The organism is Serratia sp. BNK-17 (genome assembly GCF_048684935.1).
In the GTDB taxonomy this organism is placed as follows: Bacteria; Pseudomonadota; Gammaproteobacteria; order Enterobacterales; family Enterobacteriaceae; genus Serratia; species Serratia nematodiphila.
In genome coordinates, this window is record NZ_JBLQTR010000001.1 from 563126 (window position 1) to 620229 (window position 57104).

At 59.6% G+C, this 57104-nt stretch carries 53 protein-coding genes and 1 other RNA gene; 23 read left to right on the plus strand and 31 right to left on the minus strand.

What is annotated here, in order from left to right; translation table 11 throughout:
• Positions 1 to 102: 102 nt before the first annotated feature.
• An RNA gene (gene ffs / locus ACMGF7_RS02805) (signal recognition particle sRNA small type) lies at positions 103 to 199 on the minus strand.
• Positions 200 to 355: 156 nt separating this feature from the next.
• On the opposite strand from ffs, the gene ACMGF7_RS02810 reads away from it, so the two are divergent.
• The gene (locus tag ACMGF7_RS02810) at positions 356 to 670 is read left to right on the plus strand and encodes an MGMT family protein (protein WP_049242789.1); all 315 of its coding nucleotides are present in this window, start codon (positions 356 to 358) and stop codon (positions 668 to 670) included.
• Positions 671 to 734: 64 nt separating this feature from the next.
• Here ACMGF7_RS02810 and ACMGF7_RS02815 read toward each other — a convergent pair whose 3' ends face one another.
• Positions 735 to 1226 carry a YbaY family lipoprotein gene (locus ACMGF7_RS02815; protein WP_004940318.1) on the minus strand — a complete coding sequence of 164 codons (492 nt, stop codon included), beginning with the start codon at positions 1224 to 1226 and terminating at the stop codon, positions 735 to 737.
• Between the two features lie 231 nt (positions 1227 to 1457).
• On the opposite strand from ACMGF7_RS02815, the gene tesB reads away from it, so the two are divergent.
• Positions 1458 to 2321 (plus strand): acyl-CoA thioesterase II, encoded by an 864-nt coding sequence (tesB, locus tag ACMGF7_RS02820; RefSeq protein ID WP_049242792.1) that lies wholly within the window; start codon positions 1458 to 1460, stop codon positions 2319 to 2321.
• Positions 2322 to 2411: 90 nt separating this feature from the next.
• On the opposite strand, the gene amtB is transcribed toward tesB, so the two are convergent.
• The 5 genes from amtB to ACMGF7_RS02845 all read right to left on the minus strand — a co-directional run bounded on the left by amtB (position 2412) and on the right by ACMGF7_RS02845 (position 8452).
• Positions 2412 to 3698 (minus strand): ammonium transporter AmtB, encoded by a 1287-nt coding sequence (gene amtB, locus ACMGF7_RS02825; protein ID WP_004940322.1) that lies wholly within the window; start codon positions 3696 to 3698, stop codon positions 2412 to 2414.
• 36 nt (positions 3699 to 3734) lie between these two features.
• Positions 3735 to 4073 carry a P-II family nitrogen regulator gene (glnK, locus tag ACMGF7_RS02830; RefSeq protein WP_004940327.1) on the minus strand — a complete coding sequence of 113 codons (339 nt, stop codon included), beginning with the start codon at positions 4071 to 4073 and terminating at the stop codon, positions 3735 to 3737.
• Between the two features lie 278 nt (positions 4074 to 4351).
• Positions 4352 to 6130 carry a multidrug efflux ABC transporter permease/ATP-binding subunit SmdB gene (smdB, locus tag ACMGF7_RS02835; protein WP_049242794.1) on the minus strand — a complete coding sequence of 593 codons (1779 nt, stop codon included), beginning with the start codon at positions 6128 to 6130 and terminating at the stop codon, positions 4352 to 4354.
• The gene (gene smdA / locus ACMGF7_RS02840; protein ID WP_197842929.1) at positions 6123 to 7898 is read right to left on the minus strand and encodes a multidrug efflux ABC transporter permease/ATP-binding subunit SmdA; all 1776 of its coding nucleotides are present in this window, start codon (positions 7896 to 7898) and stop codon (positions 6123 to 6125) included. Before smdA ends, smdB begins: the two co-directional genes overlap by 8 nt.
• 92 nt (positions 7899 to 7990) lie before the next feature.
• A complete protein-coding gene (locus ACMGF7_RS02845; protein ID WP_004940330.1) occupies positions 7991 to 8452 on the minus strand; it encodes an Lrp/AsnC family transcriptional regulator in 462 nt (153 codons plus the stop codon).
• A 122-nt stretch (positions 8453 to 8574) separates the two neighbouring features.
• Between ACMGF7_RS02845 and ACMGF7_RS02850 the strand changes: the two genes are divergently transcribed.
• Positions 8575 to 9615: a PLP-dependent cysteine synthase family protein gene (locus ACMGF7_RS02850; RefSeq protein WP_015376851.1), complete on the plus strand. Its 1041-nt coding sequence runs from the start codon at positions 8575 to 8577 to the stop codon at positions 9613 to 9615.
• A 60-nt stretch (positions 9616 to 9675) separates the two neighbouring features.
• On the opposite strand, the gene cof is transcribed toward ACMGF7_RS02850, so the two are convergent.
• Complete coding sequence (gene cof / locus ACMGF7_RS02855) at positions 9676 to 10500, minus strand: HMP-PP phosphatase (protein WP_049242798.1); 825 nt, start codon at positions 10498 to 10500, stop codon at positions 9676 to 9678.
• Between the two features lie 104 nt (positions 10501 to 10604).
• On the opposite strand from cof, the gene ACMGF7_RS02860 reads away from it, so the two are divergent.
• On the plus strand, positions 10605 to 12320 hold the full coding sequence (locus tag ACMGF7_RS02860) for an SgrR family transcriptional regulator (RefSeq protein WP_197763879.1): 1716 nt from the start codon (positions 10605 to 10607) through the stop codon (positions 12318 to 12320).
• A 115-nt stretch (positions 12321 to 12435) separates the two neighbouring features.
• Complete coding sequence (queC, locus tag ACMGF7_RS02865; protein ID WP_015376848.1) at positions 12436 to 13134, plus strand: 7-cyano-7-deazaguanine synthase QueC; 699 nt, start codon at positions 12436 to 12438, stop codon at positions 13132 to 13134.
• A gap of 36 nt (positions 13135 to 13170) precedes the next feature.
• Here the strand turns inward: queC and ACMGF7_RS02870 are convergent, their stop codons facing one another.
• From ACMGF7_RS02870 to bolA, 9 genes are all read right to left on the minus strand, one after another.
• Complete coding sequence (locus tag ACMGF7_RS02870; protein WP_004940344.1) at positions 13171 to 13584, minus strand: acyl-CoA thioesterase; 414 nt, start codon at positions 13582 to 13584, stop codon at positions 13171 to 13173.
• Between the two features lie 154 nt (positions 13585 to 13738).
• A complete protein-coding gene (locus ACMGF7_RS02875) occupies positions 13739 to 14113 on the minus strand; it encodes a ComEA family DNA-binding protein (protein ID WP_164095465.1) in 375 nt (124 codons plus the stop codon).
• 138 nt (positions 14114 to 14251) lie between these two features.
• Entirely contained in the window at positions 14252 to 16135 is a 1884-nt protein-coding gene (gene ppiD, locus ACMGF7_RS02880) for a peptidylprolyl isomerase (protein WP_197798668.1), read from the minus strand.
• A gap of 178 nt (positions 16136 to 16313) precedes the next feature.
• Positions 16314 to 16586 carry a nucleoid-associated protein HU-beta gene (hupB, locus tag ACMGF7_RS02885; RefSeq protein WP_004940351.1) on the minus strand — a complete coding sequence of 91 codons (273 nt, stop codon included), beginning with the start codon at positions 16584 to 16586 and terminating at the stop codon, positions 16314 to 16316.
• A gap of 216 nt (positions 16587 to 16802) precedes the next feature.
• Positions 16803 to 19157, minus strand: a complete 2355-nt coding sequence (lon, locus tag ACMGF7_RS02890) for an endopeptidase La (RefSeq protein WP_004940352.1) — start codon at positions 19155 to 19157, stop codon at positions 16803 to 16805.
• A 194-nt stretch (positions 19158 to 19351) separates the two neighbouring features.
• A complete protein-coding gene (gene clpX, locus ACMGF7_RS02895) occupies positions 19352 to 20623 on the minus strand; it encodes an ATP-dependent protease ATP-binding subunit ClpX (RefSeq protein ID WP_004940354.1) in 1272 nt (423 codons plus the stop codon).
• 143 nt (positions 20624 to 20766) lie between these two features.
• Positions 20767 to 21390 (minus strand): ATP-dependent Clp endopeptidase proteolytic subunit ClpP, encoded by a 624-nt coding sequence (clpP, locus tag ACMGF7_RS02900; RefSeq protein WP_004940356.1) that lies wholly within the window; start codon positions 21388 to 21390, stop codon positions 20767 to 20769.
• A 438-nt stretch (positions 21391 to 21828) separates the two neighbouring features.
• On the minus strand, positions 21829 to 23133 hold the full coding sequence (gene tig, locus ACMGF7_RS02905; RefSeq protein WP_031300019.1) for a trigger factor: 1305 nt from the start codon (positions 23131 to 23133) through the stop codon (positions 21829 to 21831).
• A 367-nt stretch (positions 23134 to 23500) separates the two neighbouring features.
• On the minus strand, positions 23501 to 23815 hold the full coding sequence (bolA, locus tag ACMGF7_RS02910; RefSeq protein WP_004940361.1) for a transcriptional regulator BolA: 315 nt from the start codon (positions 23813 to 23815) through the stop codon (positions 23501 to 23503).
• A 314-nt stretch (positions 23816 to 24129) separates the two neighbouring features.
• Between bolA and ACMGF7_RS02915 the strand changes: the two genes are divergently transcribed.
• The 8 genes from ACMGF7_RS02915 (at position 24130) to ACMGF7_RS02950 (ending at position 33037) form a co-directional block, all read left to right on the plus strand.
• Positions 24130 to 24708: a lipoprotein gene (locus ACMGF7_RS02915; protein ID WP_004940363.1), complete on the plus strand. Its 579-nt coding sequence runs from the start codon at positions 24130 to 24132 to the stop codon at positions 24706 to 24708.
• A 51-nt stretch (positions 24709 to 24759) separates the two neighbouring features.
• Positions 24760 to 26238, plus strand: a complete 1479-nt coding sequence (gene ampG, locus ACMGF7_RS02920) for a muropeptide MFS transporter AmpG (RefSeq protein WP_049242804.1) — start codon at positions 24760 to 24762, stop codon at positions 26236 to 26238.
• Positions 26239 to 26678: 440 nt separating this feature from the next.
• Positions 26679 to 27629 carry a cytochrome o ubiquinol oxidase subunit II gene (gene cyoA, locus ACMGF7_RS02925; protein WP_004940365.1) on the plus strand — a complete coding sequence of 317 codons (951 nt, stop codon included), beginning with the start codon at positions 26679 to 26681 and terminating at the stop codon, positions 27627 to 27629.
• Between the two features lie 3 nt (positions 27630 to 27632).
• Positions 27633 to 29624 (plus strand): cytochrome o ubiquinol oxidase subunit I, encoded by a 1992-nt coding sequence (gene cyoB / locus ACMGF7_RS02930; RefSeq protein ID WP_004940366.1) that lies wholly within the window; start codon positions 27633 to 27635, stop codon positions 29622 to 29624.
• On the plus strand, positions 29614 to 30228 hold the full coding sequence (locus ACMGF7_RS02935; RefSeq protein ID WP_004940367.1) for a cytochrome o ubiquinol oxidase subunit III: 615 nt from the start codon (positions 29614 to 29616) through the stop codon (positions 30226 to 30228). Before cyoB ends, ACMGF7_RS02935 begins: the two co-directional genes overlap by 11 nt.
• Entirely contained in the window at positions 30228 to 30566 is a 339-nt protein-coding gene (locus ACMGF7_RS02940; RefSeq protein ID WP_004940369.1) for a cytochrome o ubiquinol oxidase subunit IV, read from the plus strand. Before ACMGF7_RS02935 ends, ACMGF7_RS02940 begins: the two co-directional genes overlap by 1 nt.
• 17 nt (positions 30567 to 30583) lie before the next feature.
• Positions 30584 to 31474: a heme o synthase gene (gene cyoE / locus ACMGF7_RS02945; RefSeq protein WP_420286749.1), complete on the plus strand. Its 891-nt coding sequence runs from the start codon at positions 30584 to 30586 to the stop codon at positions 31472 to 31474.
• 198 nt (positions 31475 to 31672) lie between these two features.
• On the plus strand, positions 31673 to 33037 hold the full coding sequence (locus ACMGF7_RS02950; protein WP_164095463.1) for an MFS transporter: 1365 nt from the start codon (positions 31673 to 31675) through the stop codon (positions 33035 to 33037).
• A gap of 34 nt (positions 33038 to 33071) precedes the next feature.
• Here ACMGF7_RS02950 and ACMGF7_RS02955 read toward each other — a convergent pair whose 3' ends face one another.
• Positions 33072 to 33563 carry a YajQ family cyclic di-GMP-binding protein gene (locus ACMGF7_RS02955; RefSeq protein WP_004940373.1) on the minus strand — a complete coding sequence of 164 codons (492 nt, stop codon included), beginning with the start codon at positions 33561 to 33563 and terminating at the stop codon, positions 33072 to 33074.
• A gap of 182 nt (positions 33564 to 33745) precedes the next feature.
• On the opposite strand from ACMGF7_RS02955, the gene panE reads away from it, so the two are divergent.
• Both panE and yajL read left to right on the plus strand, forming a co-directional pair.
• Complete coding sequence (gene panE / locus ACMGF7_RS02960) at positions 33746 to 34657, plus strand: 2-dehydropantoate 2-reductase (protein WP_004940375.1); 912 nt, start codon at positions 33746 to 33748, stop codon at positions 34655 to 34657.
• Complete coding sequence (yajL, locus tag ACMGF7_RS02965; protein WP_164095462.1) at positions 34620 to 35210, plus strand: protein deglycase YajL; 591 nt, start codon at positions 34620 to 34622, stop codon at positions 35208 to 35210. Before panE ends, yajL begins: the two co-directional genes overlap by 38 nt.
• Before the next feature lie 66 nt (positions 35211 to 35276).
• On the opposite strand, the gene thiI is transcribed toward yajL, so the two are convergent.
• A complete protein-coding gene (thiI, locus tag ACMGF7_RS02970; RefSeq protein ID WP_004940377.1) occupies positions 35277 to 36725 on the minus strand; it encodes a tRNA uracil 4-sulfurtransferase ThiI in 1449 nt (482 codons plus the stop codon).
• A 160-nt stretch (positions 36726 to 36885) separates the two neighbouring features.
• On the opposite strand from thiI, the gene xseB reads away from it, so the two are divergent.
• The 4 genes from xseB to ACMGF7_RS02990 all read left to right on the plus strand — a co-directional run bounded on the left by xseB (position 36886) and on the right by ACMGF7_RS02990 (position 41057).
• On the plus strand, positions 36886 to 37149 hold the full coding sequence (gene xseB, locus ACMGF7_RS02975) for an exodeoxyribonuclease VII small subunit (RefSeq protein WP_015376838.1): 264 nt from the start codon (positions 36886 to 36888) through the stop codon (positions 37147 to 37149).
• A gap of 5 nt (positions 37150 to 37154) precedes the next feature.
• Positions 37155 to 38075: a (2E,6E)-farnesyl diphosphate synthase gene (ispA, locus tag ACMGF7_RS02980; RefSeq protein WP_049242810.1), complete on the plus strand. Its 921-nt coding sequence runs from the start codon at positions 37155 to 37157 to the stop codon at positions 38073 to 38075.
• 34 nt (positions 38076 to 38109) lie between these two features.
• Entirely contained in the window at positions 38110 to 39975 is a 1866-nt protein-coding gene (gene dxs / locus ACMGF7_RS02985; RefSeq protein WP_049242811.1) for a 1-deoxy-D-xylulose-5-phosphate synthase, read from the plus strand.
• A gap of 107 nt (positions 39976 to 40082) precedes the next feature.
• The gene (locus ACMGF7_RS02990) at positions 40083 to 41057 is read left to right on the plus strand and encodes an aldo/keto reductase (RefSeq protein ID WP_197842932.1); all 975 of its coding nucleotides are present in this window, start codon (positions 40083 to 40085) and stop codon (positions 41055 to 41057) included.
• A 32-nt stretch (positions 41058 to 41089) separates the two neighbouring features.
• On the opposite strand, the gene pgpA is transcribed toward ACMGF7_RS02990, so the two are convergent.
• The 6 genes from pgpA to nrdR all read right to left on the minus strand — a co-directional run bounded on the left by pgpA (position 41090) and on the right by nrdR (position 45205).
• Entirely contained in the window at positions 41090 to 41584 is a 495-nt protein-coding gene (gene pgpA, locus ACMGF7_RS02995; RefSeq protein WP_033634010.1) for a phosphatidylglycerophosphatase A, read from the minus strand.
• Positions 41577 to 42569 carry a thiamine-phosphate kinase gene (gene thiL / locus ACMGF7_RS03000; RefSeq protein ID WP_033634011.1) on the minus strand — a complete coding sequence of 331 codons (993 nt, stop codon included), beginning with the start codon at positions 42567 to 42569 and terminating at the stop codon, positions 41577 to 41579. The genes pgpA and thiL overlap by 8 nt, the downstream gene beginning before the upstream one ends.
• Positions 42570 to 42620: 51 nt before the next feature.
• On the minus strand, positions 42621 to 43037 hold the full coding sequence (nusB, locus tag ACMGF7_RS03005; RefSeq protein ID WP_004940384.1) for a transcription antitermination factor NusB: 417 nt from the start codon (positions 43035 to 43037) through the stop codon (positions 42621 to 42623).
• A gap of 20 nt (positions 43038 to 43057) precedes the next feature.
• Complete coding sequence (gene ribE / locus ACMGF7_RS03010; protein ID WP_004940385.1) at positions 43058 to 43528, minus strand: 6,7-dimethyl-8-ribityllumazine synthase; 471 nt, start codon at positions 43526 to 43528, stop codon at positions 43058 to 43060.
• 107 nt (positions 43529 to 43635) lie between these two features.
• Positions 43636 to 44745 carry a bifunctional diaminohydroxyphosphoribosylaminopyrimidine deaminase/5-amino-6-(5-phosphoribosylamino)uracil reductase RibD gene (ribD, locus tag ACMGF7_RS03015; protein ID WP_021504683.1) on the minus strand — a complete coding sequence of 370 codons (1110 nt, stop codon included), beginning with the start codon at positions 44743 to 44745 and terminating at the stop codon, positions 43636 to 43638.
• A 10-nt stretch (positions 44746 to 44755) separates the two neighbouring features.
• Entirely contained in the window at positions 44756 to 45205 is a 450-nt protein-coding gene (gene nrdR, locus ACMGF7_RS03020; RefSeq protein WP_004940387.1) for a transcriptional regulator NrdR, read from the minus strand.
• A 174-nt stretch (positions 45206 to 45379) separates the two neighbouring features.
• Between nrdR and ACMGF7_RS03025 the strand changes: the two genes are divergently transcribed.
• A complete protein-coding gene (locus ACMGF7_RS03025) occupies positions 45380 to 45940 on the plus strand; it encodes a DUF3251 domain-containing protein (RefSeq protein WP_015376832.1) in 561 nt (186 codons plus the stop codon).
• 65 nt (positions 45941 to 46005) lie between these two features.
• On the opposite strand, the gene secF is transcribed toward ACMGF7_RS03025, so the two are convergent.
• The 5 genes from secF to queA all read right to left on the minus strand — a co-directional run bounded on the left by secF (position 46006) and on the right by queA (position 51490).
• Positions 46006 to 46974 (minus strand): protein translocase subunit SecF, encoded by a 969-nt coding sequence (gene secF, locus ACMGF7_RS03030; protein ID WP_004940389.1) that lies wholly within the window; start codon positions 46972 to 46974, stop codon positions 46006 to 46008.
• Between the two features lie 10 nt (positions 46975 to 46984).
• Complete coding sequence (gene secD / locus ACMGF7_RS03035) at positions 46985 to 48832, minus strand: protein translocase subunit SecD (protein ID WP_004940390.1); 1848 nt, start codon at positions 48830 to 48832, stop codon at positions 46985 to 46987.
• A 24-nt stretch (positions 48833 to 48856) separates the two neighbouring features.
• Positions 48857 to 49189: a preprotein translocase subunit YajC gene (gene yajC / locus ACMGF7_RS03040; protein ID WP_004940391.1), complete on the minus strand. Its 333-nt coding sequence runs from the start codon at positions 49187 to 49189 to the stop codon at positions 48857 to 48859.
• 33 nt (positions 49190 to 49222) lie between these two features.
• Positions 49223 to 50347 carry a tRNA guanosine(34) transglycosylase Tgt gene (gene tgt, locus ACMGF7_RS03045; RefSeq protein ID WP_004940392.1) on the minus strand — a complete coding sequence of 375 codons (1125 nt, stop codon included), beginning with the start codon at positions 50345 to 50347 and terminating at the stop codon, positions 49223 to 49225.
• A 72-nt stretch (positions 50348 to 50419) separates the two neighbouring features.
• The gene (queA, locus tag ACMGF7_RS03050) at positions 50420 to 51490 is read right to left on the minus strand and encodes a tRNA preQ1(34) S-adenosylmethionine ribosyltransferase-isomerase QueA (protein WP_004940394.1); all 1071 of its coding nucleotides are present in this window, start codon (positions 51488 to 51490) and stop codon (positions 50420 to 50422) included.
• Positions 51491 to 51610: 120 nt separating this feature from the next.
• Between queA and ACMGF7_RS03055 the strand changes: the two genes are divergently transcribed.
• The 3 genes from ACMGF7_RS03055 to ggt all read left to right on the plus strand — a co-directional run bounded on the left by ACMGF7_RS03055 (position 51611) and on the right by ggt (position 55023).
• On the plus strand, positions 51611 to 52192 hold the full coding sequence (locus ACMGF7_RS03055; RefSeq protein ID WP_015376830.1) for an ACP phosphodiesterase: 582 nt from the start codon (positions 51611 to 51613) through the stop codon (positions 52190 to 52192).
• A gap of 230 nt (positions 52193 to 52422) precedes the next feature.
• Positions 52423 to 53025, plus strand: a complete 603-nt coding sequence (locus tag ACMGF7_RS03060; RefSeq protein WP_004940403.1) for a peroxiredoxin C — start codon at positions 52423 to 52425, stop codon at positions 53023 to 53025.
• 234 nt (positions 53026 to 53259) lie between these two features.
• A complete protein-coding gene (gene ggt, locus ACMGF7_RS03065) occupies positions 53260 to 55023 on the plus strand; it encodes a gamma-glutamyltransferase (RefSeq protein WP_420286350.1) in 1764 nt (587 codons plus the stop codon).
• A 53-nt stretch (positions 55024 to 55076) separates the two neighbouring features.
• Here the strand turns inward: ggt and malZ are convergent, their stop codons facing one another.
• Positions 55077 to 56900, minus strand: coding sequence for a maltodextrin glucosidase (gene malZ / locus ACMGF7_RS03070; RefSeq protein ID WP_164095461.1), 1824 nt, complete (start codon positions 56898 to 56900; stop codon positions 55077 to 55079).
• Positions 56901 to 57104: the final 204 nt, after the last annotated feature.

Here is a 57104-nt window from a genome sequence, read left to right on the forward strand (position 1 = left end):
AAAAGAAATGCGTGTCGCTCTGCCTGATGACAGAAATGGATAATAGATACGTGGAGGATAGGTGGCAAAAGCGCGGATTGGCGAAGCCCAAATGGGTGGGGACCCTGCCAGCTACATCCCGGCACACACGTCACCTGCTGCGGCTGCTTCCTTCCGGACCTGACCGAGTTCACAAGTTAGTGTTGCGGGAGAACCAACAGGGCCCCCATTGACGGCTTCTGTACTCCGAAGCGGTGGGCATTATCGGCGATGCCCCACCAAATAGCAAGCCAACCGGGGCCAACCGCTGTTTTCTTACCCACCTGCGCTGTGGCACACTCTTCGCTTGGGTTTTGACTCGTGCAGGAACAGCAATATGCAACCAGAAGACGCCTCTTTCAGCCAGCGGGTTTTCCATATCGTGGCCGCCATCCCGTTCGGCAAAGTCACCACTTACGGTGAAGTCGCCCGACTGGCCGGCTCGCCGCGCGCCGCGCGTCAGGTTGGCGGCGTGCTGCGGCGTTTGCCGGAAGGCAGCACGCTGCCCTGGCACCGGGTGATCAACCGGCAGGGACAGATCTCGCAGCAGGGGGAGGATTTTCAACGGCAACGGCAGGCACTGCTGGCGGAGGGGATAATTTTCGGCCCGCACAGCACGATCGATTTCGAACGCTACGGCTGGCGCTGGTAAAACAAAACAGCCTTTGGCCGAAGCGCAAAGGCTGTTGATTTCATCTTGCTGTACCGCAGTAAGTTTACTGCATGGCGGTTGGTGCAGCCTGAATCGGCACACCCTGAACCGGAACCAGCAGCAGATCGGCGCGGGTGCCGTTGCGGTTAACCACTTCCTGGATGGTGTCGGTAATGAACATCAGGCGCCCGTTGACCGTCACCGCCGCGCTCAGAATGATGCGCGCATTCGGTTGGATGTCGGACGGGTTGTACGGCAGCGTAAAGCTGAATGGCGCCTGCTGCCCTTCAGTACGCACCGCGCGCTGTGCAATCACTTTGGACGGCGCATCTGCCAGCGAAGCGTCAGAGAGGGTGACCGTCAGTACGGCGTCCGGCGGCAGCGCAATGCGCTGACGTATATTAACCGAACCTGTCACCGCCGGGCCCTGAATCTGCGTTTGCGCAGCCGCCGGGTTACCGGCCGTCTGTGTAGGCACATCGGCACTCTTTTGCGCGCATCCTGCCAGCGTGATCGTCAGTGCCGCGGCACCGCCTACGATTTGCCAGAGTTTCATGGATCGGTCTCCTTTTTTATTATCAACATGTTGGTGGCTTTCACCACCTCACCTATTAAACCTAGCACAAAACACTGATAAATCCACTTTACCCCGCCTATTAATCACTTAAACAGCCCAAGGCGTCCATGATTAAGAGCATTCTCATCGGCCCCTTAACGCAAAATGTTGACGCCGCGCCGTGATATTCCGCACACTGCGCAAAATGATTATTAGAAAGGTAACAACTTTATGAGCCAGGCATTGCAAAACCTCCTCGATCTGCTGGATCTGGAGAAAATCGAAGAAGGGTTGTTCCGCGGTCAGAGTGAAGATCTGGGGCTGCGCCAGGTGTTCGGCGGGCAGGTGGTCGGCCAGGCGTTGTACGCCGCCAAACAGACGGTGCCGGACGAACGCAGCGTGCATTCGTTCCACAGCTACTTCCTGCGCCCGGGTGACAGCAGCAAGCCTATCGTTTACGACGTGGAAACCCTGCGCGACGGCAACAGCTTCAGCGCGCGCCGCGTCAGCGCCATCCAGCACGGCAAACCTATCTTCTATATGACCGCCTCCTTCCAGAGCCCGGAAGAAGGTTTCGAGCACCAGAACCAGATGCCGGACGTGCCGCCGCCGGAAGGGCTGCTGTCTGAGTCAGAGATCGCCCAGAAGCTGGCGCATATGCTGCCGGAAAAAGTGCGCGAAAAATTTATCGGCCAGAAGCCGATCGAAATGCGCCCGGTGAAATTCCATAACCCGCTGAAAGGCAGCGTGGAAGAACCGCATCGCTACGTGTGGTTCCGCGCCAACGGCAGCATGCCGGACGATCAGCGCATCCACCAATATCTGCTGGGCTACGCGTCGGACTTTAACTTCCTGCCGACGGCGCTGCAGCCGCACGGCGTCGGCTTCCTCGAGCCAGGCATGCAGGTGGCTACCATTGACCACTCAATGTGGTTCCACCGTCCGTTCCGCATGGATGACTGGCTGCTGTACGCGGTGGAGAGCTCCTCTGCCTCCGGCGCACGGGGCTTTGTACGCGGCCAGATTTATACCCGCGACGGCGTACTGGTCGCCACCACCGTGCAGGAAGGGGTGATTCGCCAACGCGAAGCCTGATCCGCAGCATAAAGAAAGGGGCGATGTTTCCATCGCCCCTTTTGGCTTCATCATTATTTTAGTCTTTAGCGCACTGCCCTGCTTTGAGCCTTACTGGTTGTAGGCGCTCTCGCCGTGGCTGTTGACGTCCAGCCCCTCGCGTTCCTGCTCCTCCGGCACTCTCAATCCAACCATGGCGCCCGCGATCTTGAAGGCGATAAAGGCGGCGACGCTCGACCACACCAGCGTGATCAGCACGCTCACCAGCTGGATCCAGACCTGATGGCCCATCGTCACCCCTTCGGCATAACCGGTGCCGCCCAGTGAAGAGGCGGTGAACACCCCGGTCAACAGGCAGCCGACGATGCCGCACACCCCGTGCACACCGAACACGTCGCAGGTGTCGTCCACTTTCAGCCATTTTTTCAGCGTCACGACGCCCCACAGGCCGGCGACGCCGCCCACCAGGCCGATGATCAACGCCCCGCCCACGCCCACGGTGCCCGCCGCCGGCGTCACTGCTACCAGCCCGGCGATCATGCCGGAGCAGGCGCCCAGCAATGAAGGCTTGCCGCGCAGCACCCACTCGGCGAAGGTCCAGGAGAGAATGGCGCCCGCAGTGGCAACCACGGTGTTGAGGAATGCCAGAGCCGCAATGCCGTTGGCCGCGCTGGCGGAACCGGCATTGAAACCGAACCAGCCGATATACAGGATGGACGCCCCGGTAAACACCATCGGCAGGTTGTGCGGTTTGAAGGCCTCTTTACCGAAGCCGGCGCGCTTGCCAATCAGGTAGGCGCCGATCAACCCGGCGCTGGCGGCGTTGATGTGCACCACGGTGCCGCCGGCGAAGTCCAATGCGCCGTCGGCGGCCAGGTAACCGCCGCCCCACACCATGTGCGCGATCGGCAGATAAGACAGCGTGAACCAGAGGATCGCGAAGATCAGCACCGCCGAGAAGCGAATGCGTTCGGCGAAGCCACCCACCACCAGCGCCACGGTGATACAGGCGAAGGAGGCCTGGAAGGCGACGTGGATCATTTGGCTGATGCTGCCGGTGACGCTGTCGATGCCGATGCCTTTCAGCATCGCCGTTTCGAACCCGCCGAACACCGCATTGCCCTCGCTGAACGCCAGGCTATAGCCATACAACACCCACAGCACGCAGACCAGCGCGAAGGTGACGGTGACCTGCGTCAGCATCGACAGCACGTTTTTGCCGCGCAGCAAGCCACCGTAAAACAGCGCGATGCCCGGCAGCGTCATGAACAGCACCAACGCGGTGCAGATCATCATAAAGGCGTTGTCGGCCTTATCAGCGACCGCCGGGGCGGCCAGGGCCAAAGAAGGAACCAGGGTTACCGAACTCAGGCCCAACATGGATAACAGTCTTTTCATTATCAATCCATCCCCATCACTTAACTGAGTTCGCGGTTACAGTGCCGATTCGTCGGTTTCGCCGGTGCGAATGCGGATCACACGTTGCAACTCGGCAACGAAAATTTTTCCGTCGCCGATTTTGCCGGTGTAGGCAGCTTTGCTAATCACATCAACCACTTCATCCAACTGATCGTCGGCGATGGCGATATCGATTTTGACCTTGGGCAGGAAATTGACGTTATATTCGGCGCCGCGATACAGCTCGGCGTGCCCCTTCTGGCGGCCAAAGCCCTTCACTTCGGTTACGGTCAACCCCTGAATGCCCACGGAGGACAAGGCCTCGCGCACGTCCTCCAGCTTGAACGGTTTGATTACCACGGTCACCAGCTTCATATTGCCCCTCCACGAATTAAGCCCAAACTCACCCCTGGTACGCGTCATATGTAGCAAGGGCTGTGCCAAATTTAATTTTGCAGGGCGATTCAGCGGATTAGCGGGCTCGCGGGCGCAGCCGCGAGGCAGCAAGGCACCGATACCTTGGGTAGGTTAAATAATGCGCACTGATTTGGTGCGCATCGCGTCGAAAAAGTGCAGAAAGGGGGCGTGGCCCAGATGGTTTGCCTGCTTATGGTGCGTTGGAAAGAAAGAAGGGCCGCGAGCGCGGCCCATGTTCAGGCGGGTTGGCTCTCCTCGCGCACCGCTTCCGCCAACTGCTCGCCCGCCAACTGCAGCTGGTACATCTGGTAGTAACGCCCCTGCAGCGCCAGCAGTTGCTGATGGTTGCCCTGCTCCACCGCCTGGCCGCGATGCAGCACCAAAATGGAATCGGCGTCGACGATGGTCGACAGCCGGTGGGCGATCACCACCAGCGTGGTGTGCTCGCGGATCGCACGCAGCGCGCGCTGGATAGCCTGTTCGGTGCCCGAGTCGATATTGGCGGTCGCCTCGTCGAGGATCAGGATCTGCGGCGCCTGCACCAAGACCCGCGCCATCGCCAGCAGCTGTTTCTGCCCAACCGACAGGTTATTGCCCTGCTCCCCCAGTCGGGTGTGAATACCCTGCGGGAAGCCACGCACCAGATCCGCCAGCTGCACCGTTTCCAGCGCCCGCCAAACGGCGTGTTCCTCGATATTGCGCCCCAACGTGACGTTGGCCAGCACCGAATCGGCGATCACCACCGGATCCTGCTGCACCATCGCCACGCCCTGGCGCAGCGTGCGGTGCGACAAGCTGGAGATCGGGCGGCCATCGAGACGCACTTCTCCCTCGCTGACCGGGTAATAACCCATCAGCAGGTTGGCCAAGGTGCTCTTGCCGCTGCCGGTGTGCCCGACCAGCGCCACGAAGCCGCGCGACGGCACCGACAGCGAAATATGCTGCAGCACCTTTTTGTCCGCGCGGTAAGCGAAGCTCAGATCGGTGATGTCGATGCGGCCGCCGGCCAACGGACTATCGTCGGTACCGTAACTCTGCTGGCTGCGATCCATCAGTTCGAAAATACGCTCGCCGGCCACCACCGCCTGCTGCAGGATCGACTGTTGTGACGTCAGCTCGATCAACGGTTCGTTCAAACGCCCCAGATAGTTGATGAAGGCATAAAGTACGCCGACGCCAATCACGCCTTCGCCGCTGAAGCCGAACAACATCAGCAAACCGCACAGCACCAGCGCCGAAAACAGGCTGAGCAGCGGCCGCAGCAGGAAACCGTCGAGCCGCAGGGTCTGCATGCGCGCGAGATAGTGCGACTGGCTGGCGGCGCTCATGCGCTCGCCGAAGCGCACCTGCTGGCGGAACTGCTGGATCACGCCCATGCCGTTGATCACTTCGTTGAAGCCGTCGTTGATGTCCGCCAGATAACTGCGCACCCGTCGCACGATCGGCGTGCTGTAGTATTGATAGATGCCCATCACCACAAACACCGCCGGGAAGATGCAGATAGCCACTAACGCCATGCGCCAGTCGAGGCTGAACATCGCCACCAGCATGGCGCCGATCAGCGCGGCGCTTTTCAGCACCGTGGAGACCACCATCACGTACAGGTCCTTGATCACTTCGGTGTCGTTGGTGACGCGCGAGATCAATTGCCCGACCGGTTGCGTGTCGAAGGCGCTGAGCGGCTGGCGCAGCGCGGCGTCCATCACGTCGGTGCGCAGCCGCTGCACCACGCCTACCGCCGCCTGGTTGAACAGCAGCGCCTGGAAGTAATGCAGCGCCGCCGCCAGCAGCTCCAGCAGAATGTAGGCCGCCGCCAGCCCGCCGACGATCATCAGCGGCAGTTGCCCTTTGGCGACGTAATTATCGATAAAATAGCTCACCAGGATCGGCCCGGCGACTTCCGCCGCCGCCGCCACCCACAGCATCAGCACCGCCACCCCCAACGGTTTGCGGTACGGCGAACCGTAGGCCAGCAGGCGCTTCAGCGTCGGCCACAGCTTTTGCACTTTATTCATCGGCCAACGCCTCCTCGCCGTTTTCCGGCGCTTCGTCCAGCGCAGCTTCCAGCTGCTGATAGCGGTACATATCGCGATACCAGCCCGGCTGCGCCGCCAGCGCCGCCGGATCGCCACGCTGCGCCACGCCGCCGTGCTGCATCACCAGGATTTCGCTGGCCTCGGTTAATGCCGACAGCCGGTGTGCGCTGATGATCACCGTGCGATCTTGCCCCCAGTTGCGCAGGTTGTGCAGGATCTGGTGTTCGGTACGGCCATCCACCGCCGATAGCGCATCGTCGAGGATCAAGATCTCCGCATCCAGCAGCAGCGCGCGCGCGATGGAGATGCGCTGTTTCTGCCCGCCCGACAGCATCACGCCGCGTTCGCCCACCTCGGTGTCATAGCCCTGCGGCAGCCGCAGAATGTCCTCATGGACGCTGGCCAACCGCGCCGCCTGTTCGATCTGCGCCTGCGTCGCCCCCGGATGGCCCAGTGCGATGTTGTTCGCCACGGTATCGGAGAACAGGAACGGCGTTTGGCTCACCACCGACAGCCGCGAACGCCAGTCGTCGAGTTTGACCTGCGGCAACGGCAGGCCGTGATAGCGGATCTGCCCTTGATCGACGTCGAACTGGCGCTGGATCAGCGACAGCAGCGTCGATTTGCCGGCCCCGGTCGGCCCGCACAGCCCCAGCATTTGCCCTGGTTTCAGCGTCAGCGCCACATCGTGCAGCGCCGGATGCGGGTTTTCCGGGTAGTGGAACGCGCGGATATCCACCTCCAGCACGCCGCGCCCGGCCGGCAACGCCTGCGGGCCATCCTGCACCGCCGGCGCCTCGTCGAGCAGGCTGCGGATGCGGCTGTAGGCTGCGCTGCCGCGCTCGACGATATTGAACATCCAGGCCAGCGCCAGCATTGGCCAGATCATCAGGCCGAGGTACATCACAAAGCTGGTCAGTTGCCCGAGCGTCAGCGAACCGTTTACCACCATCCAGCTGCCGCCGCCGATAGCCAGCAGGTTAGAGGCGCCGATGGCGATATAAATGGTCGGATCGAAGCGCGCATCCACCCGCGCCACGTGCATGTTCTTGGCCCCGGTCTGCGCCGCGACGTCGGCGAAGCGGTTGGATTGGTGATCTTCCAGCCCGAAGGCCTTGATCATGCGGATGCTGGTCATGCTTTCCTGCGCCTGATCGTTCAGGCTGGAAAACGCCGCCTGCGCCGATTTAAAGCGCTGGTGCAGCTGGTCGCCGTAATATTTGATGGCGATCGCCATCAGCGGCATCGGGATTAACGCCAACACCGTCAGCTGCCAGCTGATTTGGGTGCTCATCACCACCAGCACCACCACCCCCATCACCAGCGAATCCACCAACGTCAGCACGCCTTCACCGGCGGCGAACACCACGCGATCCACATCGTTGGTGGCGCGCGCCATCAGATCGCCGGTGCGGTGGCGCAGGTAGAACGCCGGGTTTTGTCGGCTGAGCTGGCGGTAAAAGTTTTCGCGCAGCTCGACCGCCAGTTGGTAGGAGGCGCCGAACAGCAGCACCCGCCACACATAGCGCAGCAGGTAAACGACGATCGCGGTGCCGATCATCAGCCCGAGCCAGGCCAACAGCACACCGGTGGACATCTGTTTTTCGGTGACGCCGTCCACGATGATGCCGACCAGCTTAGGCGGCAACAGTTGCAGGATGGCGATGACGATCAGCAGCACCACCGCCCCGAGGTAGCGGCGCCACTCCCGGCGGAAGTACCAGCCGATTTGTGCAAATAATCTCACGCAGTTTGATTCCAGGATTTTATGGGATTTGTCTCTTTTTCTGCTTCAGCAGAGCAGGATACCACCGTTGAGCCGCCCGTCCGGTTAACTTTTCACTCCGGCACCGGCAGCGCGGTGGTGTATTTGATTTTTTCCATGGCAAAGCTCGAGGTGACGTCAATAAGGCCCGGTACGCCGTTCACCAGGCGCTTATAAAAGCCGTCGTAGCTTTTCATGTCCGCCACTTCGACCTGCATCAGGTAGTCGTACTCCCCCGCCATCCGGTAGAACGCCAGCACCTCGGGCATCTGGCTGGTCAGCTGCACAAACGCCTGATACCACTCGCTGCTGTGCTGCTGGGTCTTGATCAGCACGAACGCCGTCAACCCCAGGCCGAGCTTTTCATTATCCAGCAAGGCCACCCGGCCGCGGATATAGCCTTCGTCTTCCAGACGCTTCAGGCGCTTCCAGCATGGCGTAGAGGTCAAATTGACCGCATCGGCCAGCGCCTGCAGCGACTGGGTGCAATCTTGCTGCAGCATGCACAGCAGCTTACGGTCTGTTTTATCTAACATAGCGGCCACCTGGAGAAAAATTTTCTCCCATTAGGCGATTAAACAGGGAAAATGGCAATCCTTTTTTCCTGCCGACAGGCTATGCTACGCCATAAATCAGCCCCCTATTCTGAGGCCAAATCATGACAAACTCTTGGGTAAAATATGCTATCGGTGAAATAGAAGCGGATTTTCAACGCTCCGCCGATACGCACCTGATTCGCCTGAACCTGCCGGCGTTTCCCGGCATCTGCCTGTACCTGAAAGATGAGAGCACCCACCCGACCGGCAGCCTGAAACATCGCCTGGCGCGCTCGCTGTTCCTTTACGGCCTGTGCAACGGCTGGATCACCGAGAACACCACCATCATCGAGGCCTCTTCCGGCAGCACCGCGGTCTCCGAAGCCTACTTCGCCCGTCTGATCGGCCTGCCATTCATCGCGGTGATGCCGTCCTGCACCGCGCGCCGCAAGGTGGAGCAGATCGCCTTTTACGGCGGCCGCTGTCATTTCGTCGATCACGCCGCCCAGATCTACGCTGCCTCCGAACAGCTGGCGAAAGAGCTGAACGGCCACTATATGGATCAGTTCACCTACGCCGAGCGCGCCACCGACTGGCGCGGCAACAACAATATCGCCGACAGCATCTTCCGCCAGATGGCGCGCGAACCTTTCCCGGTGCCGAAACACATCGTGATGAGCGCCGGCACCGGCGGCACCTCTGCCACGCTGGGTCGCTACATCCGCTATCAGGGGCACGACACCCAATTGACAGTGGTCGATCCGGAAAACTCGGTGTTCTATGACTGCTTCCACCACGGCGATCGCACCCTGATCGGCAGCTGCGGCAGCCGTATCGAAGGCATCGGCCGCCCGCGCGCCGAGCCGTCGTTCATCCCGTCGGTGGTCGACAACATGCTGCGCGTGCCGGATGCCGCCAGCGTCGCCACCATTCACTGGCTGGAAGGCGTGCTGGGCCGCAAGGTTGGCGCCTCTACCGGCACCAACGTTTGGGGTGCGCTGCAGTTGGCGAAGCAGATGCGGGAAAACGGCGAGCAAGGGTCGATCGTCACCCTGCTGTGCGACAGCGGCGAGCGTTATCTGGATACCTATTACAACCCGGAATGGGTCAGCAACAACATCGGCGATCTGCAGCCGTATCTCGCGCAGCTGGCGGATTTGTAACGCCAGGCTTCGGGTAAAAAAAAGCCGGGTAGTCATACCCGGCCGGCTGTAAGGAGAACCTCATTCTTCGGGGGAATAGGTGAGGCAAGGTGAACGCAGCCAATGTTGTAAATAGTGAGCCACCGCCTGTTGTTGGCAATGGCCGATAACCGGTAGCTGCGGCAGCAGGGATTTCAGCTGCGGCAGGGCGTTGCCCATCACCACGCCGTGCCCCACCGCTCCCAGCATCTCTTTGTCGTTCATCGCGTCGCCGAACGCCATGCAGTCGGCCATCGTCAGCCCCAGATGACGGCTCAGCCGCTCCAGCGCCGTGCCTTTGTTGCAACCGAGCGGCAGCACCTCCAGACAGTCGTAGGCGGAAAAGCACAGGTCTGCCTCATCGCCCAATTGCGCCCGCAGCTGCACCTGCAACGCCAGCAACTCCTCATGTGGCGCGACAAAGCACACCTTGCTGTTGCCGAACGCCGGCAGACGGCGCACATCGGCCAGTTGAAAACGAAAACCGCTCAGGTGATGCGCCCGCAGCATCTCTTCCGGCACGGGAAACTCGGTCAGCCAACCTTCGTCGCGGAATACATGCATGCTGGCGCGGGTGCGCCAATGATGATGCAGCACCTCTTCGGCCACCGCCGCCGGCAGGTCGGTGGCGTGCAGCTGTTGGCCGCGGTTGTCATATACCCGCGTGCCGTTGCCGGTGATCAGGTAACCCTGCAGCCCCAGTTGCGCCATGATCGGTTGCGCATCGAGGTAGTGGCGCCCGGTGGCGAACGTCACCGCCATCTCCCGCTCCACCAGCTGGTTCAGCACCGCCAGCGTTTCCGGGCCAACCCGGTGATCCGGCATCAACAGCGTGCCGTCCATATCGAAAGCTGCCAGGCGATACATAAAGACCTCATGAATGTGAACGCGATTACAATCACTGCAGTATGGGATGGTATTTGCGGAAGTAATAGTGAACAATTTGAGAAAACTGTTCCGGATTTCTGCCCATGCGCCTGGTTCACCGCCTCAGCCAATATCAACGCCTGTATCAACAGCTCGGCAGCGCGCCGGTCGCCGTGACCATCGGCGAGCTGGCGGCGATGTTCTACTGCAGCGAACGCCATGCCCGCACGCTGGTGCAGCAGCTGCAGGATCAGGGCTGGCTGAGCTGGCATTCGCAGCCCGGCCGCGGTAAGCGCGCTCGCCTGCACTGCCTGAAAACCCCGGATGAACTGCGCGCGCAGCTGCTTCAACAGCTGCTGCAACAGGGCAATCATCAGGGGGCGCTGGAGATGGCGCAGCTCGATCCGCAGCACCTGCAGGATCTGCTCAGCCCGCACCTCGGCGGGCAATGGCAGGCCGGCAGCCCGACGCTGCGCATTCCCTATTACCGCACGCTGGAAGCGCTCGACCCGCTCACGTTGACCGGCCGCGCCGAACAACATCTGGTGTCGACCCTGCACGCCGGACTGACGCGCCTGATGACCGGTAACCCGGAACCGCAGCCCGATCTGGCGCACCATTGGCAGATTAGCGATCGCGGCCTGCGCTGGCGCTTCTTTCTGCGCAGCCAGCTGCGCTGGCACAACGGCGAACCGTTGACCGGCCACCAACTGCTGCAAACGCTGGAAAAACTGCAGCGCCATCCGCGTAGCCAACCGAGCCTGGCCAACGTCGCGCGCATCAGCCTGCCGCATCCGTTGTGTATTCAGTTCGATCTGCACCTGCCGGACTACTGGCTGGCCCACCGGCTGGCGGAGCTGCCTTGCCTGATGACTCACCCGGAACTGCCGGCCATCGGCGCCGGCCCGTTCAAGCTGACACTGAATGAGCCGCACCTGGTGCGGCTGGAACAGCACGCCGGTTACCATCTGCAGCATCCGTATCTGGATACCATCGAATACTGGATCACCCCCGATTTGCCTACCGCCGGCACCTACACCAGTTGCCAGCATCCGGTGCGCATCACCATAGGCCAGCAAGACGATTTGGCGCAGGCCCGGCCGGTGCAGCGCAGCATGAGCCTGGGCTGGTGTTATCTGGCGCTGAACCTGCGCCACGGCGTGCTGAACGAAGCCCAGGGGCAAAAGCTGCTGATGCTGATCCAGCAGTCCGGCCTGCTGAGCCATCTGCCGATCCCCAACAGCGTGATCACCCCCAGCCATGAAATGCTGCCCGGCTGGCGCATCCCCCACCAACAGGTCGAAGAGGATGTCGCCCTGCCCGCCCGGCTGACGCTGCTGTATCGGCCGCCGGTCGAGCTGGAAACGGTGACGGCCGCGCTACAGCGGTTGCTCGCGCAGCACGGCTGCGAGCTGGAGGTGCGTTACTATGCCGGCAAGCGCTGGCAAAGCGAGGAACAGATCGCCCAGGCCGATCTGCTGCTGGCGGACAACCTGATCGGCGAAGCGCCGGAGGCGACGCTGGAGAGCTGGCTGCGGCAGGATACGCTGTGGCGTGGCATCCTGACGGAAAGCCGCTGGCAGCAGCAACAGGATACGCTGCGGCAGATCCAGCAGCTGCAGGCGCAGCAACCGCGTTTCGCACGGCTGCAGGCCTATTATCAACGGCTGATGGCCGCCGCCATCATCACGCCGCTGTTCCACTACCAGTATCAGATCAGCGCGCCGCCGCGCATGCATGGCGTCACGCTGACCGCCCACGGCTGGTTCGATTTTTGCCAGGCGTGGCTGCCGCCGCCGGTGGACAACGCACCGGCCTGAGCCGAACCGCCCTGCGCCTGGCGGCTCTTTCTGCTACTATTGTCGCCGCAACGCAATTTTTATCCTGCCGCCCGAATGTGTATCGGGAGAGGCCAAAGCCCAAAAAGGTGATTTTATGAAGCGCGCGGTTGTCGTTTTCAGCGGTGGACAAGACTCCACGACCTGCTTAATCCAGGCATTGCAACAGTATGACGAAGTTCACTGCGTCACGTTCGATTACGGCCAGCGCCATCGCGCCGAGATTGAAGTGGCTCAAGAGCTGTCGGTAGCCCTCGGCGCCAAGGCGCACAAGGTGCTGGACGTAACGCTGCTCAATGAGCTGGCCGTCAGCAGCCTGACGCGCGACAATATTCCGGTTCCCACCTACGATCCCAACCAGAAAAATGCGCTGCCGAGCACCTTCGTGCCGGGCCGCAACATCCTGTTCCTGACGCTGGCGGCGATCTACGCCTACCAGGTCGAAGCAGAAGCGGTGATCACCGGCGTGTGTGAAACCGATTTCTCCGGCTACCCGGATTGCCGCGACGAGTTCGTTAAAGCGCTGAACAAGGCGGTGACGCTGGGCATCGCCCGCGATATCCGCTTCGAAACGCCGCTGATGTGGCTGAACAAGGCCGAGACCTGGGCGCTGGCGGATTATTACCACCAGCTGGATCGCGTACGCCAGGATACGCTGACCTGCTACAACGGCATCAAGGGTGACGGCTGCGGCGAGTGCGCCGCCTGCAACCTGCGCGCCAATGGCCTGACGCAGTATCGCGCCAACCAGGCGGAAGTGATGGCGGCGTTGAAACAGAAAGCCGGCCTGGCCTGAGGGCAGTGACGGCGGCAGCCTATGCCGCCCGTGAGCTTACTGCGGATTATCCTTCAGCGTGAGCGCCTCCAGGTGCTCGCGCAATTCTCCTTCGATCGGCAGCGCACGCTGCGTTTTCAGATCGACGCACACGAAAGTCAGCAGCGCGTCTGCCACCGGCGTCCCCGCCGGATCCTGCGTCACCTTTTGGCTCAGTACCCCGCTCTTGCCGTTGAGCTGCACCATCTGGCTGTCGATACGCAGCTTGTCCCCTAATACCGCCGGGCTGCGGTAATTGATGTTGATGTTCACCACGATGAAAGCGATGTTGTTTTCCGTCATCCAGCGGAACCCGGCTTCGTTCTCCAACCACTCCCAACGCGCCTCTTCCAGAAACTCCAAATAGCGGGCGTTGTTAACGTGCTGGTAAACATCAAGGTGATAACCGCGAACTTTGATAAAGGTTTGCATAGGGAACGATCGCTCCTGCCTGGTGATTACAGAAAGAGGGAGCCGCGCTGGCTCCCTCGCCCGTTTGGTCAACGCGCCAAACTGGTAAGACCTGTAAAATGTAGCAGAGGAGCCACGGCCTCAGCGCCATTTTGCCACGCAGCCGCGACCGGGATCACATTTTCAGCCGGGTGCGGTTCTTCTCAAACAGCGCCGGCCCGATGCCCGGCACCTCCTGCAACTGCTCAACCTGGGTGAACGGCCCGTTCTGTTCGCGATAGCGCACGATGCCTTCCGCCTTCTTCAGGCCGACGCCGCTCAAGGTGGCGGCCAGTTGTTCGGCAGTGGCCTGATTGATGCTGACCGCCGCCTCTTCGGTTGCCTTGGTCATCACCGATTGTCCGCCATGGCTCGCCGGTGTTGAGAGCATCGGCGCCTCGTTTTTTTCCACCGCGGCTGCCGGCCCGGCCAGGCATAACAACAGCGCGGTCAGCGCGGCGTTAACGTGACGACGGTAACCGAAAAACGCTTTTTTCTCTGAATATTGCATGCTGTATCCTCCTTGTGTGTGACAGCACGGCTACCTTGCCGCGGCGGCGAATATTCAGCAATCGACGGATGTCAGATATGGAAAAGGCCGCGAAAGCGGCCTTTGTTTGTTGCACTGCGTTGCAGAAAAATGCGGCGATTACTGAGGCTGTTGCTCAGCGGCGCCCATTTTGATCTTGGCTTCTTTACGCAGGCTCGCCAGCAGCGAATCGAAGGAAACGCCGGTCGCGCCCTCTTCCATCTTGCCGACGAAGGTTTTCATTTCGTCTTCCGGCAGCGTGCCTGGCTTCACCGCATCAAGCGAAATCAGCACCACGTTGTCCTGACGATCCTGCGACATGCCGTAAACCGGTTTGCCGTCCTGCGGGTGCGGCAGCGCGAACACGCTCTCCACCAGCTGGCTGTCTTCCGGCGCGCGCGCCATCTTCTGCACGGCGCCAAAGCTCAGGCCGGCGGCTTTCATCGCTTCGTCGCCCTTGCCCTGCTTCAGCTCAACCAGCAGCTTCTCGCCCTGCAGCTTCGCTGCCTGCAGCGCCTTGTTGCGTTTCACCAGTTCCGCCACGCGGTCTTTTACCTGGTCGAACGGTTCGATGCCTTCCGGCTTGTGGCCGCTCACGCGCACCACGAAAGCGCGGTCGCCGTCTACGGTGATCACGTCGGAGTTGCTGCCCGGCGCGCCGTTCTCGCCGATCAGCGAGCCGTCGAAGATCGCCTGCACCACCGGTTTGAAGTTCAGCGCGGCAGGGATGTTGTCGCGGGTGAACCAGTCGCTTTGCGCCGCTTTCACGCCGGCCGCTTCCTCAGCCGAGGCCAAAGATTCGTTGTCGCTGGTCGCCGCTTCGCTCACCTTCTGCTGCAGCGCGTAATAGGCGTCTACCGCTTTCTCCTGCTGCACCTGCTTGGCGATGGCGTCATGCACTTCGCTCAGCGGTTTCAGTTTCTCAGGTTCGATGTCGTTCAAACGCACGATCAGGTAGCCGACGGAGGATTTCACTACGCCAGACAGCTGCCCTTTCTCGGTCAGGTTAGCCTGCTTCAGTTCGTCGGCGGTGGTTTCCGGCTCCAGCCAACCCAGCTCGCCGCCGGTGCGGCGTGAGATGATGTCGGTGGATTTTTCTTTCGCCAGGGTGGCGAAATCGGCGCCCTTCTTCAGCTCATCCAGCGCCGCGTTGGCTTCCGCCTCGGTTTTCAGCTGGATCACGCTGTAGTTTTTACGCTCCGGCTGGCCGTAGCTGCTCTTGTGCTGGTCGTAGTAAGCGTTGATGTCCTCTTCGCTCACTTTCACCTTGTCCTGCATGGACGCGGCGTCCAGCGGGATATAGCTCACCTTCACCTGCTCCGGGGCGATGAAGCTGTTCTTGTTCTGATCGTAATACGCCTTCAGTTCGTCGTCGCCGGCGCTCTGTTTCGCCTGCAGCGCTTTCAAATCGATGGTCGCCAGGCGCACGTCGCGCTCCTGCAGCACCAGCGCCGCCATGGCTTGCGATTCAGACGGCAGCACGAAACCGGACTCGCCGAAGGCCTGGATCACCTGCTGATTGACCAACTGCTGACGCATCGACTGCGCGAAGTTGTCGGCGGTGTAGCCCATGCGGCCAATCAGATCGAGATATTTGGCGTTATCGAACTGGCCGTTGGTCTGGAAGTAAGGCGCCTTGCGGATGGCGTCCTTGATCTGATCGTCGCTGACCGCCAGGCCCAGCTTCTTGGCATACTGGTCGAGCAGCATGTTGTCGATCAACTGGGACAACACCTGACGGCGCATCTGCTGCATGTAGCCTTCGTTGCCGGCCAGCGCAGAGAACTGGTCACCCAGCTGCTGCTGCATGCGGCTGCGCTCACTTTGGAAAGCCTGTTCCAGCTGAGCGCGTTCGATCGTCTGACCATTTACTTTCGCAGCATAATCGCCGGAGCCGCCGATCAGGTAGTTACCCACCCCGGTCAGAACGAATGACAGGATGATCAGGGCCAGGATGATTTTGAGCACGACGTGATTGGCAGCCGCGCGTAAATTGTCCATCATAGTGTGACAACACTCCGCTGTGATGTGGATTAACAACCCTTGCGCAGGCGCGTTCCCTGCGACAAAAATAAAAAAAGCGCATCAGTCCGATGCGCCTTGTATCTTACCTTACCAGCACCGCTGCGTCAGGTGATTGTTTATTACAAAACCCTGTTACGCTAAACGGTTAGACGCTAAATCAGTTTACAGCGTCTTTCAGCGCTTTCCCTGCACGGAAGGCAGGTACTTTGGCTGCCGCGATCTTGATCTCTTTACCGGTTTGCGGGTTGCGGCCGGTACGGGCCGAACGTTCACGCACGGTAAAGGAACCGAAACCTACCAGAGCCACGTCATCCCCTGCTTTCAGGGAGTCGGTAACGGAAGCGATTACTGCGTCTAAAGCACGTCCCGCTGCCGCTTTGGAAATATCAGCACCTGCGGCAATCTTGTCGATCAGTTGTGACTTATTCACTCTATCATCCCCTCTAGAATTCTATCGTCGCACCGAAAAATCCCTACGGTTGCGACAGCGCAGCTGTTATATCAATCCCATCGAACCTTGGCAAGCCACCGACTGGGTGACAAAACGCGGGCCGACAGAGATCTAACTTAGCGGTACAAAAAAATACTGGCAAGTCCGAAATGGCTTGCCAGTATAAGTTTTATCAATGGTTTTTGCGATTCGTCACTATTTTGCCGCTACCGGCAGTGCGCCGAAGGCCGGGTTTTGCAACGCAATGTTCAAAACTTCATCGATTCGCTGCACCGGATGAATCTCCAGATCGGCGATAACATTGTCCGGAATCTCTTCCAGATCGCGCTTGTTCTCGTAAGGGATCAGCACGGTTTTGATGCCGCCGCGATGCGCCGCCAGCAGCTTCTCTTTCAGGCCGCCGATCGGCAACACCTGACCGCGCAGCGTGATCTCGCCGGTCATCGCCACATCGGCGCGTACCGGGTTGCCGGTCAGGCAGGAGACCAGCGCGGTGCACATCGCGATACCGGCGCTCGGGCCATCTTTCGGCGTCGCCCCTTCCGGCACGTGCACGTGGATGTCGCGTTTCTCATAGAAATCGGCGTTGATGCCCAGTTTCTCCGCGCGCGCGCGCACCACGGTCAGCGCCGCCTGAATCGATTCCTGCATCACTTCACCCAGAGAACCGGTGTAGGTCAGCTTGCCTTTGCCCGGCACGCAGGCGGTTTCGATGGTCAGCAAATCGCCGCCCACTTCCGTCCACGCCAGCCCGGTGACTTCGCCCACGCGGTTTTCGGTATCCGCACGGCCGTAATCGACGCGCTGCACGCCCAGGTAATCCTTCAGGTTGTCGCCGTTGATCTCGATATGCTTGCGCTTCTTGTCCATCAGCAGCGTTTTCACCGCTTTACGGCACAGTTTGGAGATTTCACGCTCCAGGCTGCGCACCCCGGCTTCGCGGGTATAGAAGCGAATAATGCCGATGATGGCGCTGTCGTCGACCGTCAACTCGCCTTTTTTCAGCGCATTGCGCTCGAGTTGCTTCGGCAGCAGGTGCTGTTTGGCGATGTTGAGCTTCTCGTCCTCGGTATAACCCGACAGGCGGATCACTTCCATACGATCCAGCAGCGGCGCAGGAATGTTCATCGAGTTCGAGGTGGCGACAAACATCACGTCGGACAGATCGTAATCCACTTCCAGATAGTGGTCGTTGAACGCCACGTTCTGTTCCGGATCCAGCACCTCCAGCAGAGCGGAGGCCGGATCGCCGCGCATGTCGGAAGACATCTTGTCGATCTCATCCAGCAGGAACAGCGGGTTCTTCACCCCAACCTTGGCCATCTTCTGGATCAGCTTGCCCGGCATCGAACCGATGTAGGTACGACGGTGACCGCGGATTTCCGCTTCGTCACGCACGCCGCCCAGCGCCATGCGCACGTACTGGCGACCGGTCGCCTTGGCGATCGACTGCCCCAGCGAGGTTTTACCCACGCCCGGCGGCCCCACCAGACACAGGATCGGCCCCTTGATTTTGCTGACGCGGCTCTGCACCGCGAGGTACTCGAGGATGCGATCTTTGACGCGCTCCAGGCCGTAGTGATCGGTATCGAGCACTTCCTGCGCCTTGTTCAGGTCTTTTTTCACCTTGCTGCGCGCATTCCACGGCACCTGCAGCATCCAGTCGATGTAGCCGCGCACCACGGTCGCTTCCGCCGACATCGGCGACATCATCTTCAGCTTTTGCAGTTCCGCTTCGGTTTTTTCGCGCGCCTCTTTCGGCATTTTCGCCGCATCGATCTTGCGCTTCAGCGCTTCGTGCTCGTCCGGCGCGTCGTCCATCTCGCCCAGTTCTTTCTGAATCGCCTTCATCTGCTCATTCAGATAGTACTCGCGCTGGCTCTTCTCCATCTGCTTCTTGACGCGGTTACGGATGCGTTTCTCAACCTGCAGCAGGTCGATCTCCGACTCCATCATCGCCATCAGGTATTCCAGACGCTCGGTGATGTCGGACATCTCGAGCACCGACTGCTTGTCGCTGAGTTTCAGCGGCATGTGGGCGGCGATGGTGTCCGCCAGGCGCGCGGCGTCGTCGATGCTGTTGAGTGACGTCAGCACCTCCGGCGGGATTTTTTTATTCAGTTTGATATAGCCTTCAAACTGATTGATCGCGGTGCGCACCAGCACTTCCTGCTCGCGCTCGTCGATAGCCGGCGACTCAAGGTATTCCGCCTGCGCGGCGAAATGCTCACCGCTGTCGGACAGCGTAGTGATGCGTGCGCGCTGCAGCCCCTCGACCAGCACTTTTACCGTGCCGTCCGGCAGCTTCAGCATCTGCAGGATCGACGCTACGGTGCCGACCGAGAACAAGTCGTTAATGCCAGGTTCATCCGTTGAGGCCTCTTTCTGTGCCACCAGCATGATCTTCTTATCGTGATCCATTGCGGCTTCGAGGCACCGAATCGATTTTTCCCGGCCAACAAATAACGGGATCACCATGTGCGGATAAACCACCACGTCGCGCAATGGCAAAACGGGGATTTCAATGCGTTCGGAACGCTCAGGGTTCATAGAGCTCTCTCTTAGTTTAATTTCCGCCAGGTTGAGGGGGAATCTCATGAGACGCAAGCATCTAACGTTTCATAAAATCTGGTTAATGAGTATATGGGGATGAATCTCTTACATTCAACGGCAAGAATGCAGGAAAAAGAAATGGGGGATGAAATCCCCCATTTTGCTGATAACGCGCTGGTTTAACTGGCTAATTATTCGCCAGATGCCTGAGCTTCAGGCTTGCCGTAAATCAGCAGCGGTTTGGATTGGCCGGCGATCACCGACTCGTCGATCACCACTTTGTCTACGCTGTCCATCGACGGCAGATCGTACATGGTGTCGAGCAGCGCGCCTTCCACGATGGAACGCAGGCCGCGGGCGCCGGTTTTGCGCGCCATGGCTTTCTTGGCGATGGCGTTCAGCGCTTCGTCGCGGAACTCCAGCTCCACGCCTTCCAGATTGAACAGCGCCTGATACTGCTTGGTCAGGGCGTTCTTCGGCTCTTTCAGGATCTGAATCAGCGCGTCCTCGCTCAGCTCGCTCAGGGTCGCCACCACCGGCAGACGGCCGATAAACTCAGGGATCAGACCAAACTTGATCAAATCTTCCGGTTCGGCCTGCAGCAGCAGTTCGCCTTCGGTGGCCTTCTCGGACTCGCCCTTGACGGTCGCGCCGAAGCCGATGCCGGAGCCGGTGTTGACGCGTTGACCGATCACCTTATCCAAGCCGGCAAATGCGCCGCCGCAGATAAACAGGATCTTGGAAGTATCGACCTGCAGGAATTCCTGTTGCGGATGCTTGCGCCCGCCCTGCGGTGGAACCGCGGCGATGGTGCCTTCAATCAGCTTCAGCAGCGCCTGCTGCACGCCTTCACCCGAGACGTCACGCGTGATCGACGGGTTGTCAGACTTACGGGAAATCTTATCGATTTCATCGATATAAACGATGCCGCGCTGCGCTTTCTGCACGTCATAGTCACATTTTTGCAACAGCTTCTGGATAATATTTTCTACGTCCTCGCCCACGTAACCGGCTTCGGTCAGCGTGGTGGCGTCGGCCATGGTGAACGGCACGTCCAGGAAGCGCGCCAGCGTTTCCGCCAGCAGAGTCTTGCCGCTGCCGGTCGGGCCGATCAGCAAGATATTGCTCTTGCCCAACTCGATACCGTTGCTGGTATCGCCGTTGCGCAGGCGTTTGTAGTGGTTGTACACCGCAACCGCCAGCACTTTCTTCGCCTGCTCCTGGCCGATGACGTAGTCATCCAGGTGGTGGCGAATTTCGTGTGGCGTCGGCAGCGCACTGCGCTCACGATGCGGGGCAACTTCTTTAATCTCTTCGCGAATAATGTCGTTACACAGATCGACACATTCATCGCAGATATACACTGACGGCCCGGCAATCAGCTTACGCACTTCATGCTGGCTTTTGCCGCAAAAAGAGCAGTACAGCAGCTTTCCTGAACCGTCTTTGCGCTTATCTGTCATCAGTCAAACCTCTTCTTTAGTCTTGTCCCGCAGGAAAATCACGGCGGCAGTGCGCCCAAACTCATATCGGGAACGCCGAGGGGCTACAACAGAGCGAGCCCCTGCCCACTCTGATTACTATAGTCCATCGGCGCCGCGTGGTTCTAGCTGCGGTGTGTCAGAATGCCGTCAACCAGGCCGTATTCCACGGCTTCTTCCGCGGTCATAAAGCGATCGCGCTCGGTATCGCGCTCGATCTGCTCCAGCGGCTGGCCGGTATGCTCGGCCATCAGTTCGTTCATGCGCGCTTTCACCTTGAGGATTTCACGCGCGTGGATTTCGATGTCCGTCGCCTGGCCCTGGTAGCCGCCCAGCGGCTGGTGAATCATCACGCGCGAGTTCGGCAAGCAGAAACGTTTGCCTTTGGCGCCCGCGGTCAGCAGGAAGGAGCCCATCGAGCACGCCTGGCCCATACAGATGGTGCTGACGTCCGGCTTGATGAACTTCATGGTGTCGTAAATCGACATGCCCGCGGTAATTACCCCACCCGGCGAGTTGATGTAGAGGTAAATGTCTTTTTCCGGGCTTTCCGCTTCGAGGAACAGCATTTGCGCCACGATCAGGTTGGCCATGTGATCTTCCACCTGGCCGGTCAGGAAAATGATGCGCTCTTTCAGCAGGCGGGAATAAATGTCGTAAGAACGCTCCCCGCGTGAAGTCTGCTCTACCACCATCGGCACCAGCGCCATGTTCGGTGCAAATTGATCTCGTTCGCCACTGTATGACATTACCGTCTCCTAATAGAAATTGCCTTGGCGGCCAGGGTGTCACCCTAATACGCCGATTCTACTTGAGAACGGCCATGATGACTATGCTCAAGCATTCGACCCGCGCCGCACGTACCCGACGGTTGTTTTATCCCGCGCACTTTGGCAAACAGCCCCAGAATTATTCTTTACAGATGGGGGGAGCCCGGCGCGATTTCAAGCCCAGAGGCCGATTTTCTCCGCGCGCCGGAAACGATGCCGTTATTCTGACCTTTATCATGCCAGCCAGTTCCCCAGGCAACAGGGTAAATATAGTGCATATTATCCCGCTTAACCTGAGATTAATCAGCAACGTGGCAAAAAGAAAAGCCCGCAACCTGAGGTTGCGGGCTTTTTCATCGTGCGCCGGTTCGCCAGGCGAAACCGGGGGCGCCGTTCATCGCGCCCGGCACGCCGGCATTACGCCTGTTGAGTCTGGTTCATCAGCTCGCTGAAGGTAGTGGCTTTTTCAGTCACTTTCGCTTTCGCCAGCAGGGCTTCAACCGCTTGCTCTTCCAGAGCCACGTTGCGCATGTTGTTCATCAGCTCTTTGTTTTTGCTGTAGAACTCGATGACTTCGCTCGGATCTTCGTAGGCGGAGGCCATTTCTTCGATCAGCGTCTTCACGCGGTCTTCGTCAGCTTTCAGATCGTTGGTGCTGATCACTTCACCCAGCAGCAGGCCAACCACTACGCGGCGTTTCGCTTGCTCTTCGAACAGTTCACGTGGCAGTTCCAGCGCTTGCTTCTCGTTGCCGCCGAAACGCTGTGCAGCCTGACGACGCAGCACGTCGATTTCGCCGTCGATCAAGGCAGCAGGCACGTCGATTTCGTTCGCGCTCACCAGGCCTTCGATCGCCTGAGACTTGATGCGGTTACGCACGGCGCCTTTCAGCTCGCGCTCCATGTTCTTGCGAACTTCGGTGCGCAGGCCGGCAACGGAACCGTCCGCCACGCCGAAACGCTTGATGAACTCTTCGGTCAGTTCCGGCAGCTCGCGCTCTTCAACTTTCTTCAGCACGATAGCGAATTTGGCCGCTTTGCCCTTCAGGTTTTCAGCGTGGTAGTCTTCCGGGAAGTTCACGTCGATGGAGAACTCTTCGCCCGCTTTGTGACCGACCAGGCCTTCTTCGAAGCCTGGGATCATGCGGCCCTGGCCCATTGCCAGCACGAAGTCGGACGCTTTGCCGCCTTCGAACTCTTCACCGTCGATAGAACCGGTGAAGTCAACGGTCACGCGATCTTCAGCTTCCGCCGCGCGATCGGTTTCTTTCCAGGTGGCCTGCTGCTTGCGCAGGGTATCCAGCATCGCGTCGACGTCTTCGTCGTTCACTTCAACTACGGGTTTTTCGACTTCGATGTTTTCCAGGCCTTTCAGCTCAACTTCTGGATACACTTCGAATTCAACGGCGAAAGTGAAGTCTTCACCTTCTTTGTACTCGCCCGGCACGTAGTTTGGTGCGCCGGCCGGATTAATCTTTTCTTTGATGATCGCGTCAACGAAGCTGCGCTGCATCGCTTCGCCCAGCACGTCCTGACGAACAGAGGCGCCGTAACGCTGTTCCACGATGTTCATCGGCACTTTGCCTTTGCGGAAGCCGTCGATACGCACGCTTTTCGCTGCGTTGATCAGCTCTTTCTTCACCGCCTGCTTGATAGTATCAGCCGGTACAGTAATAGAGAGACGGCGCCCAAGGCCTTGAGTGGTTTCTACTGAAACTTGCATCTTGTTACCTCAAAAAAATCACAGTGCTCGGTCAACTCCGTTCCAAGAACCAGGACGGCTACAGATAAGAACCGAGTTCCCTGATGACAGAAGCGTCCCGAAACCATTCCGGAAAAATAAGACGCGACATTATAGCGGCGCATGCGTGGCGAGTCGAGGAAAGCTAGGCGGCGCAGGCGCGCTAAAACTCACACTTTTGCCGATTCGATCGCCCAAAGGCCGCCAAAACAGACCGAACGTTGGCCACATTGCGCGTCGGCCGTGTCGTCGTCAAAAACAGAAACGGCCCGCAGGCCGTTTCAAAATTCGTCAGTAGTAATACCCTAATTCAAGGGCAAAGTTCCACTGATACCTGAAAATTTCCCCCTCAGGCCAGCGTGCCGGCGCCGCGGCACGGCGGCGAGGCCGGCACGGTATCCTGCAGACCTTCCCACTCTTTGAGCGTATAGGTGTGCAGCGCCAGCGCGTGTACGCCGTCCGCCAGCTCCTCCGACAATACGCCGTAGATGGAGCGGTGGCGCGTCAAAAAACGTTCGCCGACGAAGCGATCGCTGACCAATACCACTTTGAAATGGCTTTCTGAACCCGCCGGAACGTTATGACGATAGCTTTCATCAACGACTTCCAGATACGCGGGCTCAAACGCCGCCCTTAACTTTGCTTCTATTTGCTCGCGAATCATAGGATCTCCTTACAACACCGGCAGAGGACCGTGCCCATCTAGTTCAATATTAGCCGGTTTTCCCCCGTTTAGACCATCGCCGGGACAAATTTCTCTTTTCTGCGGTCAAATGATGAGCGCCATCCCCGCCGCTTGGGGGATTATCCGATTGAGCGGGCCAAAAAAGCGTGTTTTTATCAACGGCAGGTAAAAATTTGTCACTCAGGCGCCTTCCGCGCTTCCACCGCACGGCGGCGATGCTATGATGTCGGCAATTTGTTGTCGGCTATCCCGCTCTGATTATTGCTAAATCCATCGAGAATGAGACAGAAAACATGTTAAAGAAACTTTGTCTTCCTTTGCTGGCCGCCCTGCTGCTGGCCGGCTGCGCGACCAGCAGCAACACCCTGAACGTCACGCCGAAAATCGTTCTGCCGCAGCAGGATCCTACCCTGCAGGGCATCACTGTCAGCATCAACGGCGCGGATCAGCGCACCGACCAGGCGCTGGCCAAGGTGAACCGCGACGGCCAGTTGGTCACGCTGACGCCATCGCGCGATCTGCGTTTCCTGCTGCAGGAAGTGCTGGAGAAACAGATGGGCGCTCGCGGCTACATGATCGGTGCCGACGGCCCGGTGGCGCTGCAAATCGTCGTCAATAACCTGTACGCGGACGTCGCCGAAGGTAACCTGCGCTACAACATCACCACCAAAGCCGACATCTCGATCATCGCCCAGGCGAAGAACGGCAACAAGCAGGTGAAGAATTACCGCTCGACCTATAACGTGCAGGGCGCCTTCACGGCGACCAACGAGAAGATCACCGACGCCGTCAACTCCGTGCTGGGCGACGTGATCGCCGACATGGCTCAGGACACCAGCGTCAACGATTTCATCAAGCAAAACGCGCGCTAATCGGCGCGCCTGGCGCCGCCCGGCGGATCGGGCGGCGCAGACAGGGAACTCATGTCGAAACACTATCTGAACATCTTCACCCAGCGTAACTCCGCCATTCTGCTGCTGCTGGGCTTCGCGTCGGGTCTGCCGCTGGCATTGACCTCCGGCACGCTGCAAGCCTGGATGACCGTCGAAAATATCGATCTGAAAACCATCGGCATCTTCTCGCTGGTAGGCCAGGCCTACGTCTTCAAATTCCTCTGGTCGCCGTTCATGGACCGCTATACCCCGCCGTTTCTCGGGCGGCGGCGCGGTTGGCTGCTGATCAGCCAGCTATTGCTGGTGGCGGCGATTGTGGCGATGGGCTTTATGCAACCCGCGCAGCACCTGTGGTGGCTGGCGGCGTTGGCGGTGCTGGTGGCGTTCTGCTCCGCCTCGCAAGATATCGTGTTCGACGCCTATAAAACCGATCTGCTGAGAGCCGAAGAACGCGGCACGGGCGCGGCGATCTCGGTGCTGGGTTATCGGCTGGCGATGCTGGTTTCCGGCGGCCTGGCGCTGTGGCTGGCGGATCGCTATTTCGGCTGGCAAGCCACCTACTGGCTAATGGCCGGGTTGATGCTGATCGGCGTGGCCGCCACGCTGCTGGCGCCGGAGCCGGACGAAAGCATCCCGGCGCCGCGCACCATGGAACAGGCGGTCGTCGCGCCGCTGCGCGATTTCTTCGGCCGCAACAACGCCTGGCTGATCCTGCTGCTGATCGTGATGTACAAAATGGGCGACGCCTTCGCCGGCAGCCTGAGTACCACCTTCCTGATCCGCGGCGTGGGGTTCGACGCCGGTGAAGTCGGGCTGGTGAACAAAACCCTCGGCCTGTTCGCGACCATCGTCGGCGCCCTGTTCGGCGGCGTGCTGATGCAACGTCTCAGCCTGTTTCGCGCGCTGATGCTGTTCGGCGTCCTGCAGGCGGTCTCCAATCTCGGGTATTGGATCCTGGCGGTGACCGACAAGAGCCTGCTCACCATGGGCAGCGCCATCTTCCTCGAAAATCTGTGTGGCGGCATGGGCACCGCGGCCTTCGTGGCGCTGCTGATGACGCTGTGCAACCGGTCGTTCTCCGCCACCCAGTTCGCGCTGCTGTCGGCGCTGTCCGCCGTAGGGCGCGTCTATGTCGGCCCGATCGCCGGCTGGTTCGTTGAAGCCCACGGTTGGCCGTTGTTCTACCTGTTCTCTATCGCCGCTGCCCTGCCCGGCTTGCTGCTGCTCGCTATCTGTCGTCAGACGCTGGAGCACACCCAGCAGCATGGCAATTTTATGCCGCGCACCGAGTTTTCAGAATATTACCGTTGGGCGCTGCGCTTGCTGACGCTAGGCTGTTCGCTGTTGGGCCTGTGGTTGCTGTTGCTTATCGCCAACGCGCTGGATTGGACTCAGGCCCCGCAGTTGGCCGATCGGCTGCTGCAGGTCGGCGCCGCGCTGAGCCTGCTCGGCGTCGCCATGGGCAGTACGTTGGATTACCTCGCCCTGCGCCGCACCCGTTTGGCATAATCTGACCGGCCGGTGATTTCACCGGCCGAAAAAAAAGCGATCCGGGGATATATTTATTTCGGTAAAAAAAGATAATCGGCGCGGAAATTATTTTTTTATCCGACTGCCGCACTCGGAAATAAAATTAAATTCACCTTTAAGACACAATTATTTTACATTAAATAAACCTTTTCTGCGTATTTCCCCGCCGCGCATTTCTTCGCCAAATTCATCATACCTTTAGTTTTCCTTAACATACGGGCTGCTCGTCACGATTCAGCGTGCCAACGCGTTGTTGTCATTGGTAAATTGTCACGCAGGGTTACATCTGTGACCCCCTTAACAGAAAGTGTCAACAAGCCGCTGACACTCCCTTAAGCATGTTTACAGTACTGCAACCTTCCCGTAAAATGCCCGCACACATGAAACGACAATTGAGCCTTTGTTATTGAGGTCGTTAGATGAGACTTAAGAAATACAATAAAAGTATTGGGATGCTGTCATTAATCGCAGGCACTGTATTGCTCAGTGGCTGCGATATGGTTTTGATGAATCCCAAAGGAGCAATTGGTGTTGAGCAACGGACACTGATTATCACTGCAATCGCATTGATGTTGATCGTAGTGGTGCCAGTTATCTTCATGGCGTTCGCCTTTGCCTGGAAGTATCGCGCTTCCAACAAAGACGCCAAGTACAGTCCGAACTGGGCCCACTCCAACAAGATCGAAGCGGTCGTCTGGACCATTCCTATCATTATCATCGCCATCCTTGGCACCATTACCTGGAAGACCACCCACGAACTCGATCCGTTCAAGCCGATTGTCACCGACAAGAAGCCGATGACGATCGAAGTGGTGTCGCTCGACTGGAAATGGCTGTTCATCTACCCGGAACAAGGCATTGCGACCGTTAATGAGCTGGCTTTCCCGAAAGATGTTCCAGTCGAATTCAAGATCACCTCTAACTCGGTAATGAACTCGTTCTTTATCCCGCAGTTGGGTGGACAGATTTATGCGATGGCCGGCATGCAGACCAAACTGCACCTGATCGGCAACGAAGCCGGTGCCTACAAAGGCATCTCCAGCAGCTACAGCGGCGCAGGCTTCTCCGGTATGAAGTTCACCGCGATCGTTACCCCGACCGAAGGCGACTTCGATCAGTGGGTGGCCAAGGTGAAGGCATCGTCTAAAAACCTGAACACCACCGACGACTTTAACAAACTGGCAGAGCCGAGTGAAAACAACCCGGTTGAGTACTTTGCCGCTGTCAAACCGAATTTGTTCAAAGAAACAATTGCCAAATTCATGGGCGACATGGATATGCACAAGGGCGCAGGCGCGCACGAAGGCATGGACATGAGCCAAGGTATGGACATGGGTGAACATGCTGCTCACGCCGGAGCCGAGGAATAACTGATGTTGGGAAAATTAACACTTGATGCGGTTCCGTACCACGAACCGATCATCATGGTCACCGTAGCCGCAATTATTGTCGGGGGCCTGGCAGTGCTGGCGCTGCTGACGTATTTCGGTAAATGGAAGTGGCTGTGGAGCGAATGGCTGACTTCGGTCGACCATAAAAAAATTGGTATCATGTACATCATCGTGGCGATGGTCATGCTGCTGCGCGGCTTTGCCGACGCCATCATGATGCGTAGCCAGCAGGCGTTGGCGTCCGCCGGCGAAGCCGGGTTCCTGCCGCCGCACCACTACGACCAGATCTTCACCGCGCACGGCGTCATCATGATCTTCTTCATGGCGATGCCTTTCGTGGTTGGCCTGATGAACGTCGTGGTGCCGCTGCAAATCGGTGCGCGCGACGTCGCCTTCCCGTTCCTGAACTCCCTGAGCTTCTGGTTCTTCGTGGTGGGCGTGGTGCTGATCAACATCTCCCTGGGGGTCGGTGAGTTCGCTCAGACCGGTTGGCTGGCGTATCCGCCGCTGTCGGGTAAAGAGTACAGTCCTGGCGTCGGGGTCGATTACTGGATCTGGAGTCTGCAGATTTCCGGTCTGGGTACCCTGCTGACCGGCGTGAACTTCTTCGCCACCATTCTGAAGATGCGTGCCCCTGGCATGCCTATGATGAAGATGCCGGTGTTCACCTGGGCGGCGCTGTGTACCAACGTCCTGATCATCGTTTCTTTCCCAATTCTGACCGTCACCATCGCGCTGCTGACCCTGGATCGCTATCTGGGCACCCATTTCTTCACCAATGATATGGGCGGCAACATGATGATGTACATCAACCTGATTTGGGCCTGGGGTCACCCAGAGGTGTATATCCTGGTTCTGCCGGTGTTCGGCGTGTTCTCCGAAGTCACCGCGACCTTCTCCAGAAAACGCCTGTTCGGCTATACCTCACTGGTATGGGCAACCATCGCGATCACCGTTCTGTCGTTCATCGTCTGGCTGCACCACTTCTTCACCATGGGGTCCGGCGCGAACGTTAACGCCTTCTTCGGTATCGCCACCATGATCATTTCCATCCCGACCGGGGTGAAAATCTTCAACTGGCTGTTCACCATGTATCAGGGCCGCATCAAGCTCAACTCCGCAATGCTGTGGACCGTTGGCTTCATCATCACCTTCTCCGTGGGTGGTATGACCGGCGTTCTGCTGGCGGTGCCGGGCGCGAACTTCGTGCTGCACAACAGTCTGTTCCTGATCGCGCACTTCCACAACGTCATCATCGGCGGCGTGGTGTTCGGTTGCTTCGCGGGCCTGACCTACTGGTTCCCGAAATCCTTCGGCTTCACGCTGAACGAAAAATGGGGCATCCGCGCGTTCTGGTTCTGGATCATCGGCTTCTTCACCGCCTTCATGCCGCTGTACGCATTGGGCTTTATGGGCATGACCCGTCGTATCAGCCAGAACATCAACCCTGAGTTCCACCCTCTGCTGCTGGTTGCAGCCGGCGGTGCGGCGCTGATCGCCTGCGGCATCCTGTGCCAGCTGACCCAGATCTTCGTCAGTATCCGTGACCGCGAGCAGAACCGCGATCTGACCGGTGACCCATGGGGTGCTCGTACTCTGGAGTGGTCAACTTCGTCTCCACCGCCGTTCTATAACTTTGCCGTAGTGCCGCAGATTCATGACCGTGATGAATTCTGGGACATGAAAGAAAAAGGTGAAGCTTATAAGAAACCGGCTAAATACGAACCGATTCATATGCCTAAGAACACCGGTGCCGGCGTTATCATCGCCTTCTTCAGCCTGGTATTCGGTTTCGCAATGATTTGGGAAATCTGGTGGATGGCTCTGGCCGGCTTCATCGGTATGATCGTTGTCTGGATCGGCAAGAGCTTCGATCACGATGTTGACTACTATGTGCAGGTTGATGAAATCGAGCGCATTGAGAACCAACACTACGAACAAATCCGTAAAGCAGGCGTGAACCATGTCAACTGAAACTCTGACCAATCATAACGCAGCCCATGCAGAGCATGGGCACCACGACGCGGGAGAGACCAAAGTCTTCGGATTCTGGATCTACCTGATGAGCGACTGTATTTTGTTTGCGAGCTTGTTCGCGACTTATGCAGTCCTGGTGAACGGGACCGCTGGCGGTCCCTCAGGCAAAGACATCTTCGACCTGAAGTTTGTTCTGGTCGAAACTTTCCTGCTGTTGTTCAGCTCCATCACCTACGGCATGGCGATGATCGCCATGAACAAGGGTAAAGTTGGCGGTGTAAACACCTGGTTGTTCCTGACCTTCCTGTTTGGTCTGGGCTTCGTGGCGATGGAAATCTATGAATTCCATCACCTGATCGCCGAAGGCTTCGGGCCGGATCGCAGCGCGTTCCTGTCCAGCTTCTTCGCGCTGGTCGGCACCCACGGTCTGCACGTGACTTCCGGCCTGATTTGGATCATCGTGCTGATGATTCAGGTGAGCAAGTTCGGCCTGACCGCGACCAACAAAACCCGCCTGATGTGCCTGAGCCTGTTCTGGCACTTCCTGGACGTGGTCTGGATCTGCGTATTTACCGTTGTCTACCTGCTGGGGGTTATGTAATGAGCCATTCATCCCATGAAACCTCTCACGGCGGCGCAAGCCACGGCAGCGTGAAGTCATACCTGATCGGCTTTATCCTGTCGATCATCCTGACGGTAATTCCATTTGCGATGGTAATGAACGGCACTGCCTCTCATTCCACCATCCTGGCGGTTGTTGTCGGTATGGCGGTTATCCAGGTGATTGTTCACCTGGTTTACTTCCTGCACATGAACACCTCATCGGAAGAGCGCTGGAACCTGGTGGCATTGCTGTTCACCGCTATGATCATCGGTATCGTTGTTGTAGGTTCACTCTGGATTATGTACAACCTCAACATCAATATGATGGTCGATTAAGAGCTGAGCTGCACGTGATGATTAAGCAATACCTGCAAGTCACTAAACCAGGAATTATTTTCGGCAATTTAATTTCTGTCGTTGGGGGATTCCTGCTCGCTTCCAAAGGGAGCATCGACTATCTCCTGTTTCTCGCCACCCTGGTGGGTGTCTCGTTGGTGGTCGCGTCGGGCTGTGTGTTTAACAACTACATCGACCGCGATATCGACAAGAAAATGGAGAGAACGAAGAATCGGGTGCTGGTAAAAGGCCTGATCGCGCCGAGTGTCACCCTGGTTTATGCGACCGTGTTGGGTATTGCGGGCTTCGCGTTGCTGTATATCGCGGCCAACCCGCTGGCCATGTGGCTGGCGGTGATGGGCTTCGTGGTTTATGTCGGCGTTTACAGCCTGTACATGAAACGCCATTCGGTCTACGGCACGCTGATCGGCAGCTTGTCGGGCGCCGCGCCGCCGGTTATCGGCTACTGCGCGGTGACCAACGAGTTCGACGCCGGCGCGTTGATCCTGCTGGCTATCTTTAGCCTGTGGCAGATGCCGCATTCTTATGCGATCGCTATCTTCCGCTTTAAAGATTACCAGGCGGCCAACATTCCGGTGCTGCCGGTGGTGAAAGGCATTTCCGTCGCCAAGAACCACATCACGGTCTACATCCTGGCATTTATGATCGCCACGCTGATGCTGACCCTGGTGGGCTACGCCGGCTACAAATACCTGATCGTCGCTGCGGCGGTGAGCGTATGGTGGCTCGGCATGGCGCTGCGCGGTTACAAGACCGAAAACGACAGCGTCTGGGCGCGCAAACTGTTCGTGTTCTCCATCGTCGCCATCACCTCGCTGAGCGTGATGATGTCGATCGACTTCAGCGCCACGGCGGCGCCTGAAGCGCTGGTGACCTACGTTTGGTAAGCCAAATCATCTGTGAATGGGCCGCTTTTGCGGCCCATTTTATTTGTCACGCCGAAAAGCGGCCAAACTGTAATATCTGTTAAACAACATTCGATTTACCCCCCCTGCCCCGCACACTAAAATGACGAAGCTTTACAGAAATCATGCCATCAGGCGCTGTCTCAACGTCTGATGGCATGGTTTTTACCGAGGTTTGATGTGAACGATAATTCAATGACCCCGCAGGAGCGCCGCGCTACCTGGGGATTGGGCACCGTATTCTCCCTGCGCATGCTCGGCATGTTTATGGTATTGCCGGTGCTGACCACCTACGGCATGGCGCTCAACGGCGCCAGCGAAGCGCTGATCGGCATCGCCATCGGCATCTACGGCCTGGCGCAGGCGGTGTTTCAGATCCCGTTCGGTCTGGTGTCCGATCGCATCGGCCGTAAGCCGCTGATCGTCGGCGGCCTGCTGATCTTTGCCCTCGGCAGCGTGATCGCCGCCGCGACCGACTCTATCTGGGGTGTGATCCTCGGCCGCGCGTTGCAAGGCTCCGGCGCGATCGCCGCCGCGGTAATGGCGCTGCTCTCCGATCTGACCCGCGAGCAGAACCGCACCAAAGCGATGGCGTTCATCGGCGTCAGCTTCGGCATCACCTTCGCCATCGCCATGGTGTTGGGCCCTATAATTACCCACGCCTTCGGCCTGCATGCGCTGTTCTGGATGATCGCCGTGCTGGCGCTGGCCGGCATCGTCATCACCCTGGCGGTAGTGCCTTCCGCCGATACCCATCTGCTGAACCGCGAGTCCAGCATCGTGCGCGGCAGTTTCAGCAAAGTGCTGAGCAACTCGCGCCTGCTGAAGCTCAACTTCGGCATCATGTGTCTGCATATCCTGCTGATGTCGAGCTTCGTGGCGCTGCCGCTGGCGATGGAAAAAGCCGGGCTGGCGGCCAGCGAACACTGGATCGTCTACCTGGTGACCATGCTGGTGTCGTTCGCCGCCGTGGTGCCTTTCATCATCTATGCCGAAAAATATCGCCGCATGAAGCAGGTGTTTATGGGCTGCGTGGCGGTGCTGTTTTGCGCCGAAGTGCTGCTGTGGCTCTCCGGCGCGCACCTGTGGGGCATCATCGCCGGCGTGCAGCTGTTCTTCATGGCCTTCAATGTGATGGAAGCCATTCTGCCTTCGCTGATCAGCAAAGAATCACCGGCCGGCTATAAGGGCACCGCGATGGGTGTCTACTCCACCAGCCAGTTTATCGGCGTAGCGATCGGCGGCAGCCTCGGCGGCTGGCTGTACGGTTTGCAGGGGGCAGGCCTGGTGTTTATCGCCGGCGCGGTATTGGCCGCCGTTTGGTTCCTGGTCAGCAGCACCATGAAAGAGCCGCCGTATGTCAGCAGCCTGCGCATTACGCTGTCTGAACTGGCGGTGAAGGATTCGGCGCTGGAAAGCCGCCTGAAGGCGCAGCCCGGCGTGGCCGAGGCGATCGTGGTGCCGGAGGAGCGCAGCGCCTACGTCAAGGTGGATACCAAGCAGACCAATCGCGGTCAACTGGAAGCGCTGGTCAATTCGCTGTAAAGAATCAGGGCCGGCAATGCCGGCCCCGTCGAGATTAATCGCGGAAGTTCTTGAACTGGAACGGCTGCCCCAGATCGCCGCCGCGCACCAGCGCCATCACGCTCTGCAAATCGTCGCGTGACTTGCCGGTCACCCGCACTTCTTCGCCCTGGATCTGCGCCTGCACCTTCAGCTTGCTGTCTTTGATCAGCTTGACGATTTTCTTCGCTACAGAGGTTTCAATCCCCTGCTTCAGCTTGGCTTCCACGCTGTAGGTTTTACCGCTGTGGGTAAACTCTTCCGGGATCTCCAGCGCGGCGCCGTCGATGCTGCGCTTGCTCAGCTTTTCGCGCAGAATGTCGAGCAGCTGCTGCACCTGGAAATCAGACTCGGTGGCAACCTTGATGCTTTGATTCTTCTCGTTTAGCTCAAAGCTGGCCGGCACGTTGCGAAAATCCCAGCGGGTGCCGAGATCGCGGGTGGCGTTCTCAACGGCGTTACGCACTTCCTGCATATCAATTTCGGAAACGATGTCGAAAGATGGCATACTTCTTCCTCCTGAATGAGTGCCTAATAGCTTAGGCGATTTTGATGCCGAGCATGATAACCGCTTTGCCGCCTCAGACAAAATCTGCTGAACGCACGCAGGGATAGCGCTTCAGGCTGCCATAAAGCCTATAGTTAGATCACGGTAATTGAGCGGTATTCCCGTGTTTCCAAGGAGACTGAATGAAAATAACCATTCTTGGTTGCGGCGCGCTCGGACAACTGTGGCTCTCCCGGCTGTATCAGCAGGGCCACGATGTACAGGGATGGCTAAGAGTGCCGCAGCCTTTTTGCGCCGTGAACGTGATCGAGCCGGAAGGCGTCTCGTTTAATCGCAATTTGCCCACCAACGATCCTGAGCACCTCGCGCAGAGCGAGCTGCTGCTGGTGACGCTGAAAGCCTGGCAGGTCTCCAGCGCGGTCAGTGCGCTGCTGCCGAAGCTGAACCCTCAGTGCGCCATTTTGCTGTTGCATAACGGCATGGGTACCCAGGAGGAGCTGCCGCAAAACGGCCAGCCCATCCTGCAGGGCACCACCACCCACGCCGCGCGCCACGAAGGCAGCACCATTATTCACGTCGCCACCGGCATCACCCACATCGGCCCCACCTCACCGGCTGCCCAGCATCTCAGCCACCTGGCGGAAGTGCTGCATCAGGCGCTGCCCGACGTCGCCTGGCACAACAACATCGCCTCGGCCAACTGGCGCAAGCTGGCGGTCAACTGCGTGATCAACCCGCTGACGGCGCTGTACGGCTGCCGCAACGGCGATCTGCAGCGCTACCCGGAGCAGATCGAAACGCTGTGTCGTGAAGTCGCCAGCGTGATGGCGATGGAGGGCTACCACACCTCCTGCGAAGGCCTGATGCAATATGTGATGGACGTGATCCACAGCACCGCCGACAACGTTTCGTCGATGCTGCAGGATATCCGCAGCCAGCGGCATACCGAGATCGACTACATCACCGGCTACCTGCTGCGCCGTGCGCGCAGTCACGGCCTCACGCTGCCGGAGAATGCGCGGCTGTTTGAATTGATTAAACGAAAGGAAAATGAATATGAGCGTATCGGCGCTGGTTTGCCTGGCACCTGGTAGCGAAGAAACCGAAGCCGTCACCACCATTGATCTGCTGGTGCGGGCGGGCGTTAAAGTCACTACCGCCAGCGTCGCCGGTGACGGCGAGCTGACTATCGTTTGTTCGCGCGGCGTCAAGCTGCTGGCCGACGCGCCGCTGGTGGCGATCGTCGATGAGCCTTTTGACGCCATCGTGCTGCCCGGCGGCGTGAAGGGGGCGGAATGCTTCCGCGACAGCCCGTTGCTGGTGGAAAAAGTGCGGCAGATGCACCTGCAGGGGAATATCGTCGCCGCCATCTGTGCGGCGCCGGCGCTGGTGCTGCAGCACCACGATCTGTTCCCGGTCGGCAACATGACCGGCTTCCCGGGCCTGAAAGACCAGATACCGGCGGAAAAATGGATGGAGCGCCGTGTGGTGTACGACGCACGCGTCAAGCTGCTCACCAGCCAGGGGCCGGGCACCGCGATGGAGTTCGCGCTGAAGCTGATCGATCTGCTGCTCGGCAAGGCCAAAGCGGCGGAGATCGCCGCGCAGCTGGTGCTGATCCCTGGGATGTACGATTTCCGCGACTGAGCGGCTTGCCGATAAAAAAAGGGCTGAACACCAGTTCAGCCCCTCTCGTTTACGCCGCTGCCCGCGTTACGGGCGATAAACCTTCACGTTGCTGAAGCCCTGCTCCAGCAGGTACAGCGCCTGCAGGCGGCTCATCACGCCGCGCTCGCAGTACAACAGATAGGTTTTGCTCTGATCCAGATCGCCGAACTGGGTGCTCAGCTTGTAGAACGGCAGCGCTTTCACTTCAACCTGTTCCAGCTGCAGCGGCTTCTCTTCCTGCTCGTCGTTGGAGCGGATATCCAGGATCACCTCGTCGGCGCCGAAGGCCGCAACGGTTTCCACTTCGGTCACCTGCTCCTGCGCCTGCTCGGCGATGGAGCGAATATCGACGTTCTTCGCTTCGCTCACCACCCGATCGAGAATGCTGAAATCGAAGTGGCTCTCTTCCTCTTCGATCTTGGCCTTGACGGCTTTCACCGTCGGGCTCTTCGAAATCACGCCGCAATATTCCGGCATGGTTTTGGCGAAGTCTTCGGTGCCGATTTCGCGCGCCAGCTTGATGATGTGCTCTTTATCGTGCGAAATCAGCGGACGCAGGATCAGCGTATCGGACGCATTGTCGATCAAGCGCAGGTTGGTCAGCGTCTGGCTGGACACCTGCCCCAGCGCTTCACCGGTCACCAGCGCCTGCACGCCATAGCGTTCGGCCACTTGCGAAGCGGCGCGCACCATCATGCGCTTGAGCACCACGCCCATCTGGCCGTCATCGACCTTCTCCAGGATCTCGCCCACCACCGGCTCGAAGTCGATGGCGACGAAGCGCACCTTGTGCGAGCTGGCGAAACGGTTCCACAGGTAGTGCGCCACCTGCTTCACGCCAATCTCATGCGCGGCGCCGCCCAGGTTGAAGAAGCAGAAGTGCACGCGGCAGCCGCGGCGCATCAGCATATAGCTGGACACGCCCGAGTCGAAACCGCCGGAAATCAGCGACATCACGTCTTCCTGAGTGCCGACCGGATAACCGCCGATGCCTTCGAGGCGGCGTTTGACCAGCATCAGCTTGTCGTCTTCAATCTCCAGGTTTACCGTGACCTGCGGGCGGGTCAGGTTAACGCGCGCGCTCTCGATATGCTGGTTCAGGCCGCCGCCGACGTAACGCTCCACGTCCTGCGAATTGAACGCCTGCTTGCCGCGACGCTTGACGCGCACGCAGAAGGTTTTGCCTTCCAGCTGGGCGCGGTAGGCTTCCAGCGTCTGCTCGAAGATGTGGTGGATATCGGTATAAGCGCGATCTTCCACTTCCAGAATATGGTGGATGCCGGGAATACGCGTCAGCGCGTCGGCGATGATCGGCCGCTGGTTTTCATCTTTGGCGCGAACTTCGATATGATCCCAGTGACGGACGACCGCCAGCGTTTCATCATACTGCTTCAGGACGTTGCGAATATTGGTCGAGAGAATCTTGATAAAGCGCAAGCGCACAGATTGGCTCTTGATGGTGATTTCCGGGAACAATTTAATGATAAACTTCATGGCGGTCTTTGTTGTCAGATAAGAATTACGGCGCGGAGTATATCACCATATCGCCGCGCTCTGCGCACAAAACCACACATGAGCGCCATGATTTGCTAATCAAGATCCGCTAGGATAGGCTCTGGCGCCACGGTTCACATGATGACGTAAAAAGAAAATTATGCCGAAAAAACCAGCACAATCAGCCAGTACAGAGCAAACTGCCAGCTTTGAAAGCGCCCTCGGCGAGCTGGAAAGCATCGTGACGCGTCTGGAGTCGGGCGAACTGCCGCTGGAAGACGCGCTGAACGAATTCGAACGCGGCGTGCAGCTGGCGCGCCAAGGCCAGCAGAAACTGCAACAGGCGGAACAGCGTGTGCAGATACTTCTTAACGACAGCGCCGACGATGCGGCGCTGGCGCCTTTCACACCGGATGCCGAGTAACCGACATGTCTGAGATCGCCCCATCGGCCGCTTTTGCCGATCAACTGCAGATTTTCCGCCAGCGCGCCGATCGCACGCTGCTGGACTTCATCGCCCCGCTGCCGTTCAACGACGGCAACATGGTGGCGGCGATGCGTCACGGCGCCTTGCTGGGCGGCAAGCGTCTGCGTCCGTTCCTGGTGTACACCACCGGCCAGATGTTCGACGTGTCGCTGAGCAACCTGGACGCGCCGGCGGCGGCGGTGGAATGCATCCACGCCTACTCGCTGATCCATGACGATCTGCCGGCGATGGACGACGACGATCTGCGCCGTGGCCAGCCGACCTGTCACATTAAATTCGGCGAAGCCAACGCGATCCTGGCCGGCGATGCGCTGCAGACGCTGGCGTTTTCGATCCTGGCCGATGCCGAGATGCCCGACGTGGCGCTGCGCGATCGGCTGGCGATGGTCTCCGAACTGGCGACCGCCAGCGGCGTAGCCGGCATGTGCGGCGGCCAATCGCTGGATCTGGAAGCCGAAGGCAAGCACGTCGACCTGCAGGCGCTGGAACAGATCCACCGCCACAAAACCGGCGCGCTGATCCGCGCGGCGGTGCGCCTGGGCGCGCTGAGCGCCGGCGAAGCCGGACGAGCGGCGCTGCCGCAATTGGATCGTTACGCCGCTGCAGTCGGCCTGGCGTTCCAGGTGCAGGATGACATTTTGGACGTTGTCGGCGAAACTGAGAAAATCGGCAAGCGCCAGGGAGCGGACCAACAACACGGAAAGAGTACCTACCCGGCGTTACTCGGGCTTGACAGCGCGAAAGCAAAAGCGTGGGATCTCTATCAGGAAGCATTAGCTGCATTAGACACTTTGGCAGCGCAATCTTATAACACAGCGCCATTGCGAGCGTTAGCCAGCTTCATTATTGAACGCGACAATTAACGTGTGACGTTAACTCCTCTGATATGAGTATCGAATGAGTCTTGATATAGCCAAATACCCAACCCTGGCGCTAGCGGAAAACCCCGAGGAACTCCGTTCGCTGCCCAAAGAGAGCTTGCCGAAGCTGTGCGATGAGCTGCGGCAATACCTGCTGAACAGCGTCAGTCGCTCCAGCGGCCACTTTGCCTCCGGGCTGGGTACCGTCGAACTGACGGTGGCGTTGCATTTCGTCTACAACACGCCGTTCGATCATCTGGTGTGGGACGTCGGCCACCAGGCCTACCCGCACAAAATTCTGACCGGCCGCCGCGACCGCATCGCCACTATCCGGCAAAAGAACGGCCTGCACCCCTTCCCGTGGCGCGCCGAAAGCGAATACGACGTGCTGTCGGTCGGCCACTCGTCGACCTCGATCAGCGCCGGCCTCGGCATGGCGGTGGCGGCGGAGCGTGAGGGCAAGGGCCGCCGCACGGTGTGCGTGATCGGCGACGGTGCCATCACCGCCGGCATGGCGTTCGAAGCGATGAACCACGCCGGTGATATCAATCCGGACATGCTGGTGGTGCTGAACGACAACGAGATGTCGATCTCGGAAAACGTCGGCGCGCTGAACAACCATCTGGCGCAGCTGCTGTCCGGCAAACTCTACTCCACCCTGCGCGAAGGCGGCAAAAAAGTGCTGGCCGGCGTGCCGCCGATCAAGGAGCTGGTGAAACGCACCGAAGAGCACCTGAAAGGCATGGTGGTGCCAGGCACGCTGTTCGAAGAGCTGGGCTTCAACTACATCGGCCCGGTAGACGGGCACGACGTGCAGGGGTTGGTCGCCACATTGAAAAACATGCGCGATCTGAAAGGCCCGCAGCTGTTGCACATCATGACCAAGAAAGGCCGTGGTTACGCGCCGGCGGAAAAGGATCCGATCAGCTTCCACGCGGTGCCGAAGTTCGATCCCGCCAGCGGCACGCTGCCGAAAAGCGCCGGCGGTCTGCCGACCTATTCGAAAATCTTCGGCGACTGGCTGTGTGAAACCGCCGCCAAAGACAGCTCGCTGATGGCGATCACGCCGGCGATGCGCGAAGGCTCCGGCATGGTGCAGTTCTCTCGCGACTATCCGCAGCAATATTTCGATGTGGCGATCGCCGAGCAGCACGCGGTCACCTTCGCCGCCGGGCTGGCGATCGGCGGCTACAAGCCGGTGGTGGCGATCTATTCCACCTTCCTGCAACGCGCCTACGACCAACTGATCCACGACGTGGCGATCCAAAACCTGCCGGTGATGTTCGCCATCGATCGCGGCGGCATCGTCGGCGCCGATGGTCAGACCCACCAGGGGGCGTTCGATCTGTCGTTCATGCGCTGCATTCCGACCATGGTGATCATGACGCCGAGCGACGAGAACGAATGCCGCCAGATGCTGTATACCGGCTATCACTATAACGAAGGCCCGAGCGCCGTGCGTTATCCGCGCGGCACCGGCACCGGCGCGGCGCTGGAGCCGCTCAACATGCTGCCGATCGGCAAAGGCGTGGTGCGCCGCCAGGGGGAAAAGATCGCCATTCTCAACTTCGGCACCCTGCTGCCGGAGGCCGCGCAAGCGGCGGAAGCGCTCAACGCCACGCTGGTCGACATGCGCTTCGTCAAGCCGCTGGACGAGCAGCTGGTGCTCGAACTGGCCGCCAGCCATGAAACGCTGGTCACGCTGGAAGAGAACGCCATCATGGGCGGCGCCGGCAGCGGCGTCAACGAACTGCTGATGGCCAAACGCCGTCCGGTGCCGGTGCTGAACCTCGGCCTGCCGGACAGCTTCGTCTCACAGGGCAGCCAGGAAGAACTGCGCGCCGATCTGGGGCTGGACGCCGCCGGCATTCAGCGCCAAATCGAAACCTGGCTGGCGCAGTAATCGCCGCCCGCGCCTGATAAAACGCCTCCGCTTTCGGGGGCGTTTTCGTTTCCGCCCTCCGGGATCCGCGCTACAGTTACTGTCTGAGCTGTGAATGGGAGGCAAACATGAAGTACCTGAAACTGGGCAACACCGATCTGAACGTTTCGCGCATCTGCCTGGGTTGCATGACCTACGGCGAACCGAACCGCGGCAATCACGCCTGGACGCTGCCGGAAGAGAGCAGCCGCCCGCTGCTGAAACAGGCGCTGGAAGCCGGCATCAACTTTTTCGACACCGCCAACAGCTATTCCGACGGCAGCAGCGAGGAGATCCTCGGCCGGGCGCTGCGCGACTATGCACGCCGCGAGGACGTCGTTATCGCCACCAAGGTCTATTTCCCGCTGAGCAACCTGGAGCGCGGTTTGTCGCGCGCCAAGATCATGCAGTCCATCGACGACAGCCTGCGCCGTCTCGGCACCGACTATGTCGATTTGCTGCAAATCCACCGCTGGGATTACGAAACGCCGCTGGAAGAGACGCTGGAGGCGCTGCACGACGTGGTGAAAGCCGGTAAGGCGCGTTACATCGGCGCCTCTTCCATGTACGCCTGGCAGTTCGCCAAAGCGCTGTATACCGCCGATCTGCACGGCTGGACGCGCTTTGTCAGCATGCAGGATCAATACAACCTGATCCAGCGCGAAGAAGAGCGTGAAATGCACCCGCTGTGCGCCGCCGAAGGCATCGCCGTACTGCCATGGAGCCCGCTGGCGCGCGGCCGCCTGACCCGCCCCTGGGGCGAAACCACCGCGCGGCTGGTCTCCGACCAGTTCGGCAAAAGCCTGTACGAGGAAACTGAAGGCATCGACGCCATCATCGCCGAGCGCGTCGCCAGCCTCGCCGAAGAACGCGGTGTTTCACGCGCGCAGATCGCGCTGGCCTGGCTGCTGAACAAATCGGCGGTCAGCGCGCCGATCGTCGGCGCGTCACGCAGCGAGCAGTTGGATGACGCCATCGCCGCGGTCGATTTGAGTTTGTCGCCGCAAGAGGTGGCGGAACTGGAGACGGCTTACGTGCCGCATCGGGTGACGGGGTTTGAATAAGAGAAGCGGGCGCGAAGAACCACGCCCGGCGGTCAGAACAGCCCGATCGGCCAGTGGTGGCCAATCAGGTAGATGATACCGGCGGACAGCACGCCGGCGATGATATCGTCGACCATAATGCCCATGCCGCCATGCACGTTGCGGTCGAACCAACGGATCGGCCACGGCTTCCACATATCCAGAATGCGGAAGATGACGAAACCGGCGGCGACCCAGCGCCAGTCGTTGACCGGCAGCGCCATCAGCGTGATCCACATGCCGACGAACTCATCCCAGACGATGCTGCCGTGATCGTGCACCTTCATGTCTTTTGCCGTGCGGTGGCAAATATAGACGCCGATGCAAATGCTGAACATCACCGTCAGCGAGTAGAGCTGCCACGGCAGTTGGATCAGCAGCAGCCAGAACGGGATCGCCGCCAGCGATCCCATGGTACCCGGCATCACCGGCGACAAACCGCTGCCAAAACCGGTGGCCAGCAGGTGCCACGGATTGCTCATCCGCAGCCGGCGTTTGGCTTCATCCATGGTTGCCCGGCTCCGCATTGAAATGGTCGAACCCGACCCAGTCCAGCTCCACCGCCTCGTCGTTGCGATAATAGCGAATGCCTTCAGACAGCGGGCCAATCTGACCGATACAGGTGTAGTCGGCCCCGAGGTGGCTCAGCGCCACTTCCAATGCGCCGCGGTTGATTTCCGGCACGGTGAAACACAGCTCGTAATCTTCGCCGCCCGCCAGCGCCCAACGCAGCGCCTGCTCGGCATCCGCGTGGCTGCTCAGCGCCTGCGACATCGGCAGCTCGTCCAGCACGATGCGTGCGCCACAGTCGCTGGCCTTCAGGATGTGTTTCAGATCGGAGATCAGGCCGTCGGAGATGTCGATCGCCGAACTGGCCAGATCGCGCAGCGCCTGCCCCTGCAACACCCGCGGCTGCGGGCGCAGATGGCGAGCGATCAGGTAATCGCGCGCCGCCGTATCCGTCACCGCCAGACGATCCTGCAGGATCGCCAAACCGGCGGCGCTGTCGCCCAGCGTGCCGGTCACGTAGATCCAGTCGCCGATACGCGCGCCGCTGCGGGTCAGCGCCCGGCCGGCCGGGATCAAGCCCTGAATGGTCAAGGTCATACTCAGCGGGCCGCGCGTGGTATCGCCGCCGATCAGTTGCATGCCGTAATAGTTGAGCTGATCAAACAGGCTGTCGCTGAAGGCCTTCAGCCAGGGCTCGTTCACCTCCGGCAGGGTCAGGGCCAGCGAGAGCCACGCCGGATCGGCGCCCATCGCCGCCAGATCGCTCAGATTGACCGCCAGCGCTTTATAACCGAGATCGGCCGGATCGATGTCCGGCAAGAAGTGCACGCCCGCCACCAACGTATCGGTACTGACGGCCACCAGCTGTTTTTCCGGCACTGCCAGCAGTGCGCAGTCATCTCCAATGCCCAACTGTACATCCCGGCGCACGCGCTTAAACCGGTCAAAATAGCGGGCAATGAGGTCAAATTCGCCGCATGCCATATCGATATTCCACGAGAAGAAATTAAGGCCGGGAATGCCGGCCTTAATGTTTTACTTTTTCTTGCGAAGGGTTGGCGCCACTTTATCCAGCACCCCGTTCACAAACTTGTGGCTGTCTTCCGCGCCGAAGGTTTTCGCCAGCTCGATCGCTTCGTTGATCGCCACCTTGTAAGGGACATCCTCGCGCATTTTCAGTTCAAACAGCGCGACGCGCAGCACTGCGCGCTCCACCTGGCCCAGCTCTTCGAGCTGACGCGACAGGTATGGCGCCATCAGTTCGTCCAGCATACCTGCATTCACTGCCGCGCCGGACAGCAACTCGCGAAAATAGGCGACGTCAACATCTTTGACATCCTGCTCCGTCAGGAACTGGTGTTCAACATCGGCAAGGTCGTTTTTAGACAACTGCCAAGAGTAAAGCGCTTGAACAGCGCACTCACGAGCGCGGCGACGAGCAGCAGGTTTCACGGAATTCCCCTTAACTAAATTCAGGCTTTAATAGCTTTGATAACATTAATCATTTCAAGTGCGGTCAACGCGGCTTCAGCGCCCTTGTTGCCCGCTTTGGTGCCGGCGCGTTCGATCGCCTGTTCGATGCTTTCGGTGGTCAGCACGCCAAAGGCAACCGGGATTTCGGCATTCATCGCAACGTTGCCGATGCCGGAGCTGGCTTCGCCCGCCACATATTCGAAGTGCGCGGTGCCCCCACGGATAACGGTGCCCAGCGCGATAACCGCGTCGTATTTGCCGGTTTTGGCCAATACGCTCGCCGTCAACGGCAGCTCGTAAGCGCCCGGGACCCAGACAACGGTGATGTTGTCGTCAGCAACCTGACCAATGCGTTTCAGCGCGTCGATGGCGCCTTCCAGCAGGCTGTCATTGATGAAATTGTTAAAACGTGCAATTGCGATCGCCACACGGGCATTTGGAGTAGCAACAACACCTTCGATAACTTTCATGGGCTTTCCTTAAAAATGGGTTCAATACCCCGCAGGGGGGCGGATTCTATCATATTCTTTCATCGCCTGCGCGGCGCTTTTGTAAAACCGGCGCGCAGGCGCGAGATTCAGTGTTTCGCCCGCAGGCGCAAACGCAGATCGGGGCCGACCTGGCGCACGTCGCTAAAGACGAATTCCGGCGCGTCGGCCAACCGCTCCAGGCCCGGCAGGTGGCACAGGCCACGGCCATTATCGCCCAACAGTTTCGGCGCGATGTACAAAATGAGCTCATCCACCAGGCCGGCCTGCAGCAGCGCGCCGGCCAGCGATGCACCCGCCTCCACCCAGATTGAATTCACCTGGCGCTTGGCCAACAGCATCATCATCACCACCAGATCGACGCCGCCGCCGTGCGCCGGGCAGATAAACTGCTCAACGTCTTGCGGCCAGGCCTGTTCATCTGCCTGCAGGCGCGCCAGCCAGGTGGCGCCCGGCTGCTGTACCACGCGGTGCTGCGGGGTGATACGATTTTGGCTGTCCAGCAGGATGCGCAGCGGCTGACGCAGATTTTCGCGCGGATAGAGGCGCTGGGTCTCGGCATCCAACTCATCCCAACGCACCGTCAGCGACGGATCGTCCGCCAGCACGGTGGCGCTGGTGCTGAGGATCGCGGCGCTCTGCGCGCGCAGGCGCTGCACGTCCTGACGCGCTTCGGGTGAGGTGATCCACTGGCTCTCGCCGGAGGCCATCGCCGTGCGCCCGTCCAGCGACGCGCCCAACTTCAGCTGTACATAGGGGAAACCGGTGCGCATGCGTTTGAGGAAGCCCAGGTTGACCGCTTCGGCTTCGGCCAGCATCAGGCCATGACGCACCTCGACGCCGGCCTGCTGCAGCTTGTACAGCCCGCGCCCCGCCACCTGCGGATTGGGATCTTGCATCGCCGCGACCACTCGCGTTACGCCGGCGGCCACCAGCGCATCGGCGCAGGGCGGCGTGCGGCCGTGATGGCTGCACGGTTCGAGCGTGACATAGGCGGTGGCGCCGCGCGCCTTGTCGCCCGCCATACGCAGCGCGTGCACTTCCGCGTGCGGCTCGCCGGCGCGCAAGTGATAGCCTTCACCGACAATTTCGCCGTCGCGCACGATAACGCAGCCGACGTTCGGATTGGGCGCAGTGGTGAAACGCCCCAGGCGCGCCAGTTCGAAGGCGCGCGCCATGTAAAATTCGTCGTGATGCATGAAAGATCCTTTAGTCTTGCAGGCGGGCAATCTCTTCGCCGAACTCGCGCACGTCCTCGAAGCTGCGGTACACCGACGCAAAGCGAATGTAGGCGACCTTATCCAGCTTTTTCAACGCGTCCATCACCAGGTTGCCCACCAGTTTGGTCGGCACTTCGCGTTCGCCGGTGGCGCGCAGTTGGGATTTGATATGATTAAGGGCGTTTTCCACGTCGTCCGAGCTGACCGGGCGCTTCTCCAGCGCTTTCAGCATGCCGCGACGCAGTTTGTCTTCGTTGAACGGCTCGCGCACCTCATCGCTTTTAATCACTCGCGGCATCACCAACTCGGCCACCTCGAAGGTGGTGAAGCGTTCATTGCACACCAGACACTGGCGGCGGCGGCGCACTTGCGAACCGTCCCCCACCAGGCGGGAATCAATGACTTTGGTATCAACGGCGGCGCAGAAAGGGCAATGCATAACACGTCCTGATAAACGTTTTTATAGATAAATGCAGTTTACCCCGAAGTGCAGCCACAACAAAGGGCGGCGGCCATTTGTTGCGACACGCAGCCGGGAAGCGGCGCCGATATGACTTTCCCCTCCGGGCGGACTAAGCTGATAACAGGAGATTCAGCATAGGAAATCGCCGTCATGACAACCTGTTACCCCAAAATCGCCCTGCTCGCCGCCGCCGTGTTGCTGGCAGGCTGCGCGCACAACGCCGCCGTCCCTCAACTGCGCCATCAGGTCGCCGCGCTGAACCAGAAAGTTAGCGTGCTGACCGATCAAACCACCGCGCTGGAGCGGCAGAATATGCTCAATCAGCACTCCGACAACGGCGTCTACCTGCTGCCGGCGGCCCGAAGCGCCGCCCGTTTGCAGAGCGGCATCGGCGAGCTGAGCGTTTCGCTGAGCCACATCAAGAGCGAAGCCAACGGCACGCAGGCGCAGCTGCATGTGCGCACCCTCTCACAGGCCACGCTGCCGCCGTTCAACGCGGTGGTGGAATGGGGCCAACTGGACGACGCCACCGGGCGGCCGTTGACCGCCGAGGCGCTGTCGCAACCGATCGCCAGCGCCGACTCGCTGCTGCCGAAACCCGGCCAGGACTTTGAGCTGCGCTTCAGCGGCCTGACGCCGGAACAGCTGGGCTATATCCGTCTGCACAGTCTGGTTTCGACCGCCCAACCGGCGGTGGTGCAGCAACACTGAAAACTCGAGGCAAAAAAAAGGAGCGCCGGCGGCGCTCCTTCTCATTTCGCTGAATACTGCGGCGGTTAAGGCAGAATCGAAGGCTGATCCGCGCCCTCTTTTTCCACTTTTTGCTGCAGCATGTGCTCGCGTTTCATCCCCAGTTTCAACGCCAGCGCGGACGCGACGTAGATGGAGGAGACGGTACCGATCGACACGCCGATCAGCATCGCCAACGAGAAGCCTTGCAGCATCGCGCCACCGAAGATGTACAGCATCAGCACCACCATCAGGGTAGTACCGGAAGTCATCAGCGTACGGCTCAGCGTCTGGGTCAACGACACGTTCATGATCTCGTAAGGCGTGCCGCGGCGGATCTTGCGGAAGTTCTCACGAATACGGTCGGAAACCACGATGCTGTCGTTCAGCGAGTAACCGATAACCGACATCAGGGAAGCGACGATGGTCAGGTCAATCTCGATGTGGAACAGCGACAGCACGCCCAGCGTGATGATCACGTCGTGCGCCAGCGCGATAACCGCCCCCAGCGCCAGGCGCCATTCGAAGCGGAAACCAACGTAGATCAGGATACAGATCAACGCCACCAGCAGCGCCATGCCGCCGGTTTGCGCCAGTTCGCTGCCCACGCTCGGGCCGACGAACTCGATACGCTTCACGGTGGCGTTTTTATCCACCGAGTCGTTGATCACGCCGATCACCTTGTTGCCCAGTTCCTGGCCTGCGGTGCCGGTCGCCGGTGGCATGCGCACCATCACGTCGCGGCTGCTGCCGAAGTTCTGGATGATCGGATCCTGGAACCCGGCCTTCTCCAGCGTATCGCGCATCAGGTCGAGGTTAGCCGGCTTCTCCAGGTTGATTTCAATCACCGTACCGCCGGTGAAATCCAGACCCCAGTTAAAGCCGCGCACCGACATGGTGACGATCGACGCGACCAACAGCAGCAACGAGATGCCGAAGGCCAAATAGTCCCAGCGCATAAAGTCGTAGACTTTACGGCCGTAGTTGAGTTGCTCAACAGTATAATCCTGTGCCACAACGCACTCCTCAGATAGACAGCTTGTTAATGCGTTTGCCGCCGTAAAGCAGGTTGACGATGGCACGGGTACCGACAATCGCGGTGAACATGGACGTCGCCACACCGATAGCGGTGGTGATCGCAAAGCCTTTGATCGAACCGGTGCCCACTGCGTACAGGATGACCGCGGTGATCAGGGTGGTGATGTTGGCGTCGACGATACTGGAGAACGCGCCTTTATAGCCCTCATGGATCGCCTGCTGAACGGACCGGCCGTTCTTCAGCTCCTCCTTGATACGTTCGTTAATCAGTACGTTGGCGTCGACCGCCACCGCCAGCGTCAACACGATCCCGGCAATGCCCGGCATGGTCAGCGTCGCCCCCGGCAACAGGGACATCACGCCGACGATCAGCACCAGGTTGGCGACCAGCGCCGTGGTGGCGATCACGCCGAACTTACGGTACCAGACCACCATGAAGACGATGGACGCCACCAGGCCCCACAGACAGGCTTCCAGACCTTGGGTGATGTTCTGCTGACCCAGGGTTGGACCGATGGTGCGCTCTTCGACGATCTGAATCGGCGCGATCAGCGCACCCGCACGCAGCAGCAGCGAAAGCTGACGCGCTTCGTTCGGGTTGCCGATGCCGGTGATGCGGAAGCTGTTGCCCAGACGCGACTGAATGTTCGCCACGTTGATCACTTCTTCCTGTTTCACCAGCACCGCACGGCCGTTGGCGTCTTTCTTGCCGCTGTCCTTATACTCCACGAACAGGGTCGCCATCGGCTTGCCAATGTTGTCCTTGGTGAAGTTGGACATCGACGTGCCACCGGCGCTGTCCAGCGAGATGTTAACCTGCGGCTGGTTGTATTCGTCGGTGCTCGAAGTGGAGTCGGTGATGTGGTCACCGGTCAGGATCACGCGCTTGTACAGCACGATCGGCTGGCCGTCACGGGTGTATTTCACCTCGGAGTCGCCCGGCACGCGGCCGTTGGCCGCAGCAGTGGCATCCGCATTGGTGTTCACCAGACGGAACTCCAGAGTCGCGGTGGCGCCCAGAATTTCTTTGGCGCGCGCGGTGTCCTGAATACCCGGCAGCTCAACCACGATGCGGTCGGCGCCCTGGCGCTGCACCAGCGGTTCGGCGACGCCGAGCTGGTTGACGCGGTTACGCAGGATAGTGATGTTCTGCTGTACGGCGTATTCGCGCGCTTCGCTCAGACGGGCGTCCGTCAGGTTGGCTTTCATGGTGTTGGCGCCATTGGCGGACAGCACCAGATCGCGCTGACGCGGGCCGATGTAGCTGATGGCCTGGTCGCGAGCCGCATCGTCGCGGAAGCGAACTTCCACGCCGTTGTTGTCCAGCTTGCGGATAGACGCGTAAGGAATGCCCTTCTCGCGCAGCTCGCTGCGCAGGGTATCCATGGTCTGTTCCTGCAGCTTGCTCAGCGCGGTGTCCATGTCCACTTCCATCAGGAAGTGCACGCCGCCGCGCAGGTCCAGGCCGAGTTTCATCGGCTCTGCGCCCAGCATGGCCAGCCAGGTCGGCGTGGCCGGCGCCAGGTTCAGCGCCACGACGAATTTGTCACCCAGCTCGGTCACCAGCGCTTCGCGGGCGCGCAGCTGAACGTCAGGATCTTTAAAGCGAGCCAGGATGGCGCCATTTTCCAGCGCAATCGACTTGCTCGCGATGTTGTCTTTTTCTAATACGGTACGGACCTGGTCCAGCGTAGTTTCACTGGCGGCGACGCCGCGCGCGCCAGTGATTTGTACGGCCGGATCCTCACCGTAGATGTTGGGAAGCGCATAAAGCAGACCGACGAGGATCACGACGATCAACATCAGATACTTCCACAAAGGATAACGGTTTAGCACGGCAATTCCCTTCGGGAAAAAAGATTACAGGGCCTTCATGGTACCTTTCGGCAGAACGGCCGCCACGAAGTCACGCTTGATCATCACTTCCGTGGTGTCGTTCAGCGCGATGGCGATGATGCCGGTGTCGGCCACTTTGGTCACGCGACCGATCAGGCCGCCGGTGGTCAGCACTTCGTCGCCTTTACCGATGGAGTCCATCAGCTTCTTGTGATCTTTCGCGCGTTTCTGCTGTGGGCGCAGGATCATGAAGTAGAAGATCAGGCCGAACACCACCAGCATAATGATCAGAGAGTACGGGCTTCCCTGAGCCGGAGCCCCTGCGGATGCGACGGCGTCAGAAATGAAAAAGCTCATTGAAATTCCCTCATTAAGTTATCAATTATTAGATCAAGCGTTTAAAGGCGGAATCGGCTTGCCGATCCGACCATAGAAATCCGCAACAAACTGCTCTAATTTACCCTCTTCGATAGCCTGGCGTAAACCCGCCATCAGGCGCTGGTAGTGACGCAGGTTATGAATCGTGTTCAGTCGAGCACCCAATATTTCGTTGCAACGGTCGAGATGGTGCAAGTAGGCGCGGCTGTAATGGCGACAAGTGTAGCAATCACAGTCCTTATCCAGCGGAGAAGTATCATCCTTGTGCTTGGCATTACGGATTTTTACCACACCGTCAGTCACGAACAAATGGCCGTTGCGGGCGTTGCGGGTCGGCATGACGCAATCGAACATGTCGATGCCGCGGCGCACGCCTTCCACCAAATCTTCCGGCTTGCCGACGCCCATCAAATAGCGTGGCTTATCTTCCGGAATTTGCGGGCAAACGTGTTCAAGAATGCGATGCATATCCTCTTTCGGCTCGCCTACAGCCAAGCCGCCCACAGCGTACCCGTCAAAGCCGATATCCACCAGCCCTTTGACGGAAACATCACGTAAATCTTCGTAAACGCCGCCCTGAATGATGCCGAACAGCGCATTTTTATTTTCCAGTTCGTCGAAACGCTTGCGGCTGCGCTCCGCCCAGCGCAGCGACATTTCCATCGAACGCTTGGCGTAGTCCCAGTCGGCCGGGTATGGCGTGCATTCGTCGAAGATCATCACGATGTCGGAGCCCAGGTCATACTGGATCTCCATCGATTTTTCCGGGCTCAGGAACACCTTGTCGCCGTTGATCGGGTTGCGGAAGTACACGCCTTCCTCTTTGATCTTGCGCATCGCCCCCAGGCTGAACACCTGGAAACCGCCGGAGTCGGTGAGGATCGGACCTGGCCACTGCATGAAGTCGTGCAGATCGCCGTGCAGTTTCATGATCTCCTGGCCCGGGCGCAGCCACAGGTGGAAGGTGTTGCCCAGCAGGATCTGCGCGCCGGTCTCTTTCACTTCTTCCGGCGTCATGCCCTTGACCGTGCCGTAGGTGCCGACCGGCATAAAGGCCGGGGTTTCCACCACGCCGCGGTCGAAAATCAGGCGGCCGCGGCGAGCGCGGCCATCGGTAGTTTGTAGTTCGTACTTCACAAAGCCTCCAGCATCAGAGAAACAGTCTGATGTCGTTGAAACGGGGCCGCGCCGTGCGCGCAGCCCGGGAATTTAGCCGCCGACGGATTCGTTTTCCGCCTGCGGATTACGGCTGATGAACATCGCATCGCCGTAGCTGAAAAAGCGATACTGCTCGGCTACCGCCTGCTGATAGGCGTTCATGGTATTTTTATAGCCGGCGAAGGCCGACACCAGCATGATCAGGGTAGATTCCGGCAGGTGGAAGTTGGTCACCAGCGCGTCGATCACCTGGTAGTGATAGCCCGGATAGATAAAGATGCTGGTGTCGCCGAAGAACGGCGCAATCAGCGCCTCTTTGCTGGCCGCCGCGGCGCTTTCCAGCGAACGCACCGAGGTGGTGCCCACCGCCACCACGCGCTTGCCGCGCGCTTTGCAGGCCAGCACCGCATCGACCACCTCCTGCGGCACTTCGGCGTATTCGGCGTGCATCACGTGATCTTCGATGGTTTCCACGCGCACCGGCTGGAAGGTGCCGGCACCGACGTGCAGCGTCACGAACGCCATTTCCACGCCCTTGGCGCGCAGCGCCGCCAGCAGCGGTTCGTCGAAGTGCAGGCCGGCGGTCGGCGCGGCGACCGCGCCCGGCTTCTCGCTATAAACCGTCTGATACAGCTCGCGGTCGGCGTCTTCATCCGGGCGAGCGATATACGGCGGCAGCGGCATATGGCCGGCCGCGTTGAGAATGGTGAATACGTCGCGCTCGTCGTTGAAACGCAGCTCGAACAGCGTCTCATGGCGCGCCACCATGGTGGCGGCGATGCTCTCGTCATCCCCCAGCAGCAGCTCGGCGCCCGGCTTCGGCGCTTTCGACGCGCGCACGTGCGCCAGCACGCGATGGTCGTCCAACACACGCTCCACCAGCACTTCAATCTTGCCGCCGCTGACCTTGCGGCCGAACATCCGCGCCGGGATCACGCGGGTATTGTTGAACACCAGCAGATCGCCGGCCTCCAGCTTGTCCAGCAGATCGGTGAATACGCCATGCGTCAGCGCCCCGCTCGGCCCGTCCAGCTGCAGCAGGCGGCATGCGCTGCGCTCGGCCTGGGGATAATGGGCAATCAGGGATTCGGGAAGTTCAAACGAAAAATCAGCGACGCGCATGGGTATTCACTTCTTCAATTTAGGGCTGGTTGGTAAAAAACAGGCGGCCTAGTCTAAAGCCGGGGGCGGTCAGCGGCAAGAAATAAGGAGGATTTGCCTGACTTCAGGTATAGTTGAGGGATGAATTTTCTCGCTCATCTTCACCTGGCCATGCTGGCGGACAGCTCGCTGCTGGGCAACCTGCTGGCCGACTTCGTGCGCGGCAATCCCGCCGCCGACTACCAGCCCGATGTGGTGGCCGGCATCATGATGCACCGCCGCGTCGACGTGTTGACCGACAGCCTGCCGCAGGTCAAAGCCTGCCGCGACTATTTCAGCGCCCCCTACCGCCGCGTGGCGCCGATCACCCTTGACGTGGTGTGGGACCATTTTTTGGCGCGCCACTGGCAGCAGCTGGAGCCCTCGCGCGATCTGCACCAGTTCACCCAGGAAGCCCGCAGCCAGATCGAACCTTACCTGCCGCTCACGCCGCCGCGTTTTCAGAACCTGAACGGCTATCTGTGGCCGGAGCGCTGGCTGGAACGCTACGCCGAATTGCCGTTCATCGCCCGGGTGCTGCAGGGCATGGCCAGCCGCCGCCCGCGCCTTGAGGCGCTGGCCGGCTCGTTCGCCGATGTCGAACAACATTATCATCAGCTTGAAACACAATTCTGGCAGTTTTATCCGCAAATGATGCGGCAGGCGAAGGAAAAAACGCTCTGAGGTCAAGCCCAAGCGTTTGAAATTGCAGCGCCTTGCAAGAATTTACGTTTTGCCGCTTGCCCTTTTGTGGGAAAAGGTTATTTTTAAAGCTCGATAAATTATATCAACGACTTTGATAGGTGAAAGCTATCTCATCGATTGGTCTTTTACCCTTTATTCACCAAGTCACGGCCCCTATACTGGCCCTTGTTTTTTACATCCACCCTTTAACACCTATTACAGGAGTAATTATGGTCCTGGTAACTCGTCAAGCCCCTGACTTCACTGCAGCTGCCGTACTGGGTAGCGGCGAAATCGTTGAAAACTTCAACCTGAAGAAGCACCTGAACGGCAAACCAGCCGTGCTGTTCTTCTGGCCAATGGACTTCACCTTCGTATGCCCTTCCGAGCTGATCGCTTTCGATCACCGCTATGAAGAGTTCCAGAAGCGTGGCGTTGAAGTGGTTGGCGTTTCCTTCGACTCAGAATTCGTTCACAACGCATGGCGTAAAACCCCTGTCGACAAAGGCGGCATCGGTGAAGTGAAATACGCAATGGTTGCTGACGTTAAGCGTGAAATCCAGAAAGCTTACGGCATCGAACACCCGGAAGCCGGCGTTGCGCTGCGCGGCTCCTTCCTGATCGACAAAGACGGCATCGTGCGTGCTCAGGTGGTTAACGACCTGCCAATCGGCCGTAACATCGACGAAATGATCCGTACCGTTGACGCGCTGCAATTCCACGAAGAGCACGGTGAAGTGTGCCCGGCTCAGTGGGAAAAAGGCAAAGCAGGTATGGGCGCTTCCCCAGACGGCGTGGCAAAATACCTGTCTGAAAACGCTGCCAAGCTGTAATTTCAGCCTGATAGTGAATCAACCGGCCCCCGCGGCCGGTTTTTTTATGCTCCATTTTGGGGCAGCCCGCCCGCCTTCAGTGCTTTATTTCCCTGTTTCCGCTCACATTTCCCACCCTGTTCACCGCGCGTACGCCCATCTGCGGCTACTATCAATAACGCTGGCTCGCGCTTTGCAAGTGAGTAACGGCAAGCAAACACAACACAATAAAAAACTGACAGGGTAGGAATAACTATGTTTTTACAGAAATGGAGCAAACCCCTGACCATGGCGGCGCTGCTGGTCAGCGGCAGCCTGTACGCGGCATCCAACCCGGCGGTGGAGGCCCAAAACGGCATGGTGGTCACCTCGCAGCATCTGGCCTCTCAGGTCGGGGTGGATATCCTGAAAATGGGCGGCAACGCCATCGACGCCGCCGTGGCGGTCGGCTATGCGCAAGCGGTGGTTAACCCCTGCTGCGGCAACATCGGCGGCGGCGGCTTTATGACCGTCCACCTGGCGGACGGCACCGATACCTTCATCAACTTCCGCGAAACCGCGCCGGCCGCGGCCAGCGCCAACATGTATCTGGATGCCGACGGCAAGGTGAAGAAATATGCCAGCCTGTACGGCTATCTGGCGGCGGGCGTGCCGGGCACCGTGCTGGGGATGGAAACCGCGCGCGAGAAGTACGGCAAACTGAGCCGCGAACAGGTGCTGGCACCGGCGATCAAGCTGGCGCGCGAAGGCTTTGTGCTGACCCGCGCCGACACCGATATCCTCGACACCACCATCGCACGCTTCAAGCAGGATCCCGAATCGGCCAAAATCTTCCTGCGCCCGGACGGCAGCCCGCTGCAGCCGGGGGATAAACTGGTGCAAACCGATCTGGCCAACACGCTGGAGGCCATCGCCAAAGGCGGAACCGACGCCTTCTATAAAGGCAAGATCCCGCAGGCCGTGGAGGCAGCGGCCAAACAGGGCGGCGGCATTTTGACGGCGGCCGACTTCGCCAACTACAAGGTCACCGAAACGCCGCCGATCACCTGCAGCTATCGCGGCTACAAGTTCGTGTCGGCGCCGCCTCCCAGCTCCGGCGGCGTGACGCTGTGCGAAATCCTCAACGTGGTGGAAGGCTATGATCTGAAAAGCATGGGCTTCAACTCGGCGGCGGCCATTCACACCATGACCGAGGCGATGCGCCATGCCTACATGGACCGCAACACCTACCTGGGCGACCCGGAATTCATCAAGAACCCGATCGACCGGCTGGTGAGCAAGAGCTACGCCGAGCAGATCCGCAAGAAAATCGTTGCAGACAAAGCCACGCCGTCGGAAAACGTGCAGCCCGGCATGGAGCCGCATGAGAAACCGGAAACCACCCATTATTCGATTGTCGACCATGACGGCAACGCGGTCTCCACCACCTATACCGTCAACGGCCGCTTCGGCGCCGTGGTGATCGCACCGGGCACCGGCTTCTTCCTCAACGACGAGATGGACGACTTTACGGTCAAAGTGGGCGAGAAAAACCTGTACGGGCTGGTGCAAGGCACCGCCAACAGCATTGCCCCCGGTAAGCGCCCACTATCGTCGATGAGCCCGACGCTGGTGACCAAGGACAACAAGATCTTTATGGTGCTGGGTTCGCCGGGCGGTTCGCGCATCATCACCATCACCCTGCAGACCGCGTTGAACGTGATCGACCACGGCATGGCGCCGCAGGAAGCGGTGGACGCGCCGCGCATCCATCACCAATGGTTGCCGGATGAGGTGTACTACGAACAGCGCGGCGTTTCCGCCGATACGCTGAAGCTGCTGAGCGGCATGGGCTATAAGATGGTCGAGCAAACGCCGTGGGGCGCCGCCGAACTGATTCTGGTCGGCTTGCCGGGCGCGGCGGGCGTCACTCCGGCCAACTCCGGCAACGATTCGGCGGTTTCCGGCAAAGTGCGCGAAGGCTATCTGTACGGCGCCAACGACGTGCGCCGTCCGGCAGGTTCCGCGGTCGGTTACTGATGTAAATACCCACTTACCTTAATCGCGGGGGCCCTTTGGCCCCCGCAGTTTCTTTAACCTTCGCAGAGCCATACGGTGGCCGACTCTTCCGCCAACTGCAGGCGCAACCCGCCCGCCGTTTCGCTCAACTCTCCCCGCCCTTCCACACGCCGCCACGGGCCGCGCGCCAGCAGCGGGTTATGCGGCAGCTGCACCTGGCCGCTGCCGTCACGCTGCAGCACCACCAGCACCTGCTCCTGCTGATACAGGCGCACGAACACCAGCGTTTCGCCGCTGGCGTACAGCACCTGGCAGCCGCCACGGCGCAAGGCCAGGCTCTGTTTACGCAGCGCCGCCATGCGCTGGAACAGCGCCAGCAGTGGCCGATCCCAGTCGGCGACGTCCCACGGGAACGGTTTGCGGCAGAACGGATCGTTGCCGCCGTCCAACCCAATCTCATCGCCATAATAGAGGCAAGGCACACCGATCCAGCTCAGCAGCCACACCGCCGCCATCTGCATGCGCGCCGCGTTCCCCTGCAACAGCGTGAGGAAACGCGCGGTATCGTGGCTGTCCAGCTGATTGAACTGGATCAGCTGGCGGCTGTGCGGCAGCCCGGCGCGGTAACCGTCCATCCACTGCACGCACCCGGCTGCGTCCAGCCGCACCGGGTGGTAGGCCACGTCCAGCCCCGCTAAAAACGCCCGCACCGGCAGCGCGAATCCCATGTAGTTCATCGCCGCATCCTCCACGCCGGCGTGCAGCCAGCGGCGCGCGTCGCCGAAGTGCTCGCCCAAGACATAGGCCTGCGGATTCTCCTGCTTCACCGCCTGATAGATGCCCGCCAGGTGGCGCAGATTGCCGGTGGCGCCGCCGTTCTCCCCCAGCATATGCACCACGTCCAGCCGCCAGCCGTCGATGCTGTACGGCGGGCGCAGCCAGTGACGCACCACGCTGCCTTCCCCCTGATAAATCGCTTCCGCCACCTGCGGCTCGGCGAAGTTGAGCTTCGGCAGGCTGGCGTTGCCCTTCCAATCGAGCGCGCGGCCGTCCGGGTAGAAGTTGAACCAGCCGCGATACGGCGAATCGGGGTGGTGACAGGCGCCGTTTTCGCCCTGACGATGGCGGTCAAACCACGGGTGCGAATCGCCGGTGTGGTTGAATACCCCATCCAGCACCAGTTTCATGCCTACCTTGTGAGTGCTTACTCGCAAACGCTGCAGCGCCGCGTTGCCGCCGAAGTGCGGATCGACCTGGTAATAGTCCTCGGTATCGTACTTATGCACGCTCGGCGCGGTAAAAATCGGGTTCAGGTACAACGCCGTCACGCCCAGCTGCTGCAGGTACGGCAGTTTGCCGCTGATGCCGTCCAGATCGCCGCCGTAAAAGGTCGAGGCGGCGTGGCGATCCTCCAACGGGTGCTGCCAGTCGCGCCGAATCACCTCGGCGCCGGCCGCATGATGGCGATAGCTGCCGCTCTGGATGCCGTGCTCGCCGCCGCTGCTGGCGAAGCGATCGGGGAAAATCTGGTAGAACAGCTGATCCGCCACCCACTCGGGGCCATTATCAGGATCGTCGACGGCGAACTGCGCCAGCTGGCCCGGCGGCGTTGACGACCAGCCCTGCGGGCCGAACCACTGTTGGCGATCGGCCCACAGCAGCTTGAAGCAGTATCGCCGCGTCGGCTCGCCCTCATTCAGCGTCAGGCTAGCCTGGTAGCGCCGCATCCCCTCGTGGCGCTGCGCTTTCATCACCAGCAGCCACTCTTCATTGTCCGGTTCGGCGCGCAAAAATACCCGTTCAGGCAGTTCATCCCCTTGTAACCACAGCGTGATATCCAAACGTTGCCCTTGCTTCACAACAAAAGGCGGGACCGGTTGATGCCAGGCGTTAAGCATACTGTTCTCCTGCTGTACCAAACGAAATCGACGGCGTTCTTCAAGAAACGAACAATGCCACGTTAAGTGCAACTCCCCCTCCTCTCTGGCCGCAAAACCCGGGGATGAGCCGGGGGGCGGAGACCGAAAAATAGCGCTAACTTGATGTAAAAAAAGGTAAACAGGCACAAATCCTGCACGTTACCCCTTAGGCTAACGCGTTTT

Coding starts and splice junctions, on each gene's coding strand:
- ACMGF7_RS02810 (WP_049242789.1), top strand. CDS start 356: ATGCAACCAGAAGACGCCTCTTTCAGCCAGCGGGTTTTCCATATCGTG.
- ACMGF7_RS02815 (WP_004940318.1), bottom strand. CDS start 1,226: ATGAAACTCTGGCAAATCGTAGGCGGTGCCGCGGCACTGACGATCACG.
- tesB (WP_049242792.1), top strand. CDS start 1,458: ATGAGCCAGGCATTGCAAAACCTCCTCGATCTGCTGGATCTGGAGAAA.
- amtB (WP_004940322.1), bottom strand. CDS start 3,698: ATGAAAAGACTGTTATCCATGTTGGGCCTGAGTTCGGTAACCCTGGTT.
- glnK (WP_004940327.1), bottom strand. CDS start 4,073: ATGAAGCTGGTGACCGTGGTAATCAAACCGTTCAAGCTGGAGGACGTG.
- smdB (WP_049242794.1), bottom strand. CDS start 6,130: ATGAATAAAGTGCAAAAGCTGTGGCCGACGCTGAAGCGCCTGCTGGCC.
- ACMGF7_RS02845 (WP_004940330.1), bottom strand. CDS start 8,452: ATGTTAGATAAAACAGACCGTAAGCTGCTGTGCATGCTGCAGCAAGAT.
- ACMGF7_RS02850 (WP_015376851.1), top strand. CDS start 8,575: ATGACAAACTCTTGGGTAAAATATGCTATCGGTGAAATAGAAGCGGAT.
- cof (WP_049242798.1), bottom strand. CDS start 10,500: ATGTATCGCCTGGCAGCTTTCGATATGGACGGCACGCTGTTGATGCCG.
- ACMGF7_RS02860 (WP_197763879.1), top strand. CDS start 10,605: ATGCGCCTGGTTCACCGCCTCAGCCAATATCAACGCCTGTATCAACAG.
- queC (WP_015376848.1), top strand. CDS start 12,436: ATGAAGCGCGCGGTTGTCGTTTTCAGCGGTGGACAAGACTCCACGACC.
- ACMGF7_RS02870 (WP_004940344.1), bottom strand. CDS start 13,584: ATGCAAACCTTTATCAAAGTTCGCGGTTATCACCTTGATGTTTACCAG.
- ACMGF7_RS02875 (WP_164095465.1), bottom strand. CDS start 14,113: ATGCAATATTCAGAGAAAAAAGCGTTTTTCGGTTACCGTCGTCACGTT.
- ppiD (WP_197798668.1), bottom strand. CDS start 16,135: ATGATGGACAATTTACGCGCGGCTGCCAATCACGTCGTGCTCAAAATC.
- lon (WP_004940352.1), bottom strand. CDS start 19,157: ATGAACCCTGAGCGTTCCGAACGCATTGAAATCCCCGTTTTGCCATTG.
- clpX (WP_004940354.1), bottom strand. CDS start 20,623: ATGACAGATAAGCGCAAAGACGGTTCAGGAAAGCTGCTGTACTGCTCT.
- clpP (WP_004940356.1), bottom strand. CDS start 21,390: ATGTCATACAGTGGCGAACGAGATCAATTTGCACCGAACATGGCGCTG.
- tig (WP_031300019.1), bottom strand. CDS start 23,133: ATGCAAGTTTCAGTAGAAACCACTCAAGGCCTTGGGCGCCGTCTCTCT.
- bolA (WP_004940361.1), bottom strand. CDS start 23,815: ATGATTCGCGAGCAAATAGAAGCAAAGTTAAGGGCGGCGTTTGAGCCC.
- ACMGF7_RS02915 (WP_004940363.1), top strand. CDS start 24,130: ATGTTAAAGAAACTTTGTCTTCCTTTGCTGGCCGCCCTGCTGCTGGCC.
- ampG (WP_049242804.1), top strand. CDS start 24,760: ATGTCGAAACACTATCTGAACATCTTCACCCAGCGTAACTCCGCCATT.
- cyoA (WP_004940365.1), top strand. CDS start 26,679: ATGAGACTTAAGAAATACAATAAAAGTATTGGGATGCTGTCATTAATC.
- cyoB (WP_004940366.1), top strand. CDS start 27,633: ATGTTGGGAAAATTAACACTTGATGCGGTTCCGTACCACGAACCGATC.
- ACMGF7_RS02935 (WP_004940367.1), top strand. CDS start 29,614: ATGTCAACTGAAACTCTGACCAATCATAACGCAGCCCATGCAGAGCAT.
- ACMGF7_RS02940 (WP_004940369.1), top strand. CDS start 30,228: ATGAGCCATTCATCCCATGAAACCTCTCACGGCGGCGCAAGCCACGGC.
- cyoE (WP_420286749.1), top strand. CDS start 30,584: ATGATTAAGCAATACCTGCAAGTCACTAAACCAGGAATTATTTTCGGC.
- ACMGF7_RS02955 (WP_004940373.1), bottom strand. CDS start 33,563: ATGCCATCTTTCGACATCGTTTCCGAAATTGATATGCAGGAAGTGCGT.
- panE (WP_004940375.1), top strand. CDS start 33,746: ATGAAAATAACCATTCTTGGTTGCGGCGCGCTCGGACAACTGTGGCTC.
- yajL (WP_164095462.1), top strand. CDS start 34,620: ATGAGCGTATCGGCGCTGGTTTGCCTGGCACCTGGTAGCGAAGAAACC.
- thiI (WP_004940377.1), bottom strand. CDS start 36,725: ATGAAGTTTATCATTAAATTGTTCCCGGAAATCACCATCAAGAGCCAA.
- xseB (WP_015376838.1), top strand. CDS start 36,886: ATGCCGAAAAAACCAGCACAATCAGCCAGTACAGAGCAAACTGCCAGC.
- ispA (WP_049242810.1), top strand. CDS start 37,155: ATGTCTGAGATCGCCCCATCGGCCGCTTTTGCCGATCAACTGCAGATT.
- dxs (WP_049242811.1), top strand. CDS start 38,110: ATGAGTCTTGATATAGCCAAATACCCAACCCTGGCGCTAGCGGAAAAC.
- ACMGF7_RS02990 (WP_197842932.1), top strand. CDS start 40,083: ATGAAGTACCTGAAACTGGGCAACACCGATCTGAACGTTTCGCGCATC.
- pgpA (WP_033634010.1), bottom strand. CDS start 41,584: ATGGATGAAGCCAAACGCCGGCTGCGGATGAGCAATCCGTGGCACCTG.
- thiL (WP_033634011.1), bottom strand. CDS start 42,569: ATGGCATGCGGCGAATTTGACCTCATTGCCCGCTATTTTGACCGGTTT.
- ribE (WP_004940385.1), bottom strand. CDS start 43,528: ATGAAAGTTATCGAAGGTGTTGTTGCTACTCCAAATGCCCGTGTGGCG.
- ribD (WP_021504683.1), bottom strand. CDS start 44,745: ATGCATCACGACGAATTTTACATGGCGCGCGCCTTCGAACTGGCGCGC.
- nrdR (WP_004940387.1), bottom strand. CDS start 45,205: ATGCATTGCCCTTTCTGCGCCGCCGTTGATACCAAAGTCATTGATTCC.
- ACMGF7_RS03025 (WP_015376832.1), top strand. CDS start 45,380: ATGACAACCTGTTACCCCAAAATCGCCCTGCTCGCCGCCGCCGTGTTG.
- yajC (WP_004940391.1), bottom strand. CDS start 49,189: ATGAGCTTTTTCATTTCTGACGCCGTCGCATCCGCAGGGGCTCCGGCT.
- queA (WP_004940394.1), bottom strand. CDS start 51,490: ATGCGCGTCGCTGATTTTTCGTTTGAACTTCCCGAATCCCTGATTGCC.
- ACMGF7_RS03055 (WP_015376830.1), top strand. CDS start 51,611: ATGAATTTTCTCGCTCATCTTCACCTGGCCATGCTGGCGGACAGCTCG.
- ACMGF7_RS03060 (WP_004940403.1), top strand. CDS start 52,423: ATGGTCCTGGTAACTCGTCAAGCCCCTGACTTCACTGCAGCTGCCGTA.
- ggt (WP_420286350.1), top strand. CDS start 53,260: ATGTTTTTACAGAAATGGAGCAAACCCCTGACCATGGCGGCGCTGCTG.
- malZ (WP_164095461.1), bottom strand. CDS start 56,900: ATGCTTAACGCCTGGCATCAACCGGTCCCGCCTTTTGTTGTGAAGCAA.